Annotated in this window: 56 protein-coding genes, 1 other RNA gene and 1 pseudogene (1 of these 58 running past the window's edge); 25 read left to right on the top strand and 33 right to left on the bottom strand. The window is 41.7% G+C overall.

Features of this window, described 5'->3' with window-relative positions; translation table 11 throughout:
* On the top strand, positions 1-705 hold the end of the coding sequence (locus tag MTN96_RS18355; RefSeq protein WP_248532456.1) for a TonB-dependent receptor domain-containing protein. Its footprint begins 1,452 nt before the window's first position; the window shows 705 of its 2,157 coding nt (coding positions 1,453-2,157); its start codon lies beyond the left edge, outside the window; it ends in the stop codon at positions 703-705.
* A gap of 91 nt (positions 706-796) precedes the next feature.
* Here the strand turns inward: MTN96_RS18355 and rlmB are convergent, their stop codons facing one another.
* The 3 genes from rlmB to MTN96_RS18340 all read right to left on the bottom strand — a co-directional run bounded on the left by rlmB (position 797) and on the right by MTN96_RS18340 (position 4,938).
* A complete protein-coding gene (rlmB, locus tag MTN96_RS18350) occupies positions 797-1,540 on the bottom strand; it encodes a 23S rRNA (guanosine(2251)-2'-O)-methyltransferase RlmB (protein WP_036981367.1) in 744 nt (247 codons plus the stop codon).
* Positions 1,537-3,996 (bottom strand): ribonuclease R, encoded by a 2,460-nt coding sequence (rnr, locus tag MTN96_RS18345; protein ID WP_248532455.1) that lies wholly within the window; start codon positions 3,994-3,996, stop codon positions 1,537-1,539. Before rnr ends, rlmB begins: the two co-directional genes overlap by 4 nt.
* Before the next feature lie 207 nt (positions 3,997-4,203).
* A complete protein-coding gene (locus MTN96_RS18340; RefSeq protein ID WP_248532454.1) occupies positions 4,204-4,938 on the bottom strand; it encodes an enoyl-CoA hydratase/isomerase family protein in 735 nt (244 codons plus the stop codon).
* A 395-nt stretch (positions 4,939-5,333) separates the two neighbouring features.
* Between MTN96_RS18340 and MTN96_RS18335 the strand changes: the two genes are divergently transcribed.
* The 5 genes from MTN96_RS18335 to tnpA all read left to right on the top strand — a co-directional run bounded on the left by MTN96_RS18335 (position 5,334) and on the right by tnpA (position 9,824).
* Entirely contained in the window at positions 5,334-6,200 is an 867-nt protein-coding gene (locus MTN96_RS18335) for a DMT family transporter (RefSeq protein WP_036981361.1), read from the top strand.
* Positions 6,197-6,901: a glycerophosphodiester phosphodiesterase family protein gene (locus MTN96_RS18330; RefSeq protein ID WP_069440113.1), complete on the top strand. Its 705-nt coding sequence runs from the start codon at positions 6,197-6,199 to the stop codon at positions 6,899-6,901. Before MTN96_RS18335 ends, MTN96_RS18330 begins: the two co-directional genes overlap by 4 nt.
* Positions 6,902-6,959: 58 nt before the next feature.
* Entirely contained in the window at positions 6,960-8,180 is a 1,221-nt protein-coding gene (locus tag MTN96_RS18325) for a methyl-accepting chemotaxis protein (RefSeq protein WP_248532453.1), read from the top strand.
* 70 nt (positions 8,181-8,250) lie between these two features.
* Positions 8,251-9,384 (top strand): tRNA epoxyqueuosine(34) reductase QueG, encoded by a 1,134-nt coding sequence (queG, locus tag MTN96_RS18320; protein ID WP_016899494.1) that lies wholly within the window; start codon positions 8,251-8,253, stop codon positions 9,382-9,384.
* A gap of 224 nt (positions 9,385-9,608) precedes the next feature.
* Positions 9,609-9,824, top strand: a complete 216-nt coding sequence (gene tnpA / locus MTN96_RS18315) for an IS200/IS605 family transposase (protein ID WP_248532452.1) — start codon at positions 9,609-9,611, stop codon at positions 9,822-9,824.
* Between the two features lie 310 nt (positions 9,825-10,134).
* Here the strand turns inward: tnpA and MTN96_RS18310 are convergent, their stop codons facing one another.
* Positions 10,135-10,623, bottom strand: coding sequence for a GNAT family N-acetyltransferase (locus MTN96_RS18310; protein ID WP_013464075.1), 489 nt, complete (start codon positions 10,621-10,623; stop codon positions 10,135-10,137).
* Positions 10,624-10,711: 88 nt separating this feature from the next.
* On the opposite strand from MTN96_RS18310, the gene MTN96_RS18305 reads away from it, so the two are divergent.
* The 7 genes and pseudogenes from MTN96_RS18305 (at position 10,712) to MTN96_RS18275 (ending at position 16,426) form a co-directional block, all read left to right on the top strand.
* Positions 10,712-11,281 (top strand): glutathione peroxidase, encoded by a 570-nt coding sequence (locus tag MTN96_RS18305; RefSeq protein ID WP_248532451.1) that lies wholly within the window; start codon positions 10,712-10,714, stop codon positions 11,279-11,281.
* A gap of 76 nt (positions 11,282-11,357) precedes the next feature.
* Entirely contained in the window at positions 11,358-11,639 is a 282-nt protein-coding gene (locus MTN96_RS18300) for a peptidylprolyl isomerase (RefSeq protein ID WP_008114778.1), read from the top strand.
* 69 nt (positions 11,640-11,708) lie between these two features.
* Positions 11,709-11,987, top strand: coding sequence for a glutathione S-transferase family protein (locus MTN96_RS18295; RefSeq protein WP_069440108.1), 279 nt, complete (start codon positions 11,709-11,711; stop codon positions 11,985-11,987).
* A 301-nt stretch (positions 11,988-12,288) separates the two neighbouring features.
* Positions 12,289-12,606 (top strand): annotated as a pseudogene (locus MTN96_RS18290) (glutathione S-transferase family protein); the annotation flags it as partial.
* Between the two features lie 11 nt (positions 12,607-12,617).
* Entirely contained in the window at positions 12,618-12,968 is a 351-nt protein-coding gene (locus MTN96_RS18285; RefSeq protein ID WP_013464070.1) for a DUF2750 domain-containing protein, read from the top strand.
* Between the two features lie 89 nt (positions 12,969-13,057).
* Positions 13,058-13,738 (top strand): hypothetical protein, encoded by a 681-nt coding sequence (locus MTN96_RS18280; RefSeq protein ID WP_069440107.1) that lies wholly within the window; start codon positions 13,058-13,060, stop codon positions 13,736-13,738.
* Between the two features lie 114 nt (positions 13,739-13,852).
* Entirely contained in the window at positions 13,853-16,426 is a 2,574-nt protein-coding gene (locus MTN96_RS18275; protein ID WP_138627619.1) for a M1 family metallopeptidase, read from the top strand.
* A gap of 112 nt (positions 16,427-16,538) precedes the next feature.
* Here MTN96_RS18275 and MTN96_RS18270 read toward each other — a convergent pair whose 3' ends face one another.
* Both MTN96_RS18270 and MTN96_RS18265 read right to left on the bottom strand, forming a co-directional pair.
* On the bottom strand, positions 16,539-16,904 hold the full coding sequence (locus MTN96_RS18270) for a hypothetical protein (protein WP_036981345.1): 366 nt from the start codon (positions 16,902-16,904) through the stop codon (positions 16,539-16,541).
* A gap of 376 nt (positions 16,905-17,280) precedes the next feature.
* On the bottom strand, positions 17,281-18,150 hold the full coding sequence (locus MTN96_RS18265; RefSeq protein WP_069440105.1) for a hypothetical protein: 870 nt from the start codon (positions 18,148-18,150) through the stop codon (positions 17,281-17,283).
* A 115-nt stretch (positions 18,151-18,265) separates the two neighbouring features.
* Here MTN96_RS18265 and MTN96_RS18260 point away from each other — a divergent pair, with 115 nt between their 5' ends.
* From MTN96_RS18260 to yjjG, 3 genes are read left to right on the top strand one after another with little or no spacing between them, the layout of a single operon-like run.
* On the top strand, positions 18,266-19,165 hold the full coding sequence (locus MTN96_RS18260) for a phosphoribulokinase (protein WP_248532450.1): 900 nt from the start codon (positions 18,266-18,268) through the stop codon (positions 19,163-19,165).
* Positions 19,166-19,225: 60 nt separating this feature from the next.
* Positions 19,226-19,765, top strand: a complete 540-nt coding sequence (yjjX, locus tag MTN96_RS18255; protein WP_036981341.1) for an inosine/xanthosine triphosphatase — start codon at positions 19,226-19,228, stop codon at positions 19,763-19,765.
* A gap of 11 nt (positions 19,766-19,776) precedes the next feature.
* Positions 19,777-20,451: a pyrimidine 5'-nucleotidase gene (gene yjjG, locus MTN96_RS18250; protein ID WP_248532449.1), complete on the top strand. Its 675-nt coding sequence runs from the start codon at positions 19,777-19,779 to the stop codon at positions 20,449-20,451.
* A gap of 103 nt (positions 20,452-20,554) precedes the next feature.
* Here the strand turns inward: yjjG and lpxC are convergent, their stop codons facing one another.
* From lpxC to mraZ, 16 genes are all read right to left on the bottom strand, one after another.
* Entirely contained in the window at positions 20,555-21,466 is a 912-nt protein-coding gene (gene lpxC, locus MTN96_RS18245; protein ID WP_248532448.1) for a UDP-3-O-acyl-N-acetylglucosamine deacetylase, read from the bottom strand.
* Positions 21,467-21,572: 106 nt separating this feature from the next.
* Positions 21,573-22,826 carry a cell division protein FtsZ gene (gene ftsZ / locus MTN96_RS18240; protein WP_016899499.1) on the bottom strand — a complete coding sequence of 418 codons (1,254 nt, stop codon included), beginning with the start codon at positions 22,824-22,826 and terminating at the stop codon, positions 21,573-21,575.
* 21 nt (positions 22,827-22,847) lie between these two features.
* Positions 22,848-24,080, bottom strand: a complete 1,233-nt coding sequence (ftsA, locus tag MTN96_RS18235) for a cell division protein FtsA (protein WP_013464060.1) — start codon at positions 24,078-24,080, stop codon at positions 22,848-22,850.
* Between the two features lie 13 nt (positions 24,081-24,093).
* Positions 24,094-24,855 (bottom strand): cell division protein FtsQ/DivIB, encoded by a 762-nt coding sequence (locus MTN96_RS18230; protein ID WP_013464059.1) that lies wholly within the window; start codon positions 24,853-24,855, stop codon positions 24,094-24,096.
* Between the two features lies 1 nt (position 24,856).
* Positions 24,857-25,777, bottom strand: coding sequence for a D-alanine--D-alanine ligase (locus MTN96_RS18225; RefSeq protein ID WP_016899500.1), 921 nt, complete (start codon positions 25,775-25,777; stop codon positions 24,857-24,859).
* On the bottom strand, positions 25,774-27,183 hold the full coding sequence (gene murC, locus MTN96_RS18220) for a UDP-N-acetylmuramate--L-alanine ligase (protein WP_248532491.1): 1,410 nt from the start codon (positions 27,181-27,183) through the stop codon (positions 25,774-25,776). Before murC ends, MTN96_RS18225 begins: the two co-directional genes overlap by 4 nt.
* A 42-nt stretch (positions 27,184-27,225) precedes the next feature.
* Entirely contained in the window at positions 27,226-28,302 is a 1,077-nt protein-coding gene (gene murG, locus MTN96_RS18215) for an undecaprenyldiphospho-muramoylpentapeptide beta-N-acetylglucosaminyltransferase (protein WP_248532447.1), read from the bottom strand.
* Positions 28,299-29,474, bottom strand: a complete 1,176-nt coding sequence (gene ftsW / locus MTN96_RS18210) for a cell division protein FtsW (protein WP_248532446.1) — start codon at positions 29,472-29,474, stop codon at positions 28,299-28,301. The genes murG and ftsW overlap by 4 nt, the downstream gene beginning before the upstream one ends.
* Positions 29,471-30,805: a UDP-N-acetylmuramoyl-L-alanine--D-glutamate ligase gene (murD, locus tag MTN96_RS18205; protein WP_248532445.1), complete on the bottom strand. Its 1,335-nt coding sequence runs from the start codon at positions 30,803-30,805 to the stop codon at positions 29,471-29,473. Before murD ends, ftsW begins: the two co-directional genes overlap by 4 nt.
* Positions 30,806-31,888 carry a phospho-N-acetylmuramoyl-pentapeptide-transferase gene (mraY, locus tag MTN96_RS18200; RefSeq protein WP_008110692.1) on the bottom strand — a complete coding sequence of 361 codons (1,083 nt, stop codon included), beginning with the start codon at positions 31,886-31,888 and terminating at the stop codon, positions 30,806-30,808.
* Entirely contained in the window at positions 31,882-33,270 is a 1,389-nt protein-coding gene (gene murF / locus MTN96_RS18195) for a UDP-N-acetylmuramoyl-tripeptide--D-alanyl-D-alanine ligase (protein WP_036981322.1), read from the bottom strand. Before murF ends, mraY begins: the two co-directional genes overlap by 7 nt.
* Complete coding sequence (murE, locus tag MTN96_RS18190) at positions 33,267-34,745, bottom strand: UDP-N-acetylmuramoyl-L-alanyl-D-glutamate--2,6-diaminopimelate ligase (protein WP_248532490.1); 1,479 nt, start codon at positions 34,743-34,745, stop codon at positions 33,267-33,269. Before murE ends, murF begins: the two co-directional genes overlap by 4 nt.
* The gene (locus MTN96_RS18185) at positions 34,738-36,555 is read right to left on the bottom strand and encodes a penicillin-binding transpeptidase domain-containing protein (protein WP_214552571.1); all 1,818 of its coding nucleotides are present in this window, start codon (positions 36,553-36,555) and stop codon (positions 34,738-34,740) included. Before MTN96_RS18185 ends, murE begins: the two co-directional genes overlap by 8 nt.
* Positions 36,552-36,878, bottom strand: coding sequence for a cell division protein FtsL (ftsL, locus tag MTN96_RS18180; RefSeq protein WP_008110697.1), 327 nt, complete (start codon positions 36,876-36,878; stop codon positions 36,552-36,554). The genes MTN96_RS18185 and ftsL overlap by 4 nt, the downstream gene beginning before the upstream one ends.
* Positions 36,875-37,813: a 16S rRNA (cytosine(1402)-N(4))-methyltransferase RsmH gene (gene rsmH / locus MTN96_RS18175; protein WP_008110698.1), complete on the bottom strand. Its 939-nt coding sequence runs from the start codon at positions 37,811-37,813 to the stop codon at positions 36,875-36,877. Before rsmH ends, ftsL begins: the two co-directional genes overlap by 4 nt.
* 28 nt (positions 37,814-37,841) lie before the next feature.
* Positions 37,842-38,300: a division/cell wall cluster transcriptional repressor MraZ gene (gene mraZ / locus MTN96_RS18170; protein WP_008110699.1), complete on the bottom strand. Its 459-nt coding sequence runs from the start codon at positions 38,298-38,300 to the stop codon at positions 37,842-37,844.
* A 574-nt stretch (positions 38,301-38,874) separates the two neighbouring features.
* Between mraZ and MTN96_RS18165 the strand changes: the two genes are divergently transcribed.
* From MTN96_RS18165 to MTN96_RS18155, 3 genes are read left to right on the top strand one after another with little or no spacing between them, the layout of a single operon-like run.
* A complete protein-coding gene (locus MTN96_RS18165) occupies positions 38,875-39,192 on the top strand; it encodes a hypothetical protein (RefSeq protein WP_016899504.1) in 318 nt (105 codons plus the stop codon).
* 5 nt (positions 39,193-39,197) lie between these two features.
* Positions 39,198-39,638: a hypothetical protein gene (locus MTN96_RS18160; RefSeq protein ID WP_016899505.1), complete on the top strand. Its 441-nt coding sequence runs from the start codon at positions 39,198-39,200 to the stop codon at positions 39,636-39,638.
* A gap of 13 nt (positions 39,639-39,651) precedes the next feature.
* Entirely contained in the window at positions 39,652-39,894 is a 243-nt protein-coding gene (locus tag MTN96_RS18155) for a hypothetical protein (protein WP_248532444.1), read from the top strand.
* Positions 39,895-39,916: 22 nt separating this feature from the next.
* On the opposite strand, the gene MTN96_RS18150 is transcribed toward MTN96_RS18155, so the two are convergent.
* Entirely contained in the window at positions 39,917-40,762 is an 846-nt protein-coding gene (locus MTN96_RS18150) for a pirin family protein (protein WP_248532443.1), read from the bottom strand.
* 252 nt (positions 40,763-41,014) lie between these two features.
* Between MTN96_RS18150 and MTN96_RS18145 the strand changes: the two genes are divergently transcribed.
* Positions 41,015-44,041, top strand: coding sequence for an EAL domain-containing protein (locus MTN96_RS18145; protein ID WP_248532442.1), 3,027 nt, complete (start codon positions 41,015-41,017; stop codon positions 44,039-44,041).
* Between the two features lie 23 nt (positions 44,042-44,064).
* On the opposite strand, the gene MTN96_RS18140 is transcribed toward MTN96_RS18145, so the two are convergent.
* Positions 44,065-45,012, bottom strand: a complete 948-nt coding sequence (locus MTN96_RS18140; protein ID WP_248532441.1) for a YihY/virulence factor BrkB family protein — start codon at positions 45,010-45,012, stop codon at positions 44,065-44,067.
* Positions 45,013-45,401: 389 nt separating this feature from the next.
* On the opposite strand from MTN96_RS18140, the gene MTN96_RS18135 reads away from it, so the two are divergent.
* A complete protein-coding gene (locus MTN96_RS18135) occupies positions 45,402-46,505 on the top strand; it encodes a mechanosensitive ion channel family protein (protein WP_013464047.1) in 1,104 nt (367 codons plus the stop codon).
* 580 nt (positions 46,506-47,085) lie between these two features.
* Here the strand turns inward: MTN96_RS18135 and rnpB are convergent.
* An RNA gene (gene rnpB, locus MTN96_RS18130) (RNase P RNA component class A) lies at positions 47,086-47,451 on the bottom strand.
* A 42-nt stretch (positions 47,452-47,493) separates the two neighbouring features.
* On the bottom strand, positions 47,494-48,351 hold the full coding sequence (rsmI, locus tag MTN96_RS18125; protein ID WP_036981305.1) for a 16S rRNA (cytidine(1402)-2'-O)-methyltransferase: 858 nt from the start codon (positions 48,349-48,351) through the stop codon (positions 47,494-47,496).
* A gap of 60 nt (positions 48,352-48,411) precedes the next feature.
* On the opposite strand from rsmI, the gene MTN96_RS18120 reads away from it, so the two are divergent.
* From MTN96_RS18120 to dolP, 4 genes are all read left to right on the top strand, one after another.
* Positions 48,412-50,292 (top strand): penicillin-binding protein activator, encoded by a 1,881-nt coding sequence (locus tag MTN96_RS18120; RefSeq protein ID WP_248532440.1) that lies wholly within the window; start codon positions 48,412-48,414, stop codon positions 50,290-50,292.
* A gap of 9 nt (positions 50,293-50,301) precedes the next feature.
* Positions 50,302-50,673, top strand: coding sequence for a YraN family protein (locus MTN96_RS18115; protein ID WP_036981301.1), 372 nt, complete (start codon positions 50,302-50,304; stop codon positions 50,671-50,673).
* Between the two features lie 151 nt (positions 50,674-50,824).
* The gene (locus MTN96_RS18110) at positions 50,825-51,418 is read left to right on the top strand and encodes an SIS domain-containing protein (RefSeq protein ID WP_008110721.1); all 594 of its coding nucleotides are present in this window, start codon (positions 50,825-50,827) and stop codon (positions 51,416-51,418) included.
* The gene (gene dolP / locus MTN96_RS18105) at positions 51,411-51,977 is read left to right on the top strand and encodes a division/outer membrane stress-associated lipid-binding lipoprotein (RefSeq protein WP_248532439.1); all 567 of its coding nucleotides are present in this window, start codon (positions 51,411-51,413) and stop codon (positions 51,975-51,977) included. Before MTN96_RS18110 ends, dolP begins: the two co-directional genes overlap by 8 nt.
* Before the next feature lie 866 nt (positions 51,978-52,843).
* Here the strand turns inward: dolP and MTN96_RS18100 are convergent.
* The 7 genes from MTN96_RS18100 to MTN96_RS18070 form a co-directional block, all read right to left on the bottom strand.
* Positions 52,844-53,281 carry a ClpXP protease specificity-enhancing factor gene (locus MTN96_RS18100; protein ID WP_248532438.1) on the bottom strand — a complete coding sequence of 146 codons (438 nt, stop codon included), beginning with the start codon at positions 53,279-53,281 and terminating at the stop codon, positions 52,844-52,846.
* Positions 53,281-53,907 (bottom strand): stringent starvation protein SspA, encoded by a 627-nt coding sequence (gene sspA, locus MTN96_RS18095; protein ID WP_008110861.1) that lies wholly within the window; start codon positions 53,905-53,907, stop codon positions 53,281-53,283. The genes MTN96_RS18100 and sspA overlap by 1 nt, the downstream gene beginning before the upstream one ends.
* A gap of 79 nt (positions 53,908-53,986) precedes the next feature.
* On the bottom strand, positions 53,987-54,730 hold the full coding sequence (locus MTN96_RS18090; RefSeq protein ID WP_036981296.1) for a cytochrome c1: 744 nt from the start codon (positions 54,728-54,730) through the stop codon (positions 53,987-53,989).
* Entirely contained in the window at positions 54,727-55,992 is a 1,266-nt protein-coding gene (locus MTN96_RS18085; RefSeq protein WP_248532437.1) for a cytochrome b N-terminal domain-containing protein, read from the bottom strand. The genes MTN96_RS18090 and MTN96_RS18085 overlap by 4 nt, the downstream gene beginning before the upstream one ends.
* Positions 55,992-56,582 (bottom strand): ubiquinol-cytochrome c reductase iron-sulfur subunit, encoded by a 591-nt coding sequence (gene petA, locus MTN96_RS18080; protein ID WP_010390661.1) that lies wholly within the window; start codon positions 56,580-56,582, stop codon positions 55,992-55,994. The genes MTN96_RS18085 and petA overlap by 1 nt, the downstream gene beginning before the upstream one ends.
* 544 nt (positions 56,583-57,126) lie before the next feature.
* The gene (locus MTN96_RS18075; protein WP_058154141.1) at positions 57,127-57,471 is read right to left on the bottom strand and encodes a four helix bundle protein; all 345 of its coding nucleotides are present in this window, start codon (positions 57,469-57,471) and stop codon (positions 57,127-57,129) included.
* On the bottom strand, positions 57,468-57,671 hold a 204-nt coding region (locus MTN96_RS18070), incomplete at its 5' end, for a hypothetical protein (RefSeq protein ID WP_248532436.1). The genes MTN96_RS18070 and MTN96_RS18075, both read right to left, overlap by 4 nt.

Below are 57,671 nucleotides of genomic sequence, written 5' to 3'. Positions count from 1 at the left end.
ACACTTAACGACAATGTTACGTTACTTGCTGGTATTCAAAAAGGTTACGCCCCTGCAGCGCCGGGTAATGCCGACCAAGACGAAGAAGAAAGCGTCAACATCGAGTTTGGCTCTCGTTTTAATGCTGGCGGTTTTAACGGTGAAGTAATTGCGTTTTACTCTGATTACGACAACATGCATGGTAACTGTACTGCATCAGTAGGTTGTAATGACGATAACATTGGCGACCAATACAACTACGGTGAAGTAGAAGTATCGGGCTTTGAATTTAGCGCAGGTCGTACGTTTAATACCGCATCGGTTGCGTTCCCAGTAAAATTAACTTACACCTACACAGATTCAGAATTTAAAAACACGTTTAATTCAGAAATTTGGGGCTCTGTAGAAAAAGGTGATGCGATGCCTTACGTACCAGAGAACCAGGTTGCTTTATCGTTTGGCGCAGAAGTGAATAACTTTGTGGTAAATAGCCAAATACGTTACGTATCTGATGCACATGCTGATTTAACTAACTCAGGCTTAAATGCGATTGATAGCCGTGTTGTATGGGATTTAGCTGCTAAGTACTTAATCGACGAAAACCAAAAAGTATACCTAAGCGTAGATAACTTATTTGATAAAACCTACATTGCTAACCGTGCAAATGGCGGTATTCAACCTGGTAAGCCACGTTCAGTACAAATGGGCTACTCTTACAGTTTTTAATAAAGTGCTAACTTAAAAGTACAAAAAAGCCGAGGTTGATTAAATCAATCTCGGCTTTTTAATACCTATAATGCCTATGTAATTAATAGGCTTAATTTGTTTCTGCGCGCTGGCGTAATACTTCAAATAAACAAATACCGGTTGCAACCGATACATTTAAACTTGAAACCGTGCCCGCCATTGGAATTTTAACGAGTACATCACAGTGCTCACGGGTTAAACGGCGCATACCCTCGCCTTCAGCTCCCATCACAATCGCTATTGGGCCTGTTAAGCTGGCATCAAATACGTGTGTGTCGGTTTCACCGGCTGTGCCTACAACCCATACACCTGCGTCTTTTATTTCACGTAATGTACGTGCAAGGTTAGTTACCTGAATAAGCGGTACCGTTTCTGCTGCGCCACAGGCCACTTTACGTGCCGTGCCATTAAGCTTTGCTGACTTGTCTTTAGGAACTATCACGGCATGAACACCGGCAGCATCGGCGCTACGTAAGCAGGCACCTAAATTATGCGGATCGGTAATGCCATCAAGTACCAGTAAAAACGGGGTGTCTTCGCGTTCAATGATCTCATCAAGATCTTTTTCGTTAAACACACGTGCCGCTTTCACGTTAGCAATAATGCCTTGATGTTGTTCATCTTTCGCTTTGTTATCAAGCGCTTTTCGTTGCATAAACTGTACTGAAATACCAAACTGACGCGCTTGCTCAATCACTGGCGATAAGCGCTTATCATCACGTCCTTTAAGGGCGTATATTTCTATAAAACGCTCTGGCTCTTTTGCCAAAATTGCTTCAACAGAGTGAAAGCCAAAAATTAATTCATTACTCACGAATTTTTTGCTCCTGGGCTACTACGTTTACGGGCATTTTTACCTGGTCTTTTAGGCTTTTTGACCGCTTTCTTTTTGGTTTTTTTCTTAGCGGTGGTGTCATCCGCTTTTACTTTTGATTTGCTCGCTGATTTACCTTTTGCAGCAGGCTTTTTACTCGTCTTTGGCTTTTTGTTATCACTTGCTGACTTTTTACCCGGGATTTTACCGGCTTTAAGTTGCGAGCGAACACTGGCTGGAGCATTTTTTTTAGGTGCACGACGACGCGCATAACGATCTTGGGCAACATCGCCTTTTAGCGTTAAGTTTATACGACGATCATCTAAGCTTACCGAGGCAACTTGTACAGTCACTTTGTCGCCTAAACGATAAACCGTATGTGTGTGCTCACCCACCAAGCAATGTTTAGCTGCATCATGCTGGAAATATTCATCACCTAAATTGGTAACATGAATTAATCCATCAATTTGTAAGTCATCTAAACGAATAAATAAACCAAAGTTAGTAACCGATGAAATAACCCCGTTAAACTCCATGCCTACATGATCTTGCATGTATTCACATTTTAACCAATCGGCTACTTCACGGGTGGCATCGTCTGCGCGGCGCTCAGTAGTAGAACACTGCTCACCAAGTTGATCGACTTCATCATCGCTATAAGCGTATTCACCAGAGGTTTGCTGTCCTTGTGCTTTTAATACTGCTTTAATTGCACGATGCACCACTAAATCGGGGTAACGGCGAATTGGCGAAGTAAAATGCGCATAGGCCGATAATGCTAAACCAAAGTGGCCTATGTTATCTGGCTGATATACCGCTTGCTTCATTGAGCGCAGTAGCATAGTTTGAATAAGCTCAGCTTCAGGACGATCCCCTAAACGAGCCAACACATGAGTGATCTCTTTCGGCGTTGGTTCATCACTTAGCGTGCTTTCAATCCCCAGCTCAGTTAAAAACTGAGTAAAGTTACCCAGCTTTTCGCTATCGGGTTCATCATGCACCCTAAATAGGGCACTTGCTTCGTGTTTTTCAAGTAATTTAGCCGCAGAAACATTGGCTAAAATCATACATTCTTCAATCAGCTTATGTGCATCGTTACGAATAACTGGCACAATTGATTCTATTTTACGCTGTGCATTAAATACAAAACGGGTTTCGAGTGTTTCAAACTCAATGGCACCACGCTCTTGGCGCGCCGCTTTTAATGCCATATACATTTGCTGCAAATCAGTTAAATGCGGCACTACAGCTGCGTATTCTTTACGTAGCTTTTCATCGTTTTGTAAAATGGCATTTACTTTGGTGTAAGTTAAACGTGCATGTGAGTTCATCACCGCTTCGTAAAACTTATAACCTGAGAGCTTACCCTCTTGCGATACGGTCATTTCTGCCACCATACACAAGCGATCAACCTCAGGGTTTAGCGAACACAAACCGTTAGATAATACTTTTGGTAGCATTGGAATAACTTGCTCAGGGAAATACACTGAGTTACCGCGCTCTATCGCTTCTTTGTTAAGCGGCGTGTTCATACCTACATAATGTGATACATCGGCAATGGCTACCCATAAGCGCCAGCCACCCGACTTTTTAGGCTCACAGTATACGGCATCATCAAAATCACGAGCGTCTTCGCCATCTATGGTCACAAGCGGTAAGCCGCGTAAATCAACTCGACCTTGTTTATCGGCTTCTTCAACAAATTCACCTAAGTGGGCAACTTGTTGTTCAACCTCTTCAGGCCATACGTGTGGAATATCGTGATTACGCAGCGCAACTTCAATTTCCATACCCGGCGCTAAATGCTCGCCCAGTACGTCGATAACTTTACCTACCGCATTCATATTGCGACTTGGATTTTGAGTTATTTGCACTTGCACCATTTGGTTATGGCGCGCGCCTTTTTCGTTACCCGGTAGAATAATAATGTCTTGGGTAATGCGCGGATCTTCAGCCACAACAACGGCAATACCATGCTCAACAAAATAACGCCCTACAATAGGTGCGCGCTCGTTAGTGAGTACTTTGATAATGCGTGCGTCGCATTTTGAGCCTGAGCCGCGTTTAGTGCCTTTGGCAAGAACGATGTCACCGTGTAGCACCATATTCATTTGATGCTTGGCAATAAACCAATCTTTGCTCTCGCCTTCAACTTCTAAAAAGCCAAAACCGTCTCTGTGACCGACTACTTTGCCTTTGGTTAAACCGGCTTCGTCAATCAGGGCATAACATTTAAATTTATTAAAATACAGCTGCCCATCACGCTCCATGGCGCGAAGTCGGCGCTTAAATGCTATTTGTCGTTCTTCATCGTTGACCGCGAGTTCTTCACATAGTTGTGCGTAGCTAGCAGGTTTGGAACGCTCTTGCAGGTGAGTAAGTATAAACTCACGACTAGGGACTGGGTTTTCGTACTTTTCTTGTTCTCGACTGAGATTTGGATCTTGGTTTGACATTCACTATCTTGTTAGTTGGTTATGTAAGTATTTTAACTCATATACTCGCAATGAGACAGGTAAAAGCCATTAAACTTTTAATAAAGCGTTATTACCTTTTGCATTTTGTAGCAATGTAGCTAAATAACACTTAACACCTACTTAATTAATGCACATGAAAGTGAGTAAATTAACTGTAGTTAATTTACTCACTTTTATAAAAACAGCTTACTTTTGCTGTAGTTTCTTCCACAATAGCGCGCTGATGTTTTCAATAAAAGCCGCATCTTGTGCAGCCATAACATCGAGTATTGGTTTGTTCATTTGGCTTTTATTTTGAGAGTATATCCAGCGATTTTTATTAAAGCTTTGCGCAAACTCTAACACACCCGTTTGCAAGGCTTGCTCATCAGCAAAGGTGGCCTCTACTACGTTATGTTGTAATAATTTTTGCGCATCAACACGCTCACCGGTCATGGCTAAACGATTAAAAAACTGCTGATTTATGGCTTTATTAATAATAGGAAACATAGACGGTACAAACGGCACTAATACATCGACTTCGGGGAAACAAAAGAAGCCTTTGTCTGATTTCATAAATCTAAAATCACAGGCACATGCCAACACCGAACCATTACCATAAGTGTGGCCGTTTAGCGCGGCAATAATAGGCATAGGAAAAGTAACGATACGTTTAAACAAGGCACCTATCGAGTTCATGAAATCGGCAATTATTTGTGGTGTGTTGTCAGGGTTGGCCATCCACTGTAGATCAATGCCTAACGACCAACTTTTATCGCTACTTGAGGTTAGCACCACCGCTTTAATATGCTCGTTAGCCTCAATCGTATCTAGGTGTTGATTAAACTCGTTTATAAAGGTTGGATTATGGCGGTTTTCTGCTGTATTCATAGTAAGGATAGCCGTGCTTCCTTGCGTGGTCATTTCTATTAATGCTGTCATTAGACCCTCATTTAGTACTTTTAGCTGCGCTTTTAGCACTTTTCATTACTTTTATAATTGTGAACTACCCATCGACGCCGCTTCGCGTCGAACAATGGGTTTTCTCGGAAAATTTCGATAAATACAAATAACATAAAAATGCATACGAACATAAAACAATCGACATAAGTGATAGTAAAACTTAGTGTTTCTAAAAAATCGCTAATGCTTAAGCTTGTTAAAATTAAAGAATTCATAACACCCTCCAATATAAGTAAGGTAACTATGCCAGTGGGTAAATAGATAATAGTGTGAAGTGTCATTAACTTGGCTGACATTTGTCATGAAATAGAAAAATTCATCTTCTGAGTGTAAAAGCAATGCTAATATAGCCAAAAAAGTGACCAGGAAATTTAATGCAGTCCCAACAACAAAGCTTAATTTACTTACACATTGCCGTACTTTTATTTGGCGGCACCGCCTTATTCGCAAAGCTAATTGGTTTGAGTGCATTAGATATTACCGCTTATCGTGCGGCTATCGCTGGGCTGGCAATTTGTGTGCTACTGTCTTTGCAAAAAAAACCAATTAAGCTGCATCGCGCTAAAGATTATGTGATTGCCATTTTATTAGGCATTGCTGTAGGTATTCACTGGGTAACCTATTTTGCAGGCATGCAATTGGCGGGAATTACCGTGGGCATGTTAGCCTTTTTTACCTATCCCGTGATCACGGTATTTTTAGAGCCCCTATTTAATAAAAGTAAGCCCAAAACAAAAGATATAATAAGTGCTGTGGTGGTGATTTTTGGCATTTATTTATTGATCCCTAACGTTAATTTAGGCGATGACATCACTTTAGGTGTTTTGACGGGCGTGGTATCAGCATTATTTTTTGCTCTTCGTAATATTACTCACAAACGCTACTTTAGCGAGTATGGTGGACCGCAAACCATGTTTTACCAAACCTTAGTCGCAAGCCTGATGCTATGTGCTTTTATTGAAGTGCCCATAACAGAAATTAATGATACTGATTTAATATTGCTGCTTATTGCCGGTGTGGTGTTTACTGCGATGCCGCATTCGTTATTTGCAGCGAGTTTAAAACATTTATCAGCAGCAACCGCTGGATTGATTTCTTGCTTACAACCTCTTTATGGCACAATACTGGCTATAATTATTCTGCACGAACGCCCTTCAGTGATGACCCTGATTGGTGGCGCACTGATTGTTAGTGCTGCGTGCTTTGAAACTTGGTCAATTTCACGGAAAAAGCAGCCATGAAAATATTTGCACATAGAGGCGCAAGCACACACTTCCCCGAAAATACGCAAAGCGCCATTTTAGCGGCGTTAAAAGCGAATGTAGATGGCATTGAGGTTGATGTACAAAGCGCGCTTGATGATTACGTTATTATTCATGATACCTACCTCGATAGAACCACTAATGGCAAAGGCAAAGTGTGCGACTTTAGTGCCCAGCAAATTAAACAGTTTGATGCCGGAAATGGCGAACAAATCCCTACTTTGCAGCAATTAATAAACTGGAATAATAACCAAACCTTACTCAATTTAGAGCTAAAACATACCTTTGAACTTGAAAAGTTTGTAACCGTGCTTGAAAGTAACATTGCGAACAAAAAAATAACCGCAGACAATATTTTAGTTTCATCATTTAATCATCATCAACTACACTGGCTAAAGAGCCGTTTACCGTGGCTTAAAATTGGCGCACTTACTGCATCAATTCCATTGCAGTATGCAAAGTTTGCACAAGACTTACAGGCCTATAGCATTCATATTGACAAAAACTTTATGAACAAACCGTTTGTTGACGATGCCAAAATGCGCGGTTTACAAGTATTTGCTTACACCGTAGATGAAGTCGAAGATATTAAACTGATGCTTGCCTGTGGTGTTGATGGTATTTTTACTAACGACCCTGAACGAACTAAGCATTATTTAGCGCAATTAAATGAATTATAACTAATTATTTAATTGCCATTTATGCTATAAAAACAATAATTTAGTAGGCCACTATTTAATGAGTAGCTACATGCGTATTTATAATTTTTTAGAACAAACACTGTTTTATACTTTAACCCGAAAAATAGTTGGGAATTTAAGTTTTGTTTTTTTATTTCAAGCCATTACTTTGTTTTGGTTGCACAGTAGCTTAACCGAAAACCAGCAAAGCACTGGCTTATTTTGGGTACTTGCGCTACTTATTATTGCAGGCTTTATTTTTACTATTTTTTATATGCGCTTTTTAATTGTGCGCCCGGTAAAAGCAATGCGCGATACGCTCATTAATATTAATCAACAAGATGCGAATTTAGCAGCCAAATTACCCCATTTCACGTTTGATGAATTTAGAGACTTAAGTGAGCAATACAATCAATTTACTACCCATTTAAATAGTTTATTAAGCACTACCTATACCAGCGCCCAAGAGAGTGTGCAGAGTAACAGCCAAGTAACGCAATCAATGCAACACACTGAACAATTGAGTGAGCAGCAAATTAATTTAAGCCACACCATTATTAATGCCAGTAACCAAATTACCCAAAGCCTGCAGGCTATAGTAAGCAACACTGATAACGTACATCAGGTCAATAATGAACACCTTAATTTTGTAAAGCTCTCTGCTGGTGAGCTATCAAAACTAGTTGAGCAGGTAAGGCTTATTAATGAAATGCTGGGTAGTTTTTCTAAAACGATTGCGGGCTTGAAAGAGAACAGCGAAAACATTCGCAGTATTTTAAAAATGGTTGAAGAGTTTTCGGATCAAACTAACTTATTAGCACTTAATGCAGCCATAGAAGCAGCACGCGCTGGTGAAGCGGGGCGAGGTTTTGCCGTGGTTGCCGATGAAGTTCGTACCCTATCGGTTAAAGTAAGCGACGCAACACGCCAAATTAGTGATTTTATTATCCAAATGAATGAGCTCGTTAATGAAACGAATAAAGAGTCAGAGCAATTAATAAACCACTCAAATAATGCGCAAACATCAATTAACACCACCTCTGATGGGTTTGGTAAAATGCTCAATGAGTTTGAACATAATCAACAACAATTGCAGCAAATAGCCAATGCCGTACACTTGCTCGAAGATACCCAAAACCAAACGCATGAATCGGTTGAGCAAATTGTGGCGCTAGGCGAACAAGCCAAGCAACAAATAGATACAGCACTGCATGATTCTGAACAATCACAAAAGCTAAGCCAACAAACCCAACAACAGTTAAAACGCTTTGTAGATTAGGCAATAACAATTTCACCCAAGCCGCGATTATGCTAAATTAAGCGGCTTGTCATTTAACTGTGTGAAGTATGTGAGCGACGTAAAACCAAACTATGAACAGCTAGCCCAGCAAATAAAATTATGGGGCCAACAACTTGGCTTTAGTGAAGTGGGCATTACTGACATTGATTTAACTAAGCATGAAGCACAGCTTCAGCGCTGGCTTGATGCAGGGTATCATGGTTCAATGGATTACATGGCTGCACATGGAATGAAACGCGCCCGCCCTAGCGAGCTAGTCCCTGGCACGCAACGAGTTATTTCAGTAAAAATGAATTACCTGCCGCCAGATTCAGGCTTTGCCAAAAACCTTAAAAATACCGAGAAAGCCTATATCAGCCGCTATGCGCTTGGCCGTGACTATCATAAGTTAATGCGTAATCGGCTCAAGCAATTAGGTAAAAAAATTGAACAGCAGGTAGGTGACTATGGCTTTAGGCCTTTTGTTGATTCAGCCCCTGTACTTGAACGTCAACTCGCTGAAAAAGCGGGATTAGGCTGGCGCGGAAAGCATTCTTTACTGATAAATAAAGAGGCGGGCTCTTGGTTTTTTTTAGGCGAGTTATTTGTAGATTTACCACTGCCTATTGATGATGAAAACACGTTCGAAGGTTGTGGTAAATGTGTTGCCTGCATAACCCTTTGCCCTACCGGCGCTATTGTAGAACCTTATGTGGTAGATGCACGTAAATGCATATCGTATTTAACCATAGAGCATCAAGGGGCTATTCCAGAGCAATACCGAACCTTAATGGGTAACCGCATTTATGGTTGCGATGATTGCCAGTTAGTGTGCCCATGGAATCGCTATGGACAAATTACCGACGAGCAAGACTTCCACCCCCGTACGCAATTAAAAAATAAAGACTTACTCGCGTTATTTGCCTGGGATGAAACTACCTTTTTAACAAATACCGAGGGCAGCCCTATTCGGCGTATTGGCCATGAGCGTTGGTTACGAAATATAGCGGTTGGCTTAGGCAACGCAGATTTTAGCCCAGCGATTATTCATGCACTTGAAGATAAACGCAAAACGGTCAGTGACATGGTGAATGAGCACATAGAATGGGCACTTACCCAGCAACATGATAAACAAAGACAAAAGCTGCGTAAAACAGCACGGCTAATACGGATTGTTGAAAAAGGCCTACCCAGAGACGCGTAAGCCTATTGCCTAAAAGAACGCGACATAAAGTCGCTGATACAAGCTATCTGCCTAATCGTAGCAAGGAATTTACCCCGCGCCTCGCAGCCCGTAACCCGCACCTTTAAGCTTTGTCTGTAATCACTCTCTTTACGAGCTCTTTGCCCTCTTTGTGCATAATTTACTAATATCTGATTTAACACTGAGAAGAAAATGAGAAGCCACAATTAAAGTACAGATCCGAGATGGAGGTGGACAAAGATCATATACACATATTGCTAACGATTTCTCCCAATATCAGCGTTGCGAGTTACGTTAGGAGAATTAAACAATCTACAACGCAAAGTCTATGGTCGAGATTTAAATGGTTTAAAAAGCAATTCTGGGTTAAAAAGACAGTTTGCTCTGTTGGAAATGCGGCTGCTGATACAATTCGAAAATACATTCAAGAGCAGGGCTAACTATTCCGATTCATCCCATCGACGCCGCTTCGCGTCGAACAATGGGTTTTCTCGGAAAATTTCGATAAAAAATGATTGAGAAGTCGCTTTCTCAACAACTATCGATACAACATCAGTTGGCAGCCAATTAGTTCTAATAACACTTTTAAGCGCATAGCAATCATGCTACTGCTATCAATAATAAGTATTTTTCTCGCCATTTAGACACACTTTAAAGAGTTAATTAAACACCTTTTCAGCATAGTCTAGAGTTTTTGGTTTAGCATAATCACCTACGTAAAAGTGAATTTTGCTTCCTTTTGTTATGGTACTAGGTTAAATGCTTACCAAAAATAGTTAGGCTGTACAGCTGATTGTCCATTCTTGCTACGTTAGGCAGCTCTCCCCATACTGCAAAATCAAAATGCTTAAATAATTTAATGCTCGGTTCGTTGTGACTAAAAATAAACCCAAGTAATACTTCGATATTAAGCTGCTTGGCTTGTTGTTGTGCAAATTGCATCAGCTTTTTACCCAACCCTTTTCCTTGGGCTGCTGCCGTAATGTAAATGCTTAACTCAACGGTGCCATCGTAAGCTGGGCGGCCATAAAACGATTTATAACTAAGCCACGCTAATACTTGGTTGTTCTCACAGTAAACAAAAATAGGGCGTTGAGCAGTATGGCTATCAAACCAAGGTTGTTTATCAGCGACGGTCACCTCTTCGGTATCGGCGGTGACCATTCGACTAGGGATAGTTTCATTGTAAATAGCAACAATGGCAGTTAAATCATCAGGTTTTGCTAAACGTATAGTCATAGAAAATAAAGTAAAATTGATCAATTTAGCCTATAGTAGCGTATGATAAGTTACATAAGTACTCTAATAACGCACTTAAGGTAATAGCATGATAAAAAAAATAATACTTGGTTTAACCCTCGCGTTAAGTTATGTTTCGCTAAATACATATGCCGCAGACTTGCCCACCCCTTCATTAGATGCAAACACCTGCAATGACTTCACGAATGTTTCACTTAGAAAGTTGCGCTCAACTGAAACCATTAACTTATGTGATTTTAAGAACCAGCCTCTTTTAATTGTTAACACTGCGAGTAACTGCGGTTTTACGCCGCAATTTGAAGGTTTAGAAGCACTTTATAATAAATACAAAGACGAAGGCTTGGTGATATTAGGCTTTCCATCAGATGATTTTTTTCAAGAAGAGAACGATGAAAAAGATACCGCAAAAGTGTGTTATGTAAATTATGGTGTTACCTTCCCTATGCTGGCCACCAGCGCAGTACGTGGTAGTGACGCAAACCCTATTTTTAAACATTTAAACGCTCAAACCAGTTCACCAAACTGGAACTTTTATAAATACGTGGTATCGGCCGATCGCAAAACGATTACGCGCTTTAACAGCCGCGTAGCACCGGATTCAGCAAAACTAGAAAGCGCAATCAAAAGTGCATTTTAACTTTGTGTTTTCAGTTTAACCTTACTAAGATGTTGCTATCAAATTTAAAAAACTAAACTTACAGGTAGGAGAACTTATGGCAGTTGCAAGTGCAAGGCACATACTCGTAGACAGTGAAGCACAATGTTTAGACCTTAAAGATAAAATTGAGCAAGGTGAAGACTTTGCAGAACTCGCTAAACTGCACTCTAATTGTCCATCAGGTCAAGATGGTGGTGCATTAGGTGAGTTTGGCCCTGGTATGATGGTGCCTGAATTTGACAAGGTGGTATTTTCAGCGCCGCTAAATCAAGTACAAGGCCCTGTACAAACACAGTTTGGTTACCATTTATTAGAAGTAACCAGCCGCTCAGAGTAAGTAAATCGATTTATTAATAAAGCCGCATCAGCGGCTTTTTATTTATGTGGAGTTGGCAAAAGCCCCATTATGCAACTATTTGGCTCTATTCCTTCCCCTTATGTTCGCCGTATTAGAATCTGGGCAGAACAAAACAATTGTGCGCTTGAATTTATTAATCTAGATATTTTTTCTAAAGGCGATCGGCCGTTGGTAGTCACAAAAAATCCAGCAGCCAAAATCCCTATATTGGTCGATGACACGCTTACCCTAAGTGATTCAAATACCATACTGCGTTATTTACTTGAAAAAACCAAGCAACCCCCACTTACATGGCCTCAAGAGCATTTTTTAATTAGGGCCTGTTGATCTTTCAAGGTTAAATTTACAGCAGTCTGTTTGGTATTTAGGCAAGGCAGAGCCTATGTGGTGTGGTTATTCCCCATAAATAGGCGATAACGTAGCATTAATGCCAAACAGGCGCTGCCCGAAGGGTTCTGCCTAGGGGCGATTAACTCTTTGTTGCCTACATGGATGTAGGTAAGGGGCGTGAGCAGGACGCGGAAGCTTTGCTCGGTTTTTACTTAGCCCACTAGGTTACAAACCTCGCGCCGCGATTAAATCGCCCCTAGTTTGAAGAAATTTTAATCCGTAAAGGTCAACAGGCCCTAGCATCAATGCCTGCAATGATTCATTGGTTGAATTACTGTTATGCCAACGTTCTGGATTTGATACGCAAGCCGATAAGCTGTTTTTTAATCTGCAAAATGAGCGAGTTGCGCAAACATTACACTATTTAAATAATCATTTATGCGATGATGAATTTAAAAGCTGTGAATGCCTCAACATCAGTTTATACTGCTTACTTGATTGGATATGCTTTCGTGAACTTACTGATTTTAGCGCGCAGCCGCAATTAGTTAAGTTTTATGAAGCGTTTAGTCAGCGTCAAGCGGCTAAAAATACCAACCCTCGACTTAAATTTTAAAAGGTGGATACATGAGCGATATCGAAATTGAATCACAACTAGTTAGCTTTGTAGAAAAAGTACGTGTTAGTGAGCAGATCTGGGCACTGGGTGCCGATGATGGTGGCTTTGTTGTATGTGAGTCAAATCAGTTTGACGACACCGATGTACTTTTACTGTGGGAATCACAAGACGCAGCACAAGCACAATGTAAAGAAGAGTGGCAAGACTACAGCCCTGTAGAAATAAACCTTGATGAGTTTTTAGATGATTGGGTTGAAGACCTTAAATCTGATGATGCTCTGGTTGGCTTAAATTGGAATGACGATCAGGTGTGTGTAGAAATTGAACCAGTTGGTTTAGCTCGCGCGCTAAGCGAATAAGTTTTAGGCGTTAGTTTGCTGACATTATCCCAACTAACAGCAACGGTTAGTTGGGGTATAAAAATAATAAAAACTGTCAAGGTAATACGTTGAAAACCCATCTTGGTCGTCGTCCATTTTCAGCTATGGAGCTGCATACGCTCTATAACGGATATATTTATAGTGATACACGGCTTGCCCGCGAACAAGCTAAACACTGGCATTTTTGGCTGCCCTTAATTGCTTATTACAGTGGCGCTTACAGTGATGAAATTGGCTGCTTAACCCTTGATGACCTAATACTTAAAAATAATATACTCTGTTTTAGTTTTCATACCCACGGTAAAATTAAACCCCGTTTAGTGCCTGTTCATCATGCCCTTATTAGTGCCGGATTTAATGACTATTTAGCTTATGTAAAAGCGCAAAACCACTCCCGTTTAATGTTTGATCTTCCCGCTAAAACAGGGCGCTATAGCGAAAAAGTGCGCATATGGTTTTCAGGAGAGGGTGAACGCGCAGGATATTTGCAAAAATGTGCAATTCCTTCGGTGGATCAATTCGGTATGAAAACCGCCATTAGTAGTTTACGGCTTAACTTTGAACAGCAAATTCGTATTTATGCCCTGCAAGCAGGCAACAAAGACTGCTTTAATTACTTAATGGGCTTTAATGATTACCCTCATGATAACTTTAACGATATAGCCTTGTTAAATAAGGTGCTACAACAGATCCGGGTTATCAATTCCCATATTCATTGGCAGCGGTTTTTAGCCCGAGATAGCCACTGACAAACTTTGTTACTCTTTTCCTTAGCGATCTGCGCTTACTCTAATAAAAAAAGCTGTTAAGATGAAGCGCCGTCTATATGACTGTTTCTAACAACAAAAAATCTAGGGATAACTATGTTTTTAAAAAGCCTCTTAACCGTGAGTGTTGCGCTTGCGATGAATGCTGCTCACGCTAACGAATTCGTCATTGAAAAACTCGCAAAGCCAAGTTCACAAAAAGTCGCTTTAACGCTCGACCCAAGTCAGGATACCTTTACAGGAATGACCGAGATCAGCTTAGAAGTGCTCAAACCAACACACTACATTGAACTTAATGGTGTTGATTATGCAACTAAAATGGTGCAACTACTAGGTGAGCAAAACTGTGATTTAAACAGCGAAATGCTTAAAACAGGTAAAGTTAAATTTAGCTGTGAAGAGCAAATTCAGCCAGGTAAATACACCTTAAAAATAGATTTTTCAGCGCCTTATAACCGCCAGAGTGTGGGGTTATATAAAACCCTAGATCAAGGCGTTCCGTACTTGTTCACGCAATTTGAAATGAGTGATGCGCGCCGTGCATTTCCGGTGTTTGACGAACCAAGCTATAAAATTCCGTTTCAGTTAACCATTACCGCCCCCACCTCACAAAAAGTGTATTCAAATACACCTGAGCTAAAAACGACGGTGAATGGCGATATGACCACCCATTACTTTGATAAAACGCCACCAATTCCATCTTACTTAGTTGCTATGGCTGTAGGTCCATTTGAAGAGCTAGAAATTAAAGGCATGCCTATTCCTGGGCGTGTGATCACCCCACAAGGTAAAATTCATTTAGCGCAATATGCAAAAGAGAACATGCCTAAAGTACTGGGCGCACTTGAAGACTACTTTGGTATTCCTTATGTATATAAAAAGCTAGATTCAGTGGCTGTTCCAGAGTTTCCGTTTGGCGCTATGGAAAACTCAGGCTTAGTGACTTACCGCGAAGATATTCTTCTGGTTGATTTAGAAGCTGCAACGCGTAGTAAAAAACAACGTAATGTCTCTATTATTGCCCATGAATTAGCTCACCAATGGTACGGTAACTTAGTGACTATGAAGTGGTGGAACGACTTATGGTTAAACGAGGCGTTTGCAAGCTGGATGGCGGCAAAAATTACTAAGCAGCTTAATCCTGAGTTTGAATCACACCTAGATTTACCACAAAACAACGTAATGGCGTTAGATGCACGTTTAAGCACTAAGCCAATTCGTAAACCAATTAAAACCGAAGCCGATATTATGGATGGTTTAGGCCTTGCCTACAGCAAAGGCAGCTCAGTACTGGCGATGGTTGAAAACTGGATTGGCGAAGAGGCATTTCAAGCTGGTATTCAGAACTACTTAAAAGAATTCTCCTATAAAAATGCAGAAGCTGCCGATTTATGGGAAGCACTTGGTAAGGCTTCAAATAAAGATGTAGCGAGCGTTTTAAAATCGTTTATTGAACAGTCGTCATTCCCGCTAATTAACGTTAAGCAGCAAGGTAAGAGCATCACGATTTCGCAAAGTCGTTTTGCCAATGCCGGTGTTGAAGCCCCTGCTCAACTGTGGAATGTACCGGTTGCAATTAAATATGGTGCTGGCGATAAAGTACAAACAGCCAATGTATTATTAAATAAACAAAGCCAAACGCTAGCATTAGACTTTGAACCAGAGTGGATTTATCCAGATCAAGGCGCGCTAGGTTATTACCGTTGGGTAATGGATGATGCGCAATTTAATGCGCTAATAGATAATGCAGCTACGGTATTAAACGACCGTGAACGCTTAGCCCTATTATCGGCAACAGATGCCCTACTTGATGCCGGTGTCATTTCAGCGGCTAAGCTGATGCAAACGCTTGAAGTTTTTGCCAGCGATAGTCATCCTCGCGTGGCTAATACTGCTTTAGGATATTTAGCGTCACAGCAGCGTACTTTTAAAGACGATAGCAATAAAGATTTATGGCCTACGTTTATTCAAAATGCGGTGATGCCTGCCGCTAAAAAATATGGCCTAGAAGCAAAAATGGGCGAAGATGGCGCAGTAGCTCAACTTCGTGCCGCGGTGGTATCACGCTTAGGATTTGATGGTGAAGATAAAAATGTGATCAATAAAGCCAAACAGCAAACACAAGCTTACCTAAACGATCCACAAAAGGTAGACCCTTATTTAGCAGCTACTTATTTACGTCTTGCGGCTTTTCATGGGGATAAGGCGTTGCTAGATCAGTTTATGACAACCTTTAAAACCACCAAAGATCCACAAGTGCGAACCAATATGCTGGCAGCAATGGGTTACTTTGGTAAACCTGAACTACAAAAAGCGGTACTGGCGTATAGCTTAACAGACGAAGTAACGGCTTCTGATATGCGTACTATTTTATCGGGTCAAAGTTACACCGATGAACGCCAAGCACTGTTTATTGATTGGATTTATAGCAACTACGATAAAGTAACAGCAAGTTTGCCACCATTTTTTGTGCCTAACTTACCTTACTTTACTACCGCCAGCTGTGACGCTGACAGTTTAGCTACAACGCAAAGTTTCTTTGACGCTAAACTGGAAGCTGTACCCGGTTATGCGCGTACGTTAAGTAAACTTGCAGAGAGCACCAATGACTGTATTGCACTTAAAAACCGCGAACTGAAATCAGTCAATAGCTTTTTAAATAGTAAATAAACTAAAGGTTAAAGGTTAAGGGTTAAGGGTTAAGGGTTAAGGGTTAAGGGTTAAGGGTTAAGGGTTAAAGATTTTATCTTGCACCTTTTGCCTTTAGCCCTGCACCACTCTATTAACCGCCAATAATCATCGTTAGCTTTGCTATAAACTCTTTCGCTGCTTGCTCAGAGTTAATTTTAAAGGCTACCCCATAATGAATAGGCTGCGTACTTTTATAAATACGGGTAGGAAAACGGGTCATTTCACTGCTATGAAAATAGCCTTGAGTACGCACAACCCCATCAATATCAGTAAAGTCATCGCTAAACACTTCAAATGCAGGGCGGATCACAATTTTACCTTTACCTGTTTCCGCATGGGTGTAAAACGCCTCTTTAGAGTTTACTAGCATATACTCAGCTATGTTTTTTATTTTAAAGTTACTTCTACACTCTAGTTTGATCAGCTGCTCGGTTAACTCGTCTGCACTAAATGCCACGTGACTTTCCTTTTTATTTAATAGTTAGGGTCTGATGACCTTTCAAGGTTGAATTTGCAGCAGTCTGTTTGGTATTTAGGCAAGGTAAAGCCTATGTGGTGTGGTTATTCCCCATAAATAGGCGATAATGCAGCATCAATGCCAAACAGGCACTGCCCTTCGGGTTCTGCCTAGGGGCGATTTACTCTTTGTTGCCTACATGGATGTAGGTAAGGGGCGTGAGCAGGACGCGTAAGCTTTGCTCAGTTTTGACTTAGCCCACTAGGTTACAAACCTCGCGCCGCGATTAAACCGCCCCTAGTTTGAACAAATTGTAATCCGCAAAGGTCAACAGACCCTAGACTAACTCATGCATGAGTGAAAGTCCGAAATTTATTTATTCACTACACACAAAAGCTAATTGCTGATTTTTATAACTCAACCGGCTTATTTCAGTATCGCAATATTGGCTTAAATCAAGCCACTGCGATATAGCAGAGCCACGTGTTAATTTGCGCTGGTAAACACGGTTTTTAATTGCGTAAGCAATGGTATTTTCATCTTTTAAGATGAAATCTTGTACTTGGTTTGGCAGTCTAAGTATATCGGTAACTTGCTTAGTTTGTGGATCAAAACGCGCTAAGTGATGCTGCCCGTGTTTACTATGGCTAAATAAAAACTCAGCCTGCGCTTTATTATAAATAAGCGTACGACCAATATCGCTTGCTACCACCTCACCTTTTGCCGCAGCAACCGAGGTATATTGCAGCGTGTGTGGTTCGCCTAAAATAAACATCACTAAATCGTTGTTACTTCCCCAAGCGTGATAGCCTACAGGTTCAATCCAATCAAAAATACGACTTGCAGCCAACTCGGGTGCCAACGGATATTGCCATAGTTTTTGTTTACCATCGTCTTCAACGACAATCGCCGATAAGTGCTGCCCATCCGGTGTTAAAGTGGGCGAGTATTCACTTTGTGGCGTATTAGTGACCATAGACGTTTGTTTTGATGATAAGTTGTAAAGCGCAATATCTGTTTGACTCTGGTCATTACTGATTATTTCTCGGGTATAGTATAGGCCGGTGTCGGTTAAATGGGGTTGATTGTTATAGCTCGTTTTATCACTAACAATGCTTACACGTATACCATGTGGAGTATTTAAATCGGCGAGCAAGATTTGGCTTTTAGGCATACTTGCCTGAGCAATATCTAGCGTTAAAGCATTTATAGCTATAAGCCCTAACAATGGTTTAATCAGTTTCATGCTTTCTCTCGTTTTAATTTTAAGCACCTCATGATAACGTTATTTACTGATGACGTCACTTGACCTAAGTCAGTCAACTCTTTATAACTAACGGGTCATAAAAAAGAGAACAAACATGTCAGCTAAACACCCTATTATTGCAATCACCGGCTCATCTGGAGCGGGCACAACGACCACCACTAACGCCGTGAAGCATATTTTCCGTAGCCTTGATATCAATGCGGCATTTATCGAAGGTGATAGCTTTCATCGTTATACACGTCCTGAAATGGACAAAAAAATTCGTGAAGCACAGCAAGAAAGTAAACACATTAGCTATTTTGGCCGAGAAGCTAACGACTTTGGTGCCTTAGAAGACTTATTTACTAAATACGGTAAAACCGGCGAAGGAAAACTTCGTCGTTATTTACACACCTTTGATGAAGCCGTACCTTATAACCAGTTACCTGGGACATTTACCCCATGGCAAGAACTTGAGCAAAATACAGACCTGATGTTTTACGAGGGTCTACATGGCGGTGTAGTTGATGAAGATCATGATGTTGCTAAACATGTTGATTTACTCATAGGCATGGTGCCTATTATTAACCTTGAATGGATCCAAAAGCTCATTCGCGACACCTCAGAACGCGGCCATTCTCGTGAAAAAGTCATGGATTCTATTGTGCGCAGTATGGATGACTACATTAATCATATAACGCCGCAATTTTCTCGTACCCATATTAACTTTCAGCGAGTCCCCACCGTTGATACTTCCAACCCATTTAGCGCGAAAGATATCCCCTCCCTTGATGAAAGCTTTGTTGTGATTCGCTTTAGAGGGATTGATGATGTTGATTTTCCGTATTATTTGCGGATGATTGAAGGCAGTTTTATGTCGCGTATAAACACCTTAGTGGTGCCTGGTGGTAAAATGGGTCTCGCGATGGAACTGGTGCTCACGCCTCTGATAAAAGATATTATTTTGAAAAAACGCGCCTTAGCAAAGTTAGCACCGCCTGAAATTCCTATTTAGACTCTTTTTTGTGAACTCTAACTCACGTACACTGCTGATTTTAAGTATGACGAGTTTAATATGTCGCAATCAATTAAAATTATTGTTGGGTCTAAAAACCCAGTAAAAATCAATGCCGCTAAACATATTTTTGCGATGTATTTTCCTGAGCATGTAATCGAATGTAGTGGCGTTCACGCGCCCTCAGAAGTACCCGATCAACCCTTAGGTGAAGAGCAAACCTGCTTAGGGGCTCAAAATCGCGTTAATTACTGTAAAAGCCACTATCAGGCAGACTATTATATGGCGATGGAAGGTGGTGCAGCGCAATTTAGTTATGGTGCAGCAACCTTTGCCTATGTAGTTATTGATAATGGCGCACAGCAAGTTACAGGCCGAAGCAGTAACTTACCCCTGCCCGCTGTGTTTTATAAAGCATTGCTTCAAGGTGAAGAGCTTGGTGACGTGATGGATAAAGCTTTTAATACCACCAATATTAAACAGCAAGGGGGTGCTATTGGCTTATTAACTGATCATCATGCAACACGAGAAAGTACCTATACTCAAGCGCTGACACTCGCCATGGCGCCTTTCCTTAATCCCACTCTATATAATCAATAACGGATGTTTTAATGAAGTATAACTACGTATTATTTGATGCCGACGAAACCTTATTTAGCTTTAATGCCTTTGCTGGCCTTAAAAACATGCTAGCAACCTATGACATGGATTTTACCGAGGCAGATTATGCCCATTATCAAAACACCAATAAGTCACTATGGATTGCTTATCAAAACAACGAGATCACCTCAAGTCACTTACAAGTAACTCGTTTTAGCGAACTGGCAAATAAACTAGGTGTGCCAGCTCAACAGCTCAACGATGATTTTTTATCAGCAATGGCCGAAATTTGTATGCCTTTACCCGGCGCCGTTGAATTATTAAATGCTCTTAAACCCCATGCCAAGCTGGGCATTATTACCAATGGTTTTTCTCAGTTACAAGCACGTCGCCTAGCGCATACGGGGCTGCAAGATATGTTTGACTGGTTAGTTATTTCTGAGCAAGTTGGAATTGCTAAACCTGCAAAAGAGATATTTGAGCACACCTTTAACTTAATGGGTAATCCACCGAAAGAGCAAATTTTAATGGTCGGTGATACCGCCAGCAGTGATATTCTTGGCGGTCAAAATGTGGGCATTGACACTTGTTGGCTGCAACATCCTGGCGTGAACTTGCCTGAGGGAATTAAACCAACATATCAGGTAACCCAGCTTAAACAGTTGCAAACTATATTAGGACTTTGATAATAAAAGCCTGAGTGTAATTTAGCTGTTTAGCTAATTAATAAACAAAAAAATGACGCTAATAAGCGTCATTTTTTATAACTGTATATAAGTAATTAACTAATTAGGCGTTAGCTAGCTCAAGGCCGGGCGCAGGCATCGTCACAGGCGTTTCAAAGGTTGCCCACTCCCATGCTGACTCAGTTGCCATAATTTTGCGTAGTAACTTATTATTTAAATCATGACCTGATTTAAATGCGGTTACTTTGCCTAAAAGATTATGACCTGTCATAAACATGTCACCTACACAGTCTAGTATCTTATGCTTGACGAACTCGTCTGCGTAACGCAAACCGTTCGGGTTTAAAACTTTAAATTCATCAAGTACCACTGCGCTATCCATGCTGCCACCTAGTGCTAGGTTGTTCGCATGCATGTATTCAATGTCTTTCATAAAGCCAAAAGTACGCGCACGGCTTATCTCTTCAGTAAAACTTTGTGCCGTAATATCTAAACCAACACGTTGGCGGCTTTCATTGATTGCAGGGTGATCGAAGGCAATTTCGAAATCGATGTGGAATCCGTCGTAAGATTCTACTTCGGCCCATTTATCACCTTCTTCAATACGTACTTTTTCTTTTATACGAATAAAGCGTTTTGCAACATTTTGCTCTTCAATGCCGCCTTTTTGTAATAAATAAATGAATGGCAATGCACTTCCATCCATTATTGGTACTTCTGAGCTATCAAGTTCAACAATTAAATTGTCGATACCCATTGCCGCAACCGCCGCAATTAAGTGCTCAGTAGTCGATAAGCGAACGCCATCTTTGTTAATTAAACAGGTACACAATTGCGTATCACCAACGGCTTCAGGTGTTGTTTCAAAATCAACAACCGGATCAAGGTCGACACGACGAAATACAATCCCAGTATTTGCGCTCGCAGGTCGGAGAGTTATTGTGACCTTCTCACCTTTATGAAGTCCAATTCCTATGGCTTTGACTACTTGTGCAATCGTACGCTGTTTAATCATAGGTTCGCTCACTTTAGTATATATTACAGTTAGACGGTGGAGTGTAACATGAATACGGTATAACTACAATATTCGTTCACATTTCGCACAAAAATACTGTTTTTTATTAATCTGCTTGTTTACGTAAAAAAGCAGGGATGTCGAAATAATCGCCACCTTCAGACTTATCTGTTTTCTTAGCGCTGCTTGACGACGTATTCGCTGAAGAACTTGAAGAGCTCGTCGATGTGCTTTGCTCTTTTGATTCTGTTTGCGTAGTCGTTGCAGGCTCTTCTGTACTTGCGCCTTGGCTTGCAAAGCTAGGAACATACATGCTGCTGTTTGTTTGCGTGCTTGAACTGGCTACATCAGAACCTGATGCTTTTTTAAAGCCGTTATCTACAATACCAAACTGTGGACGACGATCGCCGCCTAAGCCAGTTGCAACAACCGTTACACGTAGCTCATCTGTCATTTCAGGGTCGATTACCGCACCCACAACTACCGTTGCATTTTCAGACGCTAACGCCTTAACGTGATTACCTACGATTTCAAATTCTTCAATCGCGATATCCATGCCGGCAGTAATATTGACCAAGATACCTTTAGCACCGGTTAAATCAACGTCTTCTAGTAATGGGCTTGAAATAGCCGCTTCTGCTGCTTCTTGTGCACGATCAGGACCCGAGGCAGATGCAGTCCCCATCATGGCTGTACCCATTGCAGACATAACAGTACGTACGTCGGCAAAATCCACGTTAATTAGACCCGAGCGTGTGATTAGCTCAGCAATACCCTGTACCGCACCAAATAATACGTCATTTGCTTTAGCAAACGCATCCAGTAAAGTTGTCCCTTTACCTAATACTTTTAGTAATTTGTTATTTGGAATAGTAATTAACGAGTCCACGATTTCAGACAATTCGTTAATCCCCTGCTCTGCAGCAGCGGCACGTTTTTTACCTTCAAAATCAAATGGACGCGTTACTACTGCCACGGTTAGAATGCCCAGCTCTTTAGCTATTTTAGCCACGACTGGCGCAGCACCAGTCCCTGTACCGCCGCCCATACCTGCCGCTATAAATACCATATCGGCGCCTTCAAGGCTGGCACGGATGGTTTCGGCGTCTTCTTCAGCCGACTGACGGCCTACTTCAGGGTTTGCACCCGCACCTAACCCAGAGGTTATTTGCGTACCTAATTGTACCGTTACATCTGCGGCTGAATTACGTAATGCTTGTGCATCCGTATTCGCTGCAATAAAACGAACGCCTTCTATTTGTTGTTTTACCATGTGCTCAACTGCGTTACCGCCGCCGCCACCAACACCGATTACTTTTATTACAGCTTCTTCGCTGTGTTGTTCCATTATATCAAACATATTTACTCTCCGACTTGAGTACTAAAACTCGCCTTGAAACCATTTTGTGATGCGGTTCCACCAATTATTATTATCATCCGCTTTCGACTTTTGTGCATTCATCGACTGCATAGTACGCCCGTATTGTAACAAACCTACAGCGGTTGCGTACGATGGATCATCAACATAATCAGTTAAACCTACTACACCAATTGGTTTACCTATTCTTACTGGCATCTGAAAAATATCTTCAGCCACTTCCATTGCGCCAGTCATTTTAGCAGTTCCGCCAGTAATGACGAGACCTGCTGCAATTTGGTCTTCTAATCCTGAACGACGAATTTCTTCCATCGCCAGTTCAAATAATTCTCTAAAACGTGGCTCAACCACTTCTGATAACGTGTGCCTAGACATCAGTCTTGCTGGCCGCCCACCTACGCTTGGCACTTCAATCGTATCTTCGCTGCTCGCCATTTGGCTACTTGCACAGGCATATTGTACTTTGAGTGACTCAGCATGTGATATAGGTGTACGAAATATTTTTGCAATATCACCGGTTACTTGGTTGCCTGCCACCGGAATAACCGCAGAATGACGCAGCGCACCATTAATATAAATAGTGATATCCATAGTACCACCACCAATATCAAGCACCGCAACACCTAACTCTTTTTCGTCATCCGTCAGTACGGAATAACACGAAGCAAGCGCTGTGAATATAAGTTGATCAACTTCAAGCCCGCAACGTTCAACACATTTTTCTATATTTTTAGCCATGTCGTTGGAGCAGGTAATAATGTGCGCGCGTGCTTCCATGCGCACACCGCTCATGCCGAGTGGGTTTTTAATCCCCTCTTGCATATCAATGCTGTACTCTTGCGGCAAAGCATGCAACATTTTGCGTTCAGCTGAAATTGGCACTGAACGAGCAATGTGTATTACATTTTCAATGTCTTCATCGGTTACTTCGGTGTTATTAATAGCCACAACACCGCTTTCGTTCTGACACTGAATATGCTTGCCAGAAATACCCAAATAAACCGAGCTAATACGACAATCAGCCATCAATTCGGCTTCATCTATAGCGCGGCGAATAGACTCAGACACTAAATTTAAATCGTTAACACCGCCTTTATCCATTCCATGAGATACTTGGCTCCCCACGCCAACAATGCTGAGCTTGTTATCTGTGGTGATTTCACCTACCGTGGCCACTACTTTAGAAGTGCCAACGTCTAATCCAATCACTAGGTTTCTTTCTGCTGACTTAGTCATGCCTTACTCTTTATTATAATTGCTGTTCTTGCAGTGGCTTATAGCTCACTGCAAGGCCGGTATCGTAGCGTAAATCAATTGCATCTATCTGTGCATCAGCACGTTTTTCTATACGTGAATAAACGTCTATAAAACGTTGTACACGTTTGGCTTTATCTTTGCGTCCTAAATTTAAACGCACACCGTTATCTAACCAAAGTTGCCACGAAAACCGCTCAGATAGCGCAAGGCTAGTGAGCGTTAATGCATTGACTTTGAGCATTTCATCAAACTGTTTAAACGCTACCCATGCTTCTTTTTCACTACCCTCTGGCCCATATAGTTGGGGTAAAGTGGCACTTAATTTATCACTTTTTGCTTCAAACGCGTCACCGCTTTGATTAATCAGTAAGTCACTATTCCAGTGAGCAACCGCTTGATGTTCTACCACGTAAACTTGAATGGTATCAGGCCATTGCTTTCTTACCGATACCGTTGCAACCCAAGGCAGCTCTTGTACTAAATGCTGAACTTGCTTTACGTTTAGCTCAAAAAAACTGCTTAAATCTGCTTTTTTTATTGCCGCTGTTATTGCTTTTTCATCGGTGTACTTAGGGTTCCCCAGCACCGTTAAATGCTTAATTTGTGCATCTTTATTTTCAACTAACCAGTGCGAAACCCCACTGGTTATTTCAATTAACCCTATCACCACGGCTAGAAAAAAACTCACTCCAAAAATCAGCGACCAGTTAAGTTGCTGTTTTAGTTGCTGCGCTTTCTCTAAAAAGGGATGCATATTAAAGGGTTTGCTCCAAAATGCGAACAACTAATTGCTCAAAACTTGCCCCGTTGGCTTTTGCTGCCATTGGCACCAATGATTTTTCAGTCATGCCTGGTACGGTATTCACTTCTAGTAAGTAAAAGTGTCCTTGTTCATCTTGCATCGCATCGACTCGCCCCCAGCCACTTGCCCCCACTAAATCAAACGCATCAAGCGCCATCGCTTGTAATTTTTGAGTATCCAATGGTGATAAATCAGCAGGGCAATGATATTGCGTACTACTTGACTGATATTTAGCTTGGTAGTCATAAAACCCATTTGGGGTGCTCATTTCAATCACAGGTTGTACTTCATCACCTAATACCGTAATGGTAAATTCGCGACCCGTGATCCACTGCTCTACCAATACTTGGCTGTCGAACTTAAATGCATTAGTGAGCGCATCTTCAAGTTCTTCTGCAGAGCTTGCTTGTGCCATACCGATACTGGAGCCTTCGTGCGATGGCTTAACCATTACCTTTTTAAATTGCGCCATAATGGCATTCGCATCAAAGCCTTTTTTAGCATCAACCACGGCATAAGGTGCGGTGCTTAAGCCTGCCGATTTAAACAAATGCTTACAACGAATTTTATCCATTGCCAGTGCCGAACCCAGAACATTACTGCCGGTATACGGCAGGTTCATAAATTCTAGAGCACCTTGTACCGTGCCGTCTTCACCACCACGACCATGCAAAGCAATAAAAACGCGATCAACGTTTAACGACTTTAATTCCCATAACGAACGATTTTGTGGATCAAACGCTATCGCATCAATGCCAGCGTCTAACAGCGCATTTAATACCGCTTGACCAGATTTTAATGACACGTCACGCTCTGCTGAATTTCCACCTAGCAGCACCGCTACTTTACCAAACTGGGAATTTACCTGTGTCATACTTCACCTTGCTTTAATTGTTCTATCGACATATTCGTGGCTGCTAAATTTTTAACGAGCTGACCTATGTTACCCGCACCTTGTGTGAGCACTAAGTCGTTATTTTGTAGGCAGTTGGCAAGTACGCCCGCAAGCTCTGAGCTTGAGGCTACATGTAATGGCTCTTTGCCACGCTGGCGCAAACTACGGCATAAACTTTTACTATCAGCGCCAACAATCGGCTCTTCGCCTGCACTGTAAACATCGAGTAATAAAAGTTGATCAACCTCAGCCAATACCTTAACAAAATCTTCGTATAAATCGCGAGTACGCGTATAACGGTGCGGCTGATACACCATCACTAAACGCTTATCAGGCCAGCCTTCTCGTGCTGCGGTGATAGTAGCGGCCACTTCTGACGGATGATGACCATAGTCATCAACAAGCATCACGCTACCGCGTTCATTTTCAAATTCACCGTAGTGCTGAAAACGACGGCCAATACCTTCAAAAGTATCTAAAGCCGCTAAAATTGCATGATTCGCAATATTTTGATCTTTAGCCACGGCAATCGCTGCGGTTGCATTAAGGGCATTATGTTTACCCGGCATATTCAGCTTGGCGGTTAAACTCTCACCTTGTTTATTAGTCACCGTAAATTGGCATGTGTTCGCTGTTTGGCTAAAGTCACTCATTCGATAATCAGCCTCGTGTGACTCACCGTAAGTGATCACCGGACGACCAAAACGGGGGAGCAATTCAGCAGCAACGTCTGAATCAATACACACCACCGCTAACCCGTAAAACGGCAGATTATGAATGAATTCAACATAAGTATCTTTCATTTTTTCTAAACTACCGCCGTAGGTTTCCATGTGATCTTCTTCAATATTAGTGATCACCGACACCATAGGCTGTAAATGCAAAAATGAGGCATCGCTTTCATCTGCTTCGGCGATTAAAAAGTCACTTTTACCTACCTTAGCATTGCTGCCAGCGCTGTTAAGCAAACCACCAATAATAAAGGTTGGATCGAGCCCGGCTTGTGCATAAATGCTGGCAATTAAGCTGGTTGTGGTCGTTTTACCATGGGTGCCCGCAATGGCGATACCGTGGCGAAAGCGCATCAGTTCAGCTAACATTTCTGCACGGCGAACCACCGGGATACGCGCAGCTTGTGCGGCTTGAATTTCAGGATTTGTTTTATCTATTGCACTTGAAACCACCACCACATTGGCGTCTTTTACGTTATTTTCATGATGACCAATAAATACTTCAGCACCGGCTTTAATTAAACGCTCAGTCATTGCGCTGTGAGCTATATCTGAACCAGTAATACGGTAACCTTCAAAAGCAAGTACTTCTGCAATGCCGCCCATGCCTGCACCGCCTATTCCTACAAAGTGAATAGTTTCAATGCGGCGCATCGCTGGGCGTGTATATTTTTCTTTTGCTAATGTCTGTTTCACTTATGTTCTCTTATTTGTTACTTGCTCACAGTGCATCGCTACGCTTGCTGTGGCATCTAAAATAGCTTGCTGTTTTGCTTTGCCAGCCATTTTAGTTATTAATAAAGGTTCGGCTAAATAGGGGCTTAAAAGTTCAACAATACTGCGCTGATTAAATTGCCCCTGTGGCATTAATAACGCCCCCTCTGCCATTACTAAATACTGTGCATTGGCTGTTTGATGATCATCAACTGCGTGTGGAAACGGCACAAATACCGCCATTTTACCCGCTGCGGCAATTTCACTTACCGTAAGCGCACCCGCACGACAAATCACAATATCTGCCCAGCTATAAGCGGTATCCATATCATCAATAAATTCAGCAACGGTCACTTGCTCATTGCCCATTTGTTGCTGCTGGTAACTTTCACTTACACTAGCAAGGTGCCCTTTACCGGTTTGATGCCAAATATTAATAGCACTGGTGTCATTTAAGCGCTTAAATGCTTCAGGTAGTGTTTGGTTGAGCACTTGCGCACCTAACGAACCACCCACCACTAAAATATTTATAGGGCTGGTTACTTCGCGATCAGTAATTTCAATCACGCTCTGGCGTACAGGATTACCTACCAGCTCTGCTTTGCCATTGGCAAAAGCACTGGGGAAAGCCGCTAACACGCGATTAGCACATTTAGCCAACCACCTATTACTCATGCCTGCTACGGCATTTTGTTCGTGAATCACCAAAGGAATACCCAGGCTTTTTGCCGCAATACCTGTTGGGCCAGTTACATACCCCCCCATTGCTAAAACGACGTCAGGGCGTTGTTGTTTTAATACCTTACGCGCTTGCAATATTGCATTAATAACCATGAATGGCGCTTTAATAAGGCGTTTTAAACCATTCCCTCGCACGCCTTTTACATCAATAAAATCAATTTCTATGTTGTGCTTGGGCACGACACTGGCTTCCATTCTATCTGGGGTGCCTATCCAGCTAACTTGCCAACCTTGCTGTTTGAGATAATCAGCAACGGCAATCCCTGGAAAAATATGTCCACCTGTGCCCCCTGCTACAACGACTATTTTTTTACTCATCGCTTAGCTCCACCTGACGTGGCTTGTTTCGTTGCCATCTTGGTCTCAAAATCTACACGTAATAAAATACCGGTTGCTATGGTCATCATTAATAAACTTGAGCCACCATAAGAAATAAACGGCAAGGTTAATCCTTTGGTTGGTAAAATACCGGCACTGGCGCCCACATTCACCATAGTTTGAAACGCAAACCAAATACCAATTGCTAAGGCTAAGTAGCCTTCATATTCTTTGCCGTTTTTAAGCGCGTTTTGGCCAATGAGTAAAGCTCTAAATACTAAAGTACCGAGTACCATTAAAATGCTAAGCACTCCCAAAAAACCTAACTCTTCAGCAATAACAGCAAAAATAAAGTCGGTGTGCGCTTCTGGTAAATATTGTAATTTTTGTACGCTGTTTCCTAGGCCTTGGCCAAACCAATCGCCTTGACTATAAGCCATTAGTGATTGCACTAATTGATAGCCTTTGCCAAAAGGGTCATCCCAAGGTTCTAAAAAGCCAACCACACGCGCCATACGATATGGCTCTAACACAATAAGCCCAACCACTAGCGCAATACCGGTTAAAATAAGTGCAAAAAACTGCCAAAGCTTGGCACCGGCTAAAAACAACAAACCAACCGTAGTAACAAACATCACCACCACAGTCCCTAAATCGGGCTGCATTAAAATAAGTGCTGCATAAACTGCAAATACCGCTATGGGTTTAGCAAAGCCTTTTATGTTTTCTTGAACTTCATTGCGCTTACGTACTAAGTAGCCTGCGATATAACTAAAAAAGAACAACTTAGCGAGCTCTGAGGCTTGAATATTAAACGGTCCTACGGGTATCCAGCGGGTTGAACCATTGACTTCACGTCCTACAATGAGTACCACTAATAACAGTACTAAACCGATTAGTAATAAATAGGGGTTAGCTTTTTTCCACCACGACATAGGTACTTGAGTACTAATGCAAAATAAACAAAACGAGAGCCCTAAAAAAATGCCATGGCGGATAGTAAAATGATAAATATTACCAAATAGTCTATCGGCTGTCGGCATTGAGGCACTGGTTACCATCACAAAGCCCACACCAATCAGCATTAGCATGCAATAAAGCAGTGGCACATCATAAAGCTGCGCTGAAGGTTTAGGGGTGAGAGCCTCTTTAATATCCGCAAAAGCAATCATGACTGCCCCTGCAATACACATTGCACAAAATCATCGCCGCGTTGCATATAATTGTTATACATATCAATGCTGGCACAGGCAGGTGCGAGTAAAACGGTATCGCCCGATTTACTTAATTGCTTTGCAAGCGTCACAGCCTCAGACATATTATTGGTTAAATGACCTTTAGCACTGAGTGCCACTAAATCTTTGGCATCTTTACCAAAACAAATCAGCGCTTTTACATGCTTTTCAATATAAGGCTTTAGCACCTCTAAATCAGCACCTTTTGCATCACCACCAGCAATAACCACTAAGTTTTGTTGTTCACCCGCTAAACTATCTATTGCCGCCACTGTTGCGCTTACGTTGGTGGCTTTAGAGTCGTTAAAGTATTTAACACCATTAAACTCACCCACAAACTGACAACGGTGCGCTAAACCATTAAATTGAGCTAATGCGGTTTTGTAGTGCGCCTTAGTAATTGTAAATGGGCTGAGTAATGCCATCACTGCCAACGTATTTAAATAGTTATGCTTACCCACAACGGCTAAAGCACTTACTGGTAAATAAGCTTCGTCCTTTACCATAAAGTGCGCTTCGCTATTGTGCTGTGCTAAGTGGTAATCGCCTTGTGTTTCACCAAAGCTCAGTTGTGGTGTTAACGTGCGACTCACAGGGTGTGTTTGCTTATCGTCAGCATTAATCACTACGTGTTCAGCACCGTTATAAATACTTAGTTTTGAGTCTATATAGGCTTGGTAACTATCATAACGATCGAGATGATCTTCTGAAATATTAAGCACGGTTGCACTGGTGGTTTTTAGGCTGCGTGTGGTATCAAGCTGAAAACTTGATAGCTCCAATACAAATACATCAAAGTCACCGTCAAGTAAATCCAGTACCGCTGTGCCAATGTTGCCACCGAGTGCCACTTTATAACCTGCGGTTTTTAATACTTCGTAAGCAAGTGTCACTACCGTTGATTTACCATTAGAGCCGGTTACAGCAACGACTGGTTTGCTATTAATGCGCGCAAATAACTCAACATCACCAATCACTTCAACGCCTGCGTTAATTGCCTTAACAATTGCTGGTGTTTTTAAGCTTAGCCCGGGACTAATAATAATCATATCGCAAGCACTGAGCGCCGCATTTTCTAAGTCACCAAAGTGAGTTTTTAATTGAGGTGCGTGCTGATTGAGCCAATCAACACCTGGCGGATTCTCTCTGCTATCGACCACATAAGGCTGTATTGATTGAGATAATAAAAAACGCACAATGCCCAGACCGGTTACACCGAGTCCGAGCACTGTTATGTGTTTATTTTTTATCTCGTTTAAATACTGCATTTATCTGATCTTTAATGTCGCAAGGCCAGCGAGTACCAGCACAATAGAAATTATCCAAAAGCGCACAATAACGCGTGGCTCCGGCCAACCTTTAAGTTCGTAATGGTGATGAATAGGCGCCATTCTAAAAATGCGTTGCCCACGTAATTTGTAAGAGCCAACTTGTAAAATTACCGATAGCGCTTCCATTACAAACACGCCCCCCATAATAATCAGTAACAGCTCTTGGCGAACAAGTACGGCAATAATCCCCAATGCACCACCCAGTGCTAATGAGCCTACATCGCCCATAAATACTTGCGCCGGATACGTGTTAAACCATAAAAAACCTAACCCAGCCCCTACAATAGCGGTACATACCACAACCAACTCACTCGCCAGTGGTAAATGCGGAATATGCAAATAAGCCGAAAAATTAATATTACCCGTTAAGTAAGCAATAATAGCCAGCGCTGCAGCCACTAAAATAGTAGGTACTATGGCTAAACCGTCTAGACCGTCGGTTAAATTAACCGCGTTTGACGTGCCCACCAACGCAAAGTAGGTGATCACGATATAAAACAGCCCCAGCTGTGGCAGTACATCTTTAAAAAATGGCACTACCAGTGACGTTTCGGTTGCTTGTGTGCTGCTCATGTAAAGCGCAGTGGCTACAACCAGTGCAATTACCGATTGCCAAAAGTATTTCCACTTTGCAATAAGTCCTTTTGGATCTTTGCGGATCACCTTACGGTAATCATCAATAAAGCCCACAATACCTAATGAGCCAATTACAAATAAAGTGGCCCATACGTATTTATTAGACAAGTCTGCCCATAATAATGTGCTGGTAAAAATAGCCCCTAAAATAAGTAAACCACCCATGGTCGGTGTACCCGATTTAGATAGGTGCGATTGCGGACCATCATCACGTACTGTTTGCCCTATTTGCATGCGTTGCAGCGCACGAATTAACTTAGGACCAAAATACAACGACATCATCAATGCGGTTAAAATACCTAAAATGGCACGCAGGGTTAAATACGAAAAAACATTAAAGCCACTATAATATTGAGTTAAATACTCAGCCAGCCAAACTAACATGATGATACTCCATTGATGGCTTGTTGCTGGCCATTAACTAAATCGGTTACTAAAAGCTCCATGCGAGAACTGCGTGATCCTTTCACGACAAGGGTAATTTTTTTATCTACTTTGCTAATGCTGTTTTGAATTTGCTGCAGCATTTGCTCACGATTAGAGAAATGGCGATTTGGCAGCCCAAATACATCACTGGCACATTTACTTAATACTCCGAGTGTAAATAACTCATCAATGCCTTGCGCTAATGCGTATTCACCGACTTCTTGATGATATTTACGTGCATCTTCGCCAAGTTCACCCATATCACCGAGTGCCAAAATACGATGACCTTGAATATCACTAAGTAAATCAATCGCAGCTTTCACCGACTTTACGTTGGCATTATAGGTATCATCAATAATAGTGAGTGAATCACTGGCTTCAATTAGGTTAACCCGTCCTTTAACTTCACCCATGGTCGCTAACGCGCTGGCAATTTCCTCAAGTGACACGTCAAACTCACTGGTTAACGCCGCAGCAATAAGCGCGTTACTAATATTATGTTTACCTGGCAGTGCTAACTTAACCGGCACACTGTGTTGCTTGGTGCACAAAGTAAAGCTTGCGCGAGCTTGTGCATCTAGGCTGATGTCTTCAGCCCAAATATCGAGCTTTTCACTACTCGAAAAACATTTAATATTGCGCGTTGCTAACTTATCAAGCCAATATTGACTAAAGTCACTATCGCAATTGACGATGGCGATGCCATCCTCTTTTAATCCGTCGTAAATTTCGCCTTTTGCTTGTGCCACACCTTGCAGGCTACCAAAGCCTTCCAAGTGGGCAGCAGCAACATTACATACCACAGCTACATCCGGTTTGGTCATCGCGGTGGTGTACGCAATTTCACCTATGTGGTTAGCGCCTAATTCAATAACCGCAAAGCGATGTTGTGGCTCTAATCTGAGTAAAGTTAACGGTACGCCAATGTCGTTATTAAAATTACCTTTAGTGGCTAATACATCCCCTTTACTTGATAAAATAGCGGCACACATTTCTTTAACTGTGGTTTTACCTACGCTGCCAGTAATAGCGATAGTTTTAGGTGCAACTTGCGCCATCACTGCTGTACCAATTGTGCCTAATGCAATCCGGGTATCGGCAACTACAAATTGAGCAATATCGGTATCAACAGCGTGATCGACAATCACGCCTATAGCGCCTTTTTGTTTTGCCTGTTCAATAAATTTATGGCCATCAAAATTTGGGCCCTTAAGCGCCAAAAACACTTCACCATCACACAAAGTACGGGTATCGGTGTTTATATTTATCACCTTGCGATTATCACCTTGATAATCGGTTGCTAGCACATTAGCTAGCCAATCAAAATCCATTGGGATCATGCTCGAGACCCTCTTACTGCTTTTTTTAATTGTTGTTGTACAAATTGGCGGTCGCAAAAATCGATGCGTGTATCGCCTATAATTTGATAGTCTTCATGCCCTTTACCGGCAATTAAAATAACCTCACCGGCTTTTGCGTTATCTATAGCAAATTGTATCGCGGCACCGCGTTCGGCCTCTAAATGAGCGTTTTCTGGATGCTCTAATCCCGCAGCTACATCATTAATAATGTCATTAGGGTCTTCAGAGCGTGGGTTATCACTGGTAATGATCACTTTGTCTGCAAACTGCTCAGCAGCTTGTGCCATTAGTACACGCTTTCCTTTATCTCTGTCGCCGCCACAACCAAACACACAACTCACGCCACCTGGTACATGTTGCTGCAGCGCTTGTAAGGCTAAAGCCAACGCATCTGGCGTATGCGCGTAATCAACAACGCAAGTAGGCATACTTGGCGCTGTAAATGCTTGCATCCTGCCGGCTACCGGCTGTAAATACTCACATCCTGCTACTAACTGTGTTAATGGATAGCCTAGCGCTAATAGCGTTGCTAACGCAGCCGTTAGATTATAAAGGTTAAATTCTCCAAACAGCGGTGACTTTATGGCAACATCACCCCAGCTAGTAGTTAATTGCGCCGAAATACCGGTTGCTGAATACTGAACATCTGAAAAATATACAAACTGTGCATTTTTAGGGGCTAAGTTTTTACGGCCATAACAAATAAGACTATTGAAGCTGTATTTTTCAATCCATTGTTCTGCTTGTCCGTCATCCTGATTAAGAATGACATGATCAGCATCAAAATCACGAAACAGCATCAATTTAGCATCACCATAGCTTTGCATATCGCCATGGTAATCTAAGTGATCGCGCGACAAGTTAGTAAACACAGCGGCTTTAAAATGGCATTGATCAACACGGTGCTGTACCAAACCATGCGATGACACTTCCATAGCAACCAATTGGTGTTGCTCATTTTTTAAGTCGCTTAAAATACGCTGTAAATCGACTGCTGAAGGCGTAGTATTTTGCAGTGGTGTTAAGTTATCTGGATGGCCGTAGCCTAAGGTGCCAATAATAGCGGCTTGGGTATGACAAAATTGCGCTAAATGAGCAATCATTGCTGTGGTAGTCGATTTACCATTGGTGCCCGTTACGCCAACTAAATCTAAGTGCTTGCTCGGTTGTTGGTAAAATTGACTCGCCAATACAGGCAGTTTCTTATTCAATTCTGAGACTAAATAAAGCGGCTCAAAATCACTTTCAAATTCACACAGTCTGTCGGCAATAATTGCACTGGCACCATTTTCAATTGCTTTACTAATAAAGTGCCCACCATCTAACTGGTGCCCTTTTATCGCCACAAACACATCACCTGGTTTTACATCGCGGCTATCTAAACGCAGCTCGTTTACCATTAAACGTGCTGCATCTATTTCTAAATGTTTTAAAATTGTGTGTAAATCACGCACCATCATCTTTGCCCTTCACGTATGCCACCGAGTCTTTGTCTGGGGCAACGTTTAAAATTCTTAATGAATTAGAGATTATTTCTGCAAACGCTGGACCTGCCGTTGCGCCGCCATAATAAACATCTCCACCGGGCTCGTTGATTAATACCACAACGGCTAATCGCGGGTTACTCGCAGGGGCAACACCCGCAAAATAACCCACATATTCGTCACCATAGCCCCCTGCAGCGGCTTTTTTAGAGGTGCCTGTTTTACCAGCAGCGCGGTAACCATCCACTTTAACGCGGCGTGCGGTACCGCCTTCTTCAAATACGCTTTCCATCATATGTACAACGGCTTCAACATCTTCTTGTTGAAAGATACGCTCACCTTCAGGTATAGAATCTTGCTTTAGTACAGTAAGCGGACGATTAACTCCGCCTGCCCCTAACATGGCGTAAAAACGTGCCATTTGCGCGGTACTCACGGCAATATTGTAACCAAACGAGAGCGCTGCAATTTCATGATCTGACCAACGGCGGTTAGGGTAAAATAGGCCACTACTTTCGCCTACCATGCCAGTACCACTATCACTGCCAAACCCCACTTTTTGATACAAGCCCACAAAGTACTCTTTGGGTACTGTTTGGCTTATTTTGGTTACTCCCATATTACTGGAGTATTTTAAAATTTCGCGCAGCGTCATTTCGCCATGATTACGGGTATCTTGTACTAAGCTGCCTCCTAAACGCATCCAGCCTGGGTAGGTATCAACTTTGTCATCCGGTTGGATTGTGCCGTAGTCTAATCCAGCTAAAATGGCTAGAGGCTTAACAGTTGAGCCAGGTTCAAACAAATCGGTAATAGCGCGGTTACGACGTTTATGAGGAGCCGCCCCGCTTAAGTTGTTAGGATTAAATGATGGGCTATTGACCATGGCCAAAACTTCACCGGTTTTAACATCTACTACCATGGCAGAACCTGAGGTCGCTTTATAAGTTAATACCGCTGATTTAACTGCTTTATAGGCAATGGCTTGAATTCGCTGATCAATACTTAGTTGAATGCTTTCAGGCTCTACTCGCTCGCGCTCATCAAGTACTTCAACTTCACGCCCTTGCGCATCTTTGCGAATGGTACGGCGACCTTCTTCACCGGTTAACGCGTTTTCATAAAGCTTTTCTATGCCCTCAATGCCTTTACCATCAATATTGGTAAACCCAATAACATGCGCACTTACTTCACCAGCAGGGTAATAACGTTTTGATTCATCTAATAAATGAATACCAGGTAGGCGTAAATCACCGATGTAATTAGCCACAGCAGGAGTCACTTGGCGTTTTAAATACACAAAGCGACGAGTAGGATCATCAAGTAATCGCGTGTTAATTTTACTAGGCTCAATGCGCAACACATCAGCCAATTCACGCCAGCGTAAATCATTTTTATAATACAGGGCGGTACGCTTATTTAACTCAGCAACATTTTCACGAAGCGTTTGCTGATCTTCACCGTTTTTGCGTGCTTGCCTAAGTACTTTACTCACCAGTGATTTATGCAGGGCTTTAGGATCCGCATACACGCTTACCACAGGCACACTAACGGCAAGCTCTTTACCGTTACGATCGAAAATCATCCCGCGTTGCACATGCAGTTTTTCAATCCGTACCGTACGTTTATCGCTTTCAGAGCGCGCTTTATCAGGTTCAATTACTTGCAAATACGCAGCACGCGATACCAAGGTCACAAACACTAAAAAAATCACCGCACACACTAAAATAAAGCGCCATGCGATTAGGTTATTGACTGGTTTTTTGCCTCGCATTCTCATTGTAATATAATTACCTGCTCATCTTGGCTGGTTGGCCGCTTCATTTCGAGTTGTGACGTTGCCACTTCTTCAATGCGCGCATGTTGTGAATAAAACTCTTCTTCCACTAAAAAATAACGCCATTCTAAATCCAATTCGTCACGCTCTTGGAGCAACGAATCTTGCTCAATTAATTGCGCTCGAGAGAGATGAGTTACTTGCACCACACTCAAGCTTGATGCGAATATCACAACCAACAAGGCCAAGGTGATCTTGTTCGCACCTAGGCCTTTAATTATTTCAAGAAATAAATTGGGTTGGCGATAGCTCGCTTTTTTACTCATCCCAACCTCTGTGCGATCCTTAGCACTGAGCTGCGAGAGCGTGGATTACGCGCCACTTCATCAGCACTTGGTTTAATAGCTTTACCCACTGCTTTTAACGTCAGATTTTTATTTATTTGTGCGTCGGTTAAAGGCAGACCTCTGGGTATCGCTTCTCCCTTACTCTGTTTTTTAATAAATTGTTTAACAATGCGATCTTCTAAAGAATGAAACGAAATAACCACTAAGCGACCACCCGGCTTAAGAACTTTAATCGCCGCTTGTAATGCCGTTTGAATTTCCTCTAACTCGCTATTGATATAAATACGAATAGCCTGAAAAGTCCGCGTTGCAGGATGTTTAAACTTATCTTTCACCGGTACGGCTTCATCGACTAAATCAGCGAGCTGCTTAGTGGTAGTGATTGGCGTGTGTTCACGCACTTCTAAAATTTTGTGCGCAATGCGCTTACCAAATTTTTCTTCACCTAGCTTTTTGATCACATGAGTAATGTCATCTAATTCAGCCTCAGCTAACCACTGCGCTGCGCTGCGACCTGTACTTGGATCCATTCGCATATCAAGCGGGCCATCTTTCATAAAGCTAAAGCCACGCGCTGCGTCATCTAGCTGCGGCGACGACACACCAATATCAAGTAAAATGCCATCAACCTGACCAATAAGATCGTTTTGCTCAGCTACCTCGTATAACTTTGAAAAACGAGAATGAGCAATTGAAAAACGCGGATCATCAGCAAACTTTTCAGCAGACTTTATCGCTTGTGGATCTTGGTCAATGGCCTGCAAACGACCGCTTTCACCTAAGCGCGCTAATATTTGCCCTGAATGCCCGCCACGTCCAAAGGTACCATCCATGTATATGCCGTCTGGCTTAATTGCAAGTGCATCTATGGTTTCGTCCATTAATACGGATACGTGTTCAAATTGCGCTGTCATTAGCTGTTATTTGCCTTTTATTTTGCTGCTAGAGGGTGAAGTTATCTAAATCGTCATTCGGTTCAAAATCACCGAGCCTCTCAAGCTCAGTGTCTTGGCGCATCTGTTCGTGCCAACGTGCTTCATCCCAAATTTCAAATTTATTCATTAAACCCACCAGCATAATTTTTTTGCCTAGTTCTGCATGTGAGCGCAATGAAGGCGCCAACAAAATTCGACCGTTTTTATCAAGCTGATACTCTGTCGCATTACCTAACAACATACGTTGCATCCGTCGTGCTCTGGGATTCATATTAGATATTTTTGCTAAACGGCTTTCTATTTCTAACCATTCAGCAAGAGGGTATAACCAAAGGCAAGGCTCATTGAGTGCAACGGTGCAAATTACCGTTCCCTGATCTTCAGACAATAGCGTATCTCGGTACTTAGTCGGTACCGCAAAACGTCCTTTATCATCCAAACTCAGTGAACTTGCGCCACGAAACATAAAAAGCCTATTGTAAATTTATTTTAATCAACTTTTTGATTAACCCGATCCAGTTTGATCCACTAAACACCACTTTTTACCACAGTGCTCCAGTTTAGGGCTTGACAAGCCTTTTTGTCAAGTAAGTCACCCAGCTTTAGCACCCCGCGAAGCCTGAAAAAATAAGGCTCCGATTAAAGCGATTGAATTGTTTAATAAAAAACCTGATCAGCCAGTAAAAAATTTTTTATCGTTTTTTTTATTAGCTTGTTGGCATTATTTGCGTAATGAATAAACAGTGAATAATTACAATTTATTTGAGCCCTGCTGACCTTTGTGAATTAGAGTTTGGTCAAACTAGATGCGGTTTAATCGTGTCGCGAGGTTTGTAACCGAGTGGACAAAGAAAAAATCAATCTCGAATGATCAACACGTCCTAGTTTGTAAAAATTACAAACTGTTGTCGCAATAGTTACAGCTATAAACCCACTCAAAATTCGTAAATAAAATACAATTTATATAAAACAACAGGTTAAAGGCTGGTTTAATCATTGCATCTAAATAATTACTTTTAAAAAACTATTAAGGATTGATTATGGCTACGGCAACGAAGAGCAAAACTCCTATTGATGCAAAACAAGAGATTGAAGCACCGCTAACAGATAAAGCGACATCAGCAGCGCATGACGCAGTTGATGCATTATCAAGTAAAGCGGCGGCGGCAGAAAATGGCGTTCGTAAAGGCGCAAGCAGCTCAGCTGAAACGCTTAATGAAAAGCAGTTAGCCGCTCGTGAGAAACTAGCAGAGTGTTCGTCTAAAACACGTCAACTCGCATCAGAAAACCCATTAGCAACGGCAGGTCTGGCGTTTGCTGCTGGTATGTTAGTTACAGCACTGTTTCGTCGTAAGTAATACTAATGCAAAACCAACACTCAACACCAAGTGAATCACAAGGGACAGATTCGCCATCATCGGCAAAACACGCCGATGACTGGCAAGATCATGTTGCTAAGCTTGCTGATTATGCAGCGCAGCTCAAGGATGATTATTACCAACAAGGAAAGTTAACGCATCAGCTGGCTACAGCTGAGTGGAAGCTGTCGTTAAGATCCTTAGCACTGATCACCATTCTACTAGGATGTTTTGCCAGTGGCTTGGTGTTACTGTGGGTGGGGTTTTTAGGTATTGTAGGCTTTGCCACCTTTGATCTGTTTAGCTCTATCTGGCTGAGCATTGCAGTAGTGATCAGCCTACAAATTTTATGCTTAGTTTGGCTGTGGCGAAATGCCGTTTATCTGAGCAAAAAAATTGGCTTTACTAAAACGCTAAATAGTCTAAGGCAGCTGCTTAAATTATAAGGCACACACTATTATGTTAATCAATTATTTGATCAACTCTCCGAACGTTCGCGTGCAACAGCTAGATAAAGAAGTTGTTATGCGATCAGAGCTAAAACGTCAGCATCTTGCAGCTATAAAATACAGAGCAAAACGCTTTGCAACAACAAAAGTGGGGCTCGCCAGTGCGTTTGCAGCTGGCGCTGTAGTTGAGTCTGCTAAAGGTGATGCTAACATGATAAAAAAATACACTTGGTTATTAAAGCTACTTGCTTAAAAGTCATTCGCGCATCGATTCATCACGACAATGAGCCAAAAAAACCATTTTGATAATCGCTAACAGCCTGGCGAATTTCAGCCTCGGTGGTCATTACAAAAGGTCCCATGTGCGCAATTGGCTGGTTAAGTGGATCGCCTGCTAAAATAAGAACCCCCGCCGCTTTCTTTGCCTGTAATGCAATGTCACTCAATGGTTCTAATATAAGCAAATTACCCGCATTAAACACGTCACCGGTCTGAGATATTAATGAGCCTGTATGAATATAAATCATTACTTTTTGCTGTTTTAAAGCCGGTAAATTAAGCCCTTCACCCGCAGGCAAAGCTACATCGGCTATGGCACCATTAGCAGCTAAATTTTGTAAGCTTGCAGCCAATTGGTGTGATTCAAATTGCCATGTCCCTGCTAAGGCTTTAAGTGAAACACCTTGTTGATTAGTAAAACTCGGTGCTGGATGATCTGTGGTATCTTGGTATTGAGGCTCACGCATTTTTTGAGCACTTGGCATATTGAGCCAAATTTGAAAGCCATGTAAGCCTTGTTCAGCATCGGCAAGGGGTATTTCACTGTGCATAACACCGCTACCGGTACTCATCCATTGTACGTCACCCGCACGAATCGCCTTTTTGTTACCCATTTGGTCTTGATGTTCAAACCCGCCTTTTAAAATATAGGTAAAGGTTTCGATCCCCCTATGAGGATGAGGAGGAAAGCCACCAATATAATCACTTGCATCGTCAGATTTAAGCTCATCTATCATTAAAAATGGATCTAAATATTTACCATCAAATCCTGGAATACGACGAATATTAACACCATCCCCATCTTGGGTAGCATAAGCAGTTAGTACTTTGGTTATTTTCATTTTTTGCCTAAAATAGGTTAAGTAAAAGTATAAAATGTTAATTTATTATTATAACTAGACCCGAAAATTAATTAATAAATTTCAGTTATATACAATAAAAGTAAATTTAATATTTGCGATATAATTTTAGTACATTAAAGGTTATTTATAGTAGAATTATTGGTCATAGTTTCACCCCATACTTATTTGGATACGATTATTTTTACTGCATCATTAAAACATCAGCTTTATCGCCTACTTATGCTAATTTGCATGCCTGGGATCGCTGTGATCTTAATTACCTTATGGTTTAGTCGCGATGCAGCACTTAAAGAAAGTGAAAAAAAAGTAATGCATATTGCTGATCATTTAGTTTTACAGCAAAAAAATATTATCGATGACGTACAACGCCTGACCCTATTCTTAGCAAACAAGCACATAAATATTACCAAAATGCCGGTCAATTGCCCGCCTTACTTTTTAGACTTACAAACATTGTATAGCAACATTGCAAATGTGAGTGTTTATGATCGACAAGGCAATATTATGTGTGCAACCAATGGCAATAACCAAAATATAAATATTAGCGATCGTCAATACTTTCAACATGCCCTCACAACTAAAGCGCTTTCAATTGGCTCTTATCAAATTGGTAGAAGTATTAATGCGCCCAGTCTGAGTTTTGCTTCGCCAATATCAGATGAAAATGGCGAAATTACAGGTATGTTAGTTGCCGCAATTGCTTTGCAATGGTGGAATTCAGCGCTTAATAATTTAAATCTGCCCAATAATTCACGCGCAGTGATTACTGATTCTAACGGCCTAATTTTGGCTAATTTTCCTTTTTCAGACGATCGATTAGGTAAAAAAATAACGAATGAAGACCTTGATCATAGCCAACAGGCCGGAATAATTTACAGAGGGAATGATGGAGCGAGCCGAATTTACAATCACACAACGCTTTATAAAGATACTAGCGGTAATCAACTATCAATTTATATTACTCAGCCAGTTGATAAAGCGATTGAGCAGATAGATATTAACTTTGTAAAAATGGTTTTAGGGTTTTTAATTACTATTCTTCTTTTAGCTGTATTGGTCAAACGACTAATCAATAAAAGTATTTTAAATCCGGTTAAAAGTTTAACGCAGGCGGTTAACCACTTAGCGGCCGGTAATATGCCTCATGACGATGAGCAGCCCAATAGTCCTGAGCTAAATAGACTTTACCATCGTTTTAAATACATGGCCGAAACTCGCTTAATGGCTGAAGCATGCCTTAAACATAAGCATGACGAGCTCAATAGCTTACTTAATGCATTACCCGATGCTTTTTTACGCGTAGATGCCAATGGCAATATTCTTGATACCGGTGGACATATTAAATCGTTAAATTATAGCCATTCAACACCCCCTAAAAAATTATCGTGTTTATTCTCTGATGCTAATTTAAAACAAGTGCAAGGGTACTTAATACCCCTGAACGCCCCTGTCACTGTTGAGCTTGAACAAAAACAAGACAATCAGTTTTATGAAGCTAAAATTAGCCCAATGAAAAAAGCCGATGAGTTTATTATCGTTATTAGTAACATCACGCAACGAAAGCAAAATCAAGAATCGTTGCATTTAGCGTCATTAGTTTACAACAACAGCAGTGAAGGCATGGCAATCACGGATGAAAATGGGGTTATTTATGATGTGAACCCTGCGTTTTGTGAAACAACTTTGTATTCTCGAAGAGAAGCTCTCAATCAAACTATTAGTATTTTATCATCGGGTAAACACGATAAGCAGTTTTATAATTACATGTGGCAATCGCTCAATAAAACAGGGCGTTGGCAAGGTGAAATAACCAATCGTCGTAAAAATGGCGAGCTGTATGTTGAATGGTTAACCATCGATACTATTTACGATAAAAATAAAGCCCCGATTAGTCGTATTGCTATTTTTACCGACCTAACCGAGAAAAAACAAGCAGATGAATTAATTTGGCGACAAGCGCATTTTGATCATTTAACCGACTTGCCTAATCGATTAGAGCTAAAAGAGCGATTAAACCAACGATTCGAAAACCTGAACAGTGAAGATCAAAAACTGGTCATTATGCTATTAGATATTGATCATTTTAAAGATATTAACGACACATTGGGCCACCATTTCGGCGATAGATTACTTAAGTTAGTATCTGAGCGAATTGTAAAAACGGCCAAAGAGGCTGACTTTGTAGCACGAATTGGCGGAGACGAGTTTGTTGTTGTGTTTAGTGATTTACATGGCAGCGAAAACATCGAGCAAATGGCAAAATCACTTTTGCTTAGCCTTGCCTCCACTATTTTTATTGAAGATGAAAAAGTGTATATCAGTGCCAGTATTGGTATTGCCTGCGCGCCAGATGATGGCCAAAATCCAGAGCAATTACTTAAAGCCGCTGACCAAGCTATGTATAAAGCAAAAAATAGCGGTCGCAATGGCTTTGAATTTTTCTCACATGATATGCGTAAAGATGCAAACGCAAGAATGCAACTACTCAAAGAGCTTCGCTCAGCTATAGAGCTAGAACAGTTTGAGTTGTATTACCAGCCTATCGTATCGCTTGATGATTTACACATTCACAAAGCTGAGGGGCTTATTCGTTGGCAACACCCAGAAAAAGGCCTGATCAGCCCTGCTGACTTTATTCCTCTTGCTGAAGAAACCAGACAAATAAATGCGCTGGGTCAATTTGTATTTGCTGAGGCACTACAAACACTTAATGATATTAAAAAACACATTCAAGATGAATTTCAAATAAGCATTAACGTTTCACCAGTGCAATTGGCAACCGTCGATAGCGGCATAGACGAATGGTACGATATGCTAGCAAAGGCAAATATACCAGCCTCAGCGATTGTGGCCGAAATTACTGAAGGCTTAATGGTTAATCCTGAAGAGTTGACCCAAAGCCGCCTAAAAGCCTTGGTTAAATCAGGGATGCAATTGGCCCTTGATGACTTTGGCACCGGTTACTCATCGCTTGCTTACTTGCAAGAAATGGATACCGACTACCTAAAAATAGATAAACGCTTTGTTGATAATATTCAAAAAGATAGTCAAGAGCTGGCTTTGTGTGAAGCAATCATCATGATGGCTCATCAGCTTGGTTTAAAAGTAATTGCCGAAGGCATAGAAACAAAATTACAAATGGATTTATTACTTGAGGCCGGTTGTGATTATGGTCAAGGCTATTTGTTTTCAAAGCCGCTGCACAAAGCCTCGTTTATGCAGCTGATAACAACAAATCAAGCAATTAGTTTAAAATAAAAGTCATTTAGCCCTAATACTGGTTATTTTGTGTCGAGGTGGTCTGCTACATACGCACCTCGCTGCCCTCTTTTTTTATCTGGTCCAATGGTGCTGTCTTGAGCAGTTTGCTGCTCTAACGCTGCATTGATTGTGGCTCCTAAAATAATGATATAAGCGCTAATAAATAGCCACATAAGCATAATAACCACCCCACCTAAAGAGCCATATGTTTCGTTGTAACTAGCAAAATGAGATACATAAAATGAAAAGCCAAAAGATGCCACAATCCATAATACAGTGGCGGTGAATGAGCCCACGGTAACCCAACGCCATTTAGCTGCTTTTCTGTGAGGCGCATAACGGTATAAAATTAATAATGCAAAGTTAAAGGTTAGTGCCAGTAATGGCCATGAGATAAGCATGATTAAAAAATCAATACTCTCTTTTATTCCTAACAGGTTAAGCGCTAGCGGTAATATACCTATAATTACCAGTGCTATTACAGCCACCACAATTGCACCTACTGAAAATAATAAACGTACAAGTTGCGCCTTAAAAAATGAACGCTTTTCGTATTCGTGATAACTAATATTACATGCTGTGATCAACGCTTGGCTGCCCTTAGAGCTACTCCAAATAATGAGCAGTAAAGTAGCCAGCGCACTAAGGCTTAAACTAGTTTGTGACTTTTGCGCAAGACTTGAAACTTGAGATAAAATAATTTCTTGAGTGCTTTGTGGTAATAACGCCATAAACTGACTTAAATACACACTAATATCATTCGGTGATGCAAAATAAGCATACACAGACACCAATGCCGCAATGGCGGGAAAAATAGCCAGTAACGCATAAAATGCCACGCCTGCTGCCACTAAAGATAAATTATCACGGCTCATTTGTTTTACTATTCGCCTTATAATATCCCACCAGCCACGCAGAGGGATATGGTTAGGCTGCTTGGCTCTTTGGCCACGCTTAAAGTCACTCATAGTTAACTCCCTTTTCCTAATTAAGTAGCAAAATGTTTGCCAAAAAAATACTGCTTGGTATTAGGGTCTGTTGAACTTTCAAGGTTAAATTTGCAGCAGTCTGTTTGGTGTTTAGGCAAGGCAGAGCCTAAGTGGTGTGGTTACTCCCCATAAATAGGCGATAACGTAGCATTAATGCCAAACAGGCACTGCCCGAAGGGTTCTGCCTAGGGGCAATTAACTCTTTGTTGCTCGGCTTTTACTTAGCCCACTAGGTTACAAACCTCGCGCCGCGATTAAATTGCCCCTAGTTTGAACAAATATTAATACGCAAAGGTCAACAAACCCTAGACTTGCTGCTATTGTTTAACACTGACCCTAATTACTTCGACCTAACACGGATGACCTCTATGCTCAATGCTTTAATTGCAACACTCGCTAATAACACATCAATTCCAGCAATCGACACCGTTAAACCAAACTCTATTTCTTGGAGCTTTTTAAAAGATCAAAGCGTGCAATTACTACACACATTCATGCAATTACTGCCCACTTTATTATTAGGGATTGTTATTTTGGTGATTAGTTATTTAATTGCCACACCATTATCACGCTTGTTAATAAAGCCTGTTACTTACATGACCAAGAGTAAATTAGTACACCTAGTTGCTAGGCGAGGTATTAGCACCTTGATTATTTTACTCGGGTTTTATCTATTTTTACGCTTGGCAGGACTCACCGAATTCGCGGTCGCAATTATGAGTGGCACCGGATTAATTGGGCTTATTTTAGGCTTTGCCTTTCGGGATATTGCTGAGAACTTTATTGCCAGTTTACTTTTGAGTGTACAGCGTCCATTTAAAATAGATGATGTAATAGAAGTTGATGGCAGAATTGGTATTGTTAAAAAAGTAACTGCACGGGCAACCACTTTAGTTGACTACGATGGTAATCATATTCAAATACCCAATGCGACTGTGTATAAAAATACCATTAAAAACTTAACCGCTAATCCAAAAATGCGCGGTCATTTTTCAATCGGTATTGGCTACGATAATGATATTCGCGACGCACAAAGTCTGGCAATTAGTATAATATCGCAGCAAACCTCTGTGCTTAGCGATCCACCTCCCCAAGTATTGATTGATAACTTAGGCTCCGCCACTATTAACTTTACCGTTTACTTTTGGGTCAACGGCGAACAATACAGCACGGTAAAAGTAGCCTCACAGCTTATGCGAGAGTTAATCAATAGTTTTACGCAACATAATATAAGCATGCCTGACAATGCCAGAGAGCGTATATTGCTCAATAGCCAAGGTGAAGATATTTATCCCATAGCAAGCGAAGCTAAAACAGAGACAACAGAAGAAATTAACGAGCAATCACATATTCAAAAACATAAAACCACAGAGCATGAACACAGTATTGATGATGTAAGTAGTGATACGGATGATATTCGCGAGCAAGCCGATGAATCACGCGACCCAGAGCAAGGTAAAAATATTATATAGAGAGGTTCGAGGTTCGAGGTTCGAGGTTCGAGGTTCGAGGTTCGAGGTTCGAGGTTCGAGGTATTTAAAAACCTTAAGGTTAATATCGCAAGGTTTTTTTATACCTGTAGCAGCGGGTTCACCCCGCGTCGTTATTAGGTTTTAGGTATTAAACCCGTCGCCCGTCGCCCGTCGCCGTCACCCGTCGCCCGTCGCCCGTCACCCGTCACCCGTCGCCCGTCACACGTCACACGTCACCCATAAACTTAAACCAAACCTGCGAAGCATAAAGCCCCGCTTTAAAAAACCATTTTGAACCACAGAGTACACCGAGACCCTTCGCGCTACACAGATAAGATAAAGCAAATAAAGCATGTCTTTAATCATTTCCTCTGAGTACTCTGCACCCTCTGTGATAAATAGAATCACCAACAGACGCGACATAAAGTCGCTGCTACACCAGTCAATCTTAACCCGCTTCTCGTCTCTCGCAGCCCGTCGCCCGCAACCCGCAACCCGTCACCCGCCGCTCGCTGACGGCTGACGGCATATTCCAAACACAAAAAAGCCCGCAGCGTTAACTGCGAGCTTTTTTATTGAATGAGTGAGTCAGCCGGTAAGCCGGGTTCTGTCCTTTCCGAAGAAAGTGATAATCATTCGTCTAGGCCATAAATCGCTCTATGGCTCAAGCAACCTACCCGGTTCCAACGTGGGCCACGCCATAAGGAACCCTATTTGGTCTTGCTCCGAGTGGAGTTTACCTTGCAACCGACTATTACTAGCGGCCCGGTGCGCTCTTACCGCACCCTTTCACCCTTACCAATCCGAAGATTGGCGGTCTTCTCTCTGCTGCACTTGTCGTGGGCTCACGCCCCCCAGCCGTTAACTGGCACTCTGCCCTGTGGAGCCCGGACTTTCCTCCCCCTGCGCATTTTCGTTGCAGGCAGCGATTATCTTGGCTAACTCGGCGCGCAGTATACATGAGAGCACCACACTACGCAGTAAACATTTACTGTTTTTCTTCAATAATTGTTTTATAAAGCGCGTTTTTCTTCATACCAAAGTAATCGGCCACCACGCCACAGGCTTTTTTCATTGGCATTTCGTTTTCAAGTAGCGCTAACATTTTACGGGCTTCAGGCGGAATATCGTCAACTACCTTAGGTTTACCCGGCAGCATGAGCACTATTTCACCGCGCTGTTTAGTAGGATCGTCAGTTAAAAACTGCTTTAACTCAGCTACGGTGCCATTAAAGAAGGTTTCAAATGTTTTAGTGAGCTCTTTGGCAAATACCACTTGCTGCTCACTACCTAGCGCTGCTTCTAAATCGTCAAGGCTTGCCATAATACGGTGGGTACTTTCATACATAATGCTGGTGATGCTTGAGTTAACTGCATCTATAAAAAAGTCTTGGCGTGCTTTACTTTTAGCGGGCGTAAAGCCAATAAACTGAAAACGGTCGGTTGGCAGCCCTGAACAACATACCGCAGTAATTGCAGCGCATGCACCTGGTACAGGTGTTACAAGTGCGCCCTGCTCACGGCATAAATTAACAACCGCATAACCAGGGTCGCTTATAAGCGGCGTGCCGGCATCGGATACTAATGCAATATTTAACCCTTGATTAAGTTGATCGATAATTTGCTGCGCTTTTTGCTTTTCATTATGGTCATGTAACGCAAAGGTTTTAGCCTTAATACCAAAGTGGCTGAGTAGCTTGCCAGTATGGCGAGTGTCTTCAGCAGCGATTAAGTCAACCTGCGATAATGTCGCGATTGCACGCTGACTTAAGTCGTCATAATTGCCGATTGGGGTGGCAACAACGTAAAGAGTGCCAATTTTCTGTGAATTCTCCTCATTTAACATTGAGGTCTCCTGCGTCAGTCAGTAATATAAGCAAATCGCGTTAACGTATGGGAAATCATTGTGCGACTTAAACTAGTTAGTCTATTAATTATATTGTCAGGGTTATCGGCGTGTAGCACAACCGAAAAACCAACTAAAACCAGCGATAACTTAAATAGCAGTGCCAATACGCTGAAAAATGAATCACTGAACGCGCAATCGATTTATCAATTAGCGCAAAACCGTTTTGGTGCAGATAAAATTCAACTGCTTTATAGTGCCCGTGATAGCGCCATTACTGAAGAAAACTGGCCGCTACTCGAAACAATATGTAGCGAACTTGCACTTACTGCCAGTGTTGATCAAATTCAAAACCGTTTATATATTGCCTTTGCACAAAAAGAGCAGAATAAAAATCAGCAAGCACTTGAAGTATTAAACTCACTTGAGGGACAACTCAAGCAACCCGAACATTTTGCCTGGCACCAATTTTTAACTGCCAGCATTTTTGCTTCTCAAAACTTGCCAAAACGTGCTGCACCCTATTTTTTTGCGGCGTCAGAATCTGCAACTAAAAACACTATTTCAATTCCTCAGCTTAGTGATGCACTTTGGAAAAATTTAAAGCAACTCTCATCTTACGCATTAGAACGATTTAACCGTGGTTCTGTTATTCAACAAGGTTGGGTTAACTTAGCTTTGTATCATCAAGTTTACGCCAACAGCTCGGTTGATTTAGACCAAGCCATTAATAATTGGCGCCGCCGTTACCTTGGGCATCCTGGTAACAATGTACTGCCAAAACAAGAAACGTATGCTAATGAATTAGCGCCAATTAATATTGAGCGTTTGGTTGTTTTACTGCCTCAGTCAGGTGCTAATAAGCGCCTTGGGGATGCCTTAAAAGCCGGTATATTGGCAGCGCTTGATAAAAAAGAGATCAACGAAACACTGTTTATAGATGAAAATGCCGAAACCGAAGCGTTGAGCGCACAAATTTCTCAGTTACAGCCTGACTTTGTTATTGGCCCACTATTAAAAGCCAATATAGATAAGCTCGCTAATACCAATACATTACTCGATATACCCACCTTACATTTAAATACCTTTGATGGCGAAAGAACCTCGCTGCAACATTACTTTTTTGCGCTTAATCCTGAACATGAAGTACAGCAAACGCTAGAGCACTTTTTAGCACAGGGTTATCAAAAGCCGATGTTGTTAGCGCCAAATAATACCAATGGCCAGCGCTTAGTTGACTACTTTAATCTGCAGTGGCAACGCTATAGTGAAACAACCACGCAAGTTGGTTTTTATAACGATAACAAAGATATGCCCAATACCATTACTAGCTTGTTAGAAGTTGATAAGTCAAAAGAACGTATTAAATCGGTTAAAGCACTTTTTAATAAAGAAGTTGAAAGCGAAACACGCTCACGTGGCGATATTGATGCCATTTACATACTCGGCGACGCCATTGAAACCCGATTAATTAAGCCTTACCTTGATGTTAATGTGAGTACCTTTGCCGATAGAATTCCTATTTACGCCAGCTCTAAAAGCCACAGTAAGCAAATAGATACCACTGACAAAGGTGATTTAGACGGACTCTACTTTACTGAACTGCCTTGGATGTTAGACTCACAAATTAAGCAACATAATCTGCGTCAGCAATACAATGATTTATGGCCTGAACAAGCTGATATAAGCCAACGTTTATTTGCGATGGCTTATGATTCCGTCACCATGCTTAACGATATTAGACAATTGAGTGTTACACCCGATAAATACTTTTCAGGGTTGAGCGGTAAATTGTCGATTAATAGTGCCGGTGATATTGAACGTTCACTGCAATGGGCTCAGTACAGCAACCGCCGAATAAAACCGGTAGAGTTAAAAACACAACGCCCTGTACCGCTATTTATGCAATCAGCTAACGATGGCATAACCATAATTAACTAAGGGGTCGACATGTCGTGGTTTAAACAGCTGTGGCAAAATAGTCGTGAAAAAGGCCAGTATTATGAGCGCCAAGCGCAAAAGTATTTAGAAGCACAAGGCTTAAAAGCCATTGAGCGTAATTATTACTGCCCCTATGGCGAACTTGATGTCATTATGAAAGACGGTCACACCTTAGTGTTTGTTGAGGTTAAGTTTCGTAAAAATAATATAAAAGGCGGCGCTAATTATGCTTTAAGCCCGCAAAAGCAAGCAAAATTAAGACGAACTATTTATCATTACCTCGCGGCTAAAAATTTAAAAAATCAGCCATTACGTATTGATTATGTTGCTATAACAGGCGAGCCATCACTACACATAAACTGGCTAAAAAACGTATTTTAATACCGAGCACATACAAATGAGTGAGCAATTATTACAACAGCTAAATTGCAAAATGCGTAGTTAAAAATTAACAAGCTGCTTCTAAAAATAATCATCCTTAATAAAGCGGGTGTGAGCTCACACAGAATTAGATATTAATTGTTGGTAATCCATGCAAGACACAATAAAAGAAATTTTTAAAGAAAGTATTCAAGTTCAAATTGCAGCAGGTGAAGTACTTCCTAGCGCATTGGAGTCAGCGGCATTCACCATTGCACAAAGCCTGATCAATGGTAATAAATTGATATGCTGCGGTACTGCAAATTGCCACATGTTGGCGCAACACATGGCAGGCGTACTGGTAAATTTTTACGAAACAGAACGCCCTTGCTTACCTGCAATCGCTCTCTCGCAAGAAAATATTAACCTAGGTCAAGGCAATCAAATAGATGACCACGATACCTTTGCGCGCCAAGTACGTGCCTTTGCTCAGCAAGGTGACTTATTATTGGTACTTGCCATTAATGGTAATGAAAAACACATAATTTCTGCTGTAGAAGCGGCACTTACCAAAGATATGAAGGTCATAGTAATGGTAGGTGATGATGGCGGTGAACTCGTTGGCTTGCTTGGCCATAACGATGTAGAAATACGTACACCGTCTAAACGCCCTAGTCGCATTATTGAATCGCATTTAGTGAACCTTCACTGTTTAAGTGAATTGGTAGATTTAACCCTTTTCCCGCAGGACGAAAATTATGTTTAAACGCTCCCTGATTATTTTAGGCACCGTTGTGTTATTACAAGGTTGTGCTGCTGCTGTAGTGGCCGGTACAGCCAGTGCTGTTACTGCCGCAAACGATAGACGAACCATTGGCTCGCAAATAGACGACAACAACATTGAAATAAAAGCCAGCATTGCTATTAGCGAAGATGAACGCCTTAATAAGTTTGCTCATATCAGCGTTATAAGCGTAAATGGCGTGGTTTTAATGGTAGGGCAAGTTCCTAACCAAGAAATGAAAAACCAAGCGTTTAAAACCATTGAGAACCTATCTGGCATTCGTAAAATTCATAACCAACTACGCATTGGCTCTAATATTGGTATTACCACGCAAACACACGACTCATGGTTAACCTCAAAAGTAAAAGCGCAGCTTTTAGCGGCTGAAAACATCAGCAGTAATAATATAAAAGTAGTGACTGAAAATGCCGAAGTATACTTAATGGGGCTAGTATCTGACGCTGAAGCAAACCAAGCTGTTAATGTAGCTCGCAACATCTCTGGCGTAGAGCGGGTAGTTAAAGTGTTTGAGTATTTGTAAAAGTCTCAGGTTCGAGGTTCGAGGTTCGAGGTTCGAGGTATTTAAAAACCTTGCGGTTAACATCGCAAGGTTTTTTTATACCTGTAGCAGCGGGTTCACCCCGCGTCAGTATTTGGCTCAAGGTGTTAGGCCCTTTGCCCGTTGCCCGTTACCCGTTACCTGTTACCCGCTGCCGTGACCCCAAACACCGTGCTTGGCTTAATCTCTACCTAAAACCTAGCACCTCGAACCTAGAACCTTTGTCTTTAACCAGACGCGGGATAAACCCGCTGCTACACCAGCCAATCTTAACCCGCTTCTCGCAGCCCGTCTCTCGCTGCCGTGAACCCAAACACAGTGCTTGGCTTAATCTCTACCTAATACCTAGCACCTCGAACCTAGAACCTTTGTCTTTACCAGACGCGGGGTAAACCCGCTGCTACATCAATCAACCTTACCCCGCTTCTCGCAGCCCGTCGCCCGCTGCCGTGAACCCAAACACCGTGCTTGGCTTAATCTCTACCTAATACCTAATACATAGAACCTTTATCTTTAACCAGACGCGGGATAAACCCGCTGCTACACCAGTCAATCTTAACCCGCTTCTCGCAGCCCGTCGCCCGCTGCCGTGAACCTAAACACCGTGCTTGGCTTAATCTTTACCTAATACCTAATACCTAGCACCTAGAACCTTTGTCTTTAACCAGACGCGGGATAAACCCGCTGCTACACCAGCCAATCTTAACCCGCTTCTCGCAGCCCGTCGCCCGTCGCCCGTGAACTTTCACCTTTAACCTTTAACCTTTAGCCTTTAGCCTTTAGCCTAATATTTTCATACAGACATAAAAAAACCGCTTCTTAAGCGGTTTTTTTCTAACATTTACGGGCTATTTTATAACGCGTAAATGCGAGCCTTTTTTCTTTTCAGGCTTGGGAGCTGGCGTTTCATCAACTTGTTCAGGTGATGAATCGACACTTTCAAGCTCTGGAGCAAAATCGTCTTCGTCCTCTAAAAACTCATCTGCAGTAAAGACTGTGCCTTCGCCATTTTCACGTGCATATATTGCAAGTACAGCCCCTAAAGGCACGTACACTTGCATTGGCTGGCCGCCAAAGCGCGCGCTAAAGCTAAGCTGAGTATTATCTAACGAAAACTGCGTAACCGCCGAAGGGCTTATGTTCAATACAATTTGGCCATCTTGAACAAACTGTGTTGGCACTTGCACTGCAGGAAAGTCAGCATTAACCACTAAGTGTGGCGTGCATTCGTTATCAACAATCCAATCAAAAAAAGCGCGTAGTAAATAAGGACGATTAGAAGTCATTATAAACGGATCTCACGCTCTGCTTCAGTTAAAGAAGCTTGGAACGATTCACGTTCAAATAAACGGATCATATACTCTTTAAGTTCTTTAGAGCCTGCACCATTAAGCTCAATACCAAACTCTGGTAAACGCCATAACAGTGGAGCTAAGTAGCAATCAACTAAGCTAAACTCTTCACTCATAAAGTAAGGCGCTTCACTAAAGATGGGTGCTATTGCAAGTAATGCTTCGGTAAGCTCTTTACGCGCTTGCGCGGCATCAGAAGTGTTGTTAATGATTTTTTCAGCTAGGCTGTACCAATCAGTATCAATACGGTGCATCATTAATCGACTACGACCACGCATGACCGGATATACAGGCATTAGTGGAGGATGAGGAAAACGTTCATCAAGGTATTCCATGATGATGTTTGCCTGATATAAACCAAGCTCACGGTCAATCAGTGTTGGCACTGTGCCATAAGGGTTAATTTCGTGAAGTGCTTCTGGCAGGTTATCCTTTTCAGCCATATGAATATCTACACTTACACCTTTTTCAGCAAGTACAATGCGTACTTGATGGCTATACATACAGTTAGCACCAGAAAAAAGGGTCATTACAGGGCGCTTATTGGCAGCTACGGCCATGCCTACCTCCATTAAATAACTAAAACAGCAATAGGGGCTTAAGCCCCTATTGCAAAATTACCTTTAAATATGTTCAAACTTAATGAACATCTCTCCAGTATTCTTTCTTAAGCATAAATGCCAAGATAAATAGAATCACTAAGAATCCAAGTACCTTAATACCTAGCGCTTCCGACTCGAGACGTGTAGGTTCACCTACATACTCTAGGAAATTCGTTAAATCACGAACTGCTTGGTCATATTCATCTACACTTAATTCGCCCGTACCATCTGTTTTTGTACCAGTAATATGAGTGGTTGTTACACCATCTACTGTTACTTCTTCAGTAATTGCAGTAGGAACACCTTGCAACTCTTGAAGAACATGTGGCATACCCACCGATGGGAATAACGTATTATTTACGCCAAACGGACGAGATTCATCTTTGTAAAACGATTTTAAATAGGTGTAAATCCAATCACTGCCACGCACACGCGCAACATTTGTTAGATCCGGCGGAGCCGCACCAAACCATTTTGCAGCATCTTCTTTAGCCATAGCATTATTGATATGACTACCTACTTTTGAACCATCAAAAATAAGTTGCTCTTGACCAATCTCTGTTGGAATACCAATATCGCGGAAAGTACGTTCATAACGTTGATACTGCATTTGGTGACAACCAAGACAGTAGTTCATGAACAACTTTGCGCCACGTTGCAAAGAAGGTTGATCAGATATATCGTTACCCGCTTCCATTAGAGGAACTGACGGGCCTGCAGCCATTGCAGGTAACACGTTTACTGATAAAGCAAATAAACCTATTAGTAGCTTTTTCATCATTTCGTTAACCTCTCAGGCAATGGCTTAGTTTTTTCATTCTTACTGTAAACGAATAACAGTACGAAGAACATAAAGTAAGTCACAGTACAGATTTGCGAAACAAGCGTTTTAAAATCAGTTTGTGGTGTAGCACCAACCCAACCTAAAAGAACGAAAGTAACAACAAAACCTGCAATGTTCCATTTGTGGAAACCACAACGGTAACGAACTGAACGAACCGAACCACGGTCAATCCAAGGTAATAATGCTAACACAACAATTGATGCACCCATTGCAGCAACACCCATTAGTTTGTCAGGGATTGCACGTAAGATTGCATAGAATGGCGTAAAGTACCAAACAGGGAAAATATGCTCTGGTGTTTTAAGTGGGTTAGCTGCTTCAAAGTTTGGCGCTTCTAAGAAGAAACCACCCATAGCAGGCATAAAGAACACAACCCAACAGAACAAGATTAAGAAACCAACCACGCCCACAATATCTTTTACTGTGTAATAAGGGTGGAACGGAATCGCATCAATAATGTCTTTTTTATCAGTGTAGTATTCATGGAACTTAAATTTAGGCTTATCTTTTTCAGCCACAGTTCCTTTTTTACGTTTGTTATCAATACCGTCTGGGTTGTTTGAACCCACTTCGTGTAGTGCAACAATGTGTAAAAATACTAAGATAACAATAACTAATGGCAATGCAATTACATGTAATGCAAAGAAGCGGTTAAGCGTTGCACCTGAAATTACATAGTCACCACGGATCCACAGTGTTAAGTCATCACCAATAACCGGGATAGCCCCGAATAATGAAATGATTACCTGTGCACCCCAGAACGACATTTGGCCCCATGGTAATAAGTAACCCATGAATGCTTCAGCCATTAGGGCTAAGAAAATGAACATACCGAACAACCACAATAACTCACGTGGTTTTTGGTAAGAACCGTAGATCATGCCACGGAACATATGCATGTAAACAACGATGAAAAACGCAGATGCACCCGTTGAATGCAAATAACGTAGTAACCAACCGTACTCTACATCACGCATGATGTATTCTACTGATGCAAATGCACCTTCAGCAGATGGTACATAGTTCATCGTTAACCAAATACCTGTAAGTATTTGATTTACTAGTACTAACATAGCTAGAGAGCCGAAGAAGTACCAGAAGTTAAAGTTTTTTGGTGCTGGATACTGTGCAATGTGCATGTTCCAAACACGTGTCATTGGGATACGGTCGTCTATCCACTCAACAATTTTACCAAACATTAGGCCACCCCTTGTTCTTCGCCCACTAAAATAGTGGTCTCATCAAGAAAAGTATATGGTGGAATTTCTAAATTTAATGGTGCAGGTACCGATTGGAATACACGGCCAGCCATATCAAACTTAGAACCGTGACATGGACAGTAAAAACCGTCATCAGTCCCTTCCACTTTCTCACCAAAGCCACCTTGTAAAAAGCTAGGTGAACAACCTAAATGCGTACAAATACCTACAGCGACAAAAATCTCTGGGCGTAATGAACGGAAATCATTGGTTGATGATTCTAATTGTTGTGGCTCTTGCGATTGCGGATCACGAAGTTGACCTTCATGTTCTTTCATCTGCTCAAGCATTTTTGGGGTCCGTGATACAACCCATACAGGTTTACCACGCCACTCGACACGTATTAATTGTCCTGGCTCAAGTTTGCTGATATCTACTTCTACAGGCGCACCCGCAGATTTAGCTCGCTCACTTGGATTCCAAGACGCAATAAAAGGAACAGCAGCCCCAGCCGCACCAACACCACCAACAACAGAGGTAGCTATGGTTAAAAAGCGACGTCGGCCATTGTCTACAGGCGCATTGCTCATCCACTTATCTCCACTATGATTCTCAACACTTGCTATATTGAGAACATCAGTTACAGCAGGTTAATTTTTCGAATTTTAAAAGAGAAACGATCATAATTAAAACCCTTGTTTAAAACAAGGTTATTCACAGCCTCCTGCTCGAATAATCCTGACTTGCTCAAATAGTTGATTAAGTTAGCTCGAGTATGAAACCAAATGACTATAGTATCGCTTCCGTAAAAACAATTTGTAAACAAGTACAATCTCACCAACTAAGTACAGTAACAACTGAATTTGGCGACATTAAACTCATTCACTTTATTTGCCCGCCAATTGTAGCAAAAAAATTCACCAATTAACTGATGGATTTAAACTAATTGCGATAATTATTTAACTTTTTTTGCGTTAGTCGGTCATTTTTAAGCTTTCGTTCAATAAATACGCACGCTTGGCCAATTTTGATCAAGCTAATATCGACATTAGTCGTAAAGGGAAAAGGTTCGGGGTTCGGGGTTCGGGGTTCGGGGTTCGGGGTTCGGGGTTCGGGGTTCGGGGTTCGGGGTTATCATGCATTTTTAATCATAGAAATCAATTTACCAAGCATTTTCCCAATACTCTCACACTCATTTAAAGCGTATTCTGTTTGTTCATAATTAATGTGACCTAACTCAAAAGCAATCATTAGCTGAGTTTTTAATTCACCGACAGACCCTTTAGCCACAGAAAGAAAATAAGCTCTTTCTTTATCAGAGTAACGCTCATAACCCTCTGCAATATTGCTAGGCACTGAAACTGCGCTTCGACACATTTGATCTTTTAAGCCGAAATCCCTCAAAGCAGCAAAGGTTTGGTATACAAACAAACTTAATGAGAAAGACTTTTTCCATACATCTAAACTTTCATACCTCACAACCACTCCTTAGTCTTAATCCCGCATTCATCATAAATTATAGTAAACATATAATTTAACGCACGGAACTTAATCTCTTTCGCAGCTCGGTTCTCGTAGCCCGTTACTCGAAACTCATTATCTAAAAACAAAAAACCCAGCATAAGCTGGGTTTTTGAATTCTTGATAACGTAAAAATTAACGTTTTGAGAACTGTGGAC

The sequence above is a fragment of the Pseudoalteromonas sp. 2CM28B genome, assembly GCF_023161935.1.
The sequence above is the reverse complement of the archived record's forward strand: the minus strand, read 5'-3'. Positions and strand labels throughout refer to the sequence as shown.

Coding starts and splice junctions, on each gene's coding strand:
- rnr (WP_248532455.1), bottom strand. CDS start 3,996: ATGTCAAACCAAGATCCAAATCTCAGTCGAGAACAAGAAAAGTACGAA.
- MTN96_RS18340 (WP_248532454.1), bottom strand. CDS start 4,938: ATGACAGCATTAATAGAAATGACCACGCAAGGAAGCACGGCTATCCTT.
- MTN96_RS18335 (WP_036981361.1), top strand. CDS start 5,334: ATGCAGTCCCAACAACAAAGCTTAATTTACTTACACATTGCCGTACTT.
- MTN96_RS18330 (WP_069440113.1), top strand. CDS start 6,197: ATGAAAATATTTGCACATAGAGGCGCAAGCACACACTTCCCCGAAAAT.
- MTN96_RS18325 (WP_248532453.1), top strand. CDS start 6,960: ATGAGTAGCTACATGCGTATTTATAATTTTTTAGAACAAACACTGTTT.
- tnpA (WP_248532452.1), top strand. CDS start 9,609: ATGGAGGTGGACAAAGATCATATACACATATTGCTAACGATTTCTCCC.
- MTN96_RS18310 (WP_013464075.1), bottom strand. CDS start 10,623: ATGACTATACGTTTAGCAAAACCTGATGATTTAACTGCCATTGTTGCT.
- MTN96_RS18305 (WP_248532451.1), top strand. CDS start 10,712: ATGATAAAAAAAATAATACTTGGTTTAACCCTCGCGTTAAGTTATGTT.
- MTN96_RS18300 (WP_008114778.1), top strand. CDS start 11,358: ATGGCAGTTGCAAGTGCAAGGCACATACTCGTAGACAGTGAAGCACAA.
- MTN96_RS18295 (WP_069440108.1), top strand. CDS start 11,709: ATGCAACTATTTGGCTCTATTCCTTCCCCTTATGTTCGCCGTATTAGA.
- MTN96_RS18285 (WP_013464070.1), top strand. CDS start 12,618: ATGAGCGATATCGAAATTGAATCACAACTAGTTAGCTTTGTAGAAAAA.
- MTN96_RS18275 (WP_138627619.1), top strand. CDS start 13,853: ATGTTTTTAAAAAGCCTCTTAACCGTGAGTGTTGCGCTTGCGATGAAT.
- MTN96_RS18265 (WP_069440105.1), bottom strand. CDS start 18,150: ATGAAACTGATTAAACCATTGTTAGGGCTTATAGCTATAAATGCTTTA.
- MTN96_RS18260 (WP_248532450.1), top strand. CDS start 18,266: ATGTCAGCTAAACACCCTATTATTGCAATCACCGGCTCATCTGGAGCG.
- yjjX (WP_036981341.1), top strand. CDS start 19,226: ATGTCGCAATCAATTAAAATTATTGTTGGGTCTAAAAACCCAGTAAAA.
- yjjG (WP_248532449.1), top strand. CDS start 19,777: ATGAAGTATAACTACGTATTATTTGATGCCGACGAAACCTTATTTAGC.
- lpxC (WP_248532448.1), bottom strand. CDS start 21,466: ATGATTAAACAGCGTACGATTGCACAAGTAGTCAAAGCCATAGGAATT.
- ftsZ (WP_016899499.1), bottom strand. CDS start 22,826: ATGTTTGATATAATGGAACAACACAGCGAAGAAGCTGTAATAAAAGTA.
- ftsA (WP_013464060.1), bottom strand. CDS start 24,080: ATGACTAAGTCAGCAGAAAGAAACCTAGTGATTGGATTAGACGTTGGC.
- MTN96_RS18230 (WP_013464059.1), bottom strand. CDS start 24,855: ATGCATCCCTTTTTAGAGAAAGCGCAGCAACTAAAACAGCAACTTAAC.
- MTN96_RS18225 (WP_016899500.1), bottom strand. CDS start 25,777: ATGACACAGGTAAATTCCCAGTTTGGTAAAGTAGCGGTGCTGCTAGGT.
- murC (WP_248532491.1), bottom strand. CDS start 27,183: ATGCGCCGCATTGAAACTATTCACTTTGTAGGAATAGGCGGTGCAGGC.
- murG (WP_248532447.1), bottom strand. CDS start 28,302: ATGAGTAAAAAAATAGTCGTTGTAGCAGGGGGCACAGGTGGACATATT.
- ftsW (WP_248532446.1), bottom strand. CDS start 29,474: ATGATTGCTTTTGCGGATATTAAAGAGGCTCTCACCCCTAAACCTTCA.
- murD (WP_248532445.1), bottom strand. CDS start 30,805: ATGCAGTATTTAAACGAGATAAAAAATAAACACATAACAGTGCTCGGA.
- mraY (WP_008110692.1), bottom strand. CDS start 31,888: ATGTTAGTTTGGCTGGCTGAGTATTTAACTCAATATTATAGTGGCTTT.
- murF (WP_036981322.1), bottom strand. CDS start 33,270: ATGATCCCAATGGATTTTGATTGGCTAGCTAATGTGCTAGCAACCGAT.
- MTN96_RS18185 (WP_214552571.1), bottom strand. CDS start 36,555: ATGAGAATGCGAGGCAAAAAACCAGTCAATAACCTAATCGCATGGCGC.
- ftsL (WP_008110697.1), bottom strand. CDS start 36,878: ATGAGTAAAAAAGCGAGCTATCGCCAACCCAATTTATTTCTTGAAATA.
- rsmH (WP_008110698.1), bottom strand. CDS start 37,813: ATGACAGCGCAATTTGAACACGTATCCGTATTAATGGACGAAACCATA.
- mraZ (WP_008110699.1), bottom strand. CDS start 38,300: ATGTTTCGTGGCGCAAGTTCACTGAGTTTGGATGATAAAGGACGTTTT.
- MTN96_RS18165 (WP_016899504.1), top strand. CDS start 38,875: ATGGCTACGGCAACGAAGAGCAAAACTCCTATTGATGCAAAACAAGAG.
- MTN96_RS18160 (WP_016899505.1), top strand. CDS start 39,198: ATGCAAAACCAACACTCAACACCAAGTGAATCACAAGGGACAGATTCG.
- MTN96_RS18155 (WP_248532444.1), top strand. CDS start 39,652: ATGTTAATCAATTATTTGATCAACTCTCCGAACGTTCGCGTGCAACAG.
- MTN96_RS18150 (WP_248532443.1), bottom strand. CDS start 40,762: ATGAAAATAACCAAAGTACTAACTGCTTATGCTACCCAAGATGGGGAT.
- MTN96_RS18145 (WP_248532442.1), top strand. CDS start 41,015: ATGCCTGGGATCGCTGTGATCTTAATTACCTTATGGTTTAGTCGCGAT.
- MTN96_RS18140 (WP_248532441.1), bottom strand. CDS start 45,012: ATGAGTGACTTTAAGCGTGGCCAAAGAGCCAAGCAGCCTAACCATATC.
- MTN96_RS18135 (WP_013464047.1), top strand. CDS start 45,402: ATGCTCAATGCTTTAATTGCAACACTCGCTAATAACACATCAATTCCA.
- rsmI (WP_036981305.1), bottom strand. CDS start 48,351: ATGTTAAATGAGGAGAATTCACAGAAAATTGGCACTCTTTACGTTGTT.
- MTN96_RS18115 (WP_036981301.1), top strand. CDS start 50,302: ATGTCGTGGTTTAAACAGCTGTGGCAAAATAGTCGTGAAAAAGGCCAG.
- MTN96_RS18110 (WP_008110721.1), top strand. CDS start 50,825: ATGCAAGACACAATAAAAGAAATTTTTAAAGAAAGTATTCAAGTTCAA.
- dolP (WP_248532439.1), top strand. CDS start 51,411: ATGTTTAAACGCTCCCTGATTATTTTAGGCACCGTTGTGTTATTACAA.
- MTN96_RS18100 (WP_248532438.1), bottom strand. CDS start 53,281: ATGACTTCTAATCGTCCTTATTTACTACGCGCTTTTTTTGATTGGATT.
- sspA (WP_008110861.1), bottom strand. CDS start 53,907: ATGGCCGTAGCTGCCAATAAGCGCCCTGTAATGACCCTTTTTTCTGGT.
- MTN96_RS18090 (WP_036981296.1), bottom strand. CDS start 54,730: ATGATGAAAAAGCTACTAATAGGTTTATTTGCTTTATCAGTAAACGTG.
- MTN96_RS18085 (WP_248532437.1), bottom strand. CDS start 55,992: ATGTTTGGTAAAATTGTTGAGTGGATAGACGACCGTATCCCAATGACA.
- petA (WP_010390661.1), bottom strand. CDS start 56,582: ATGAGCAATGCGCCTGTAGACAATGGCCGACGTCGCTTTTTAACCATA.